This is a genomic window from Streptomyces sp. NPDC057445 (assembly GCF_042802855.1).
Classification (GTDB): domain Bacteria; phylum Actinomycetota; class Actinomycetes; order Streptomycetales; family Streptomycetaceae; genus Streptomyces.
In genome coordinates this window covers 316,872-372,806 of sequence record NZ_JBHVDH010000003.1, presented here as the reverse complement: position 1 = coordinate 372,806, position 55,935 = coordinate 316,872, and the positions used below count along the sequence as shown (strand labels likewise).

Annotated in this window: 55 protein-coding genes and 1 pseudogene (1 of these 56 cut by a window edge); 30 read left to right on the top strand and 26 right to left on the bottom strand. The window is 70.8% G+C overall.

Translation table 11 applies throughout. From position 1 onward, the window contains the following. A protein-coding gene (locus ACFU5O_RS09665) for a metallophosphoesterase (RefSeq protein ID WP_384238422.1) crosses the window boundary here: on the top strand, positions 1-694 show its final stretch. The gene continues 770 nt to the left of window position 1, outside the view; only the last 694 of its 1,464 coding nucleotides appear in the window; its start codon lies beyond the left edge, outside the window; the stop codon is at positions 692-694. Positions 695-724: 30 nt separating this feature from the next. Here ACFU5O_RS09665 and ACFU5O_RS09660 read toward each other — a convergent pair whose 3' ends face one another. Genes ACFU5O_RS09660 through ACFU5O_RS09650 form a run of 3 tightly spaced genes read right to left on the bottom strand, consistent with a single transcriptional unit; the run spans position 725 to position 2,364 of the window. Then, positions 725-1,498, bottom strand: coding sequence for a TetR/AcrR family transcriptional regulator (locus ACFU5O_RS09660; RefSeq protein ID WP_384238953.1), 774 nt, complete (start codon positions 1,496-1,498; stop codon positions 725-727). A gap of 20 nt (positions 1,499-1,518) precedes the next feature. After that, positions 1,519-1,923 carry a thiol-disulfide oxidoreductase DCC family protein gene (locus ACFU5O_RS09655; protein WP_384238420.1) on the bottom strand — a complete coding sequence of 135 codons (405 nt, stop codon included), beginning with the start codon at positions 1,921-1,923 and terminating at the stop codon, positions 1,519-1,521. 6 nt (positions 1,924-1,929) lie between these two features. Then, positions 1,930-2,364, bottom strand: coding sequence for a hypothetical protein (locus ACFU5O_RS09650; protein ID WP_384238419.1), 435 nt, complete (start codon positions 2,362-2,364; stop codon positions 1,930-1,932). Between the two features lie 126 nt (positions 2,365-2,490). Here ACFU5O_RS09650 and ACFU5O_RS09645 point away from each other — a divergent pair, with 126 nt between their 5' ends. Further along, complete coding sequence (locus ACFU5O_RS09645) at positions 2,491-3,294, top strand: alpha/beta fold hydrolase (RefSeq protein ID WP_384238417.1); 804 nt, start codon at positions 2,491-2,493, stop codon at positions 3,292-3,294. A gap of 199 nt (positions 3,295-3,493) precedes the next feature. Here the strand turns inward: ACFU5O_RS09645 and ACFU5O_RS09640 are convergent, their stop codons facing one another. Then, positions 3,494-4,423 (bottom strand): SMP-30/gluconolactonase/LRE family protein, encoded by a 930-nt coding sequence (locus ACFU5O_RS09640; RefSeq protein ID WP_384238415.1) that lies wholly within the window; start codon positions 4,421-4,423, stop codon positions 3,494-3,496. A gap of 91 nt (positions 4,424-4,514) precedes the next feature. Between ACFU5O_RS09640 and ACFU5O_RS09635 the strand changes: the two genes are divergently transcribed. Further along, positions 4,515-4,949, top strand: a complete 435-nt coding sequence (locus ACFU5O_RS09635; RefSeq protein ID WP_384238951.1) for an Lrp/AsnC family transcriptional regulator — start codon at positions 4,515-4,517, stop codon at positions 4,947-4,949. A gap of 24 nt (positions 4,950-4,973) precedes the next feature. On the opposite strand, the gene ACFU5O_RS09630 is transcribed toward ACFU5O_RS09635, so the two are convergent. From ACFU5O_RS09630 to ACFU5O_RS09605, 6 genes are all read right to left on the bottom strand, one after another. Then, positions 4,974-5,489, bottom strand: coding sequence for a hypothetical protein (locus ACFU5O_RS09630; protein WP_384238413.1), 516 nt, complete (start codon positions 5,487-5,489; stop codon positions 4,974-4,976). Positions 5,490-5,651: 162 nt separating this feature from the next. Further along, positions 5,652-6,410 carry a succinate dehydrogenase iron-sulfur subunit gene (locus ACFU5O_RS09625; RefSeq protein WP_384238411.1) on the bottom strand — a complete coding sequence of 253 codons (759 nt, stop codon included), beginning with the start codon at positions 6,408-6,410 and terminating at the stop codon, positions 5,652-5,654. Further along, complete coding sequence (sdhA, locus tag ACFU5O_RS09620; protein WP_384238409.1) at positions 6,410-8,164, bottom strand: succinate dehydrogenase flavoprotein subunit; 1,755 nt, start codon at positions 8,162-8,164, stop codon at positions 6,410-6,412. Before sdhA ends, ACFU5O_RS09625 begins: the two co-directional genes overlap by 1 nt. A gap of 25 nt (positions 8,165-8,189) precedes the next feature. Beyond that, entirely contained in the window at positions 8,190-8,666 is a 477-nt protein-coding gene (locus ACFU5O_RS09615) for a succinate dehydrogenase hydrophobic membrane anchor subunit (RefSeq protein WP_384238408.1), read from the bottom strand. 8 nt (positions 8,667-8,674) lie between these two features. After that, positions 8,675-9,055, bottom strand: a complete 381-nt coding sequence (gene sdhC / locus ACFU5O_RS09610) for a succinate dehydrogenase, cytochrome b556 subunit (RefSeq protein WP_147987791.1) — start codon at positions 9,053-9,055, stop codon at positions 8,675-8,677. 155 nt (positions 9,056-9,210) lie between these two features. Beyond that, positions 9,211-9,789: a 2-oxo-4-hydroxy-4-carboxy-5-ureidoimidazoline decarboxylase gene (locus ACFU5O_RS09605; RefSeq protein WP_384238949.1), complete on the bottom strand. Its 579-nt coding sequence runs from the start codon at positions 9,787-9,789 to the stop codon at positions 9,211-9,213. 261 nt (positions 9,790-10,050) lie between these two features. Here ACFU5O_RS09605 and ACFU5O_RS09600 point away from each other — a divergent pair, with 261 nt between their 5' ends. The 4 genes from ACFU5O_RS09600 (at position 10,051) to ACFU5O_RS09585 (ending at position 14,186) form a co-directional block, all read left to right on the top strand. Next, positions 10,051-11,661, top strand: coding sequence for a glycoside hydrolase family 20 protein (locus ACFU5O_RS09600; RefSeq protein WP_384238406.1), 1,611 nt, complete (start codon positions 10,051-10,053; stop codon positions 11,659-11,661). A gap of 244 nt (positions 11,662-11,905) precedes the next feature. Further along, entirely contained in the window at positions 11,906-12,682 is a 777-nt protein-coding gene (locus ACFU5O_RS09595) for a DUF4328 domain-containing protein (protein WP_384238405.1), read from the top strand. A 384-nt stretch (positions 12,683-13,066) separates the two neighbouring features. Continuing rightward, the gene (locus ACFU5O_RS09590) at positions 13,067-13,600 is read left to right on the top strand and encodes a hypothetical protein (RefSeq protein WP_384238404.1); all 534 of its coding nucleotides are present in this window, start codon (positions 13,067-13,069) and stop codon (positions 13,598-13,600) included. Between the two features lie 61 nt (positions 13,601-13,661). Continuing rightward, positions 13,662-14,186, top strand: coding sequence for a hypothetical protein (locus tag ACFU5O_RS09585; RefSeq protein WP_384238402.1), 525 nt, complete (start codon positions 13,662-13,664; stop codon positions 14,184-14,186). Positions 14,187-14,435: 249 nt separating this feature from the next. On the opposite strand, the gene ACFU5O_RS09580 is transcribed toward ACFU5O_RS09585, so the two are convergent. Next, complete coding sequence (locus ACFU5O_RS09580) at positions 14,436-16,127, bottom strand: FG-GAP-like repeat-containing protein (protein WP_384238400.1); 1,692 nt, start codon at positions 16,125-16,127, stop codon at positions 14,436-14,438. 146 nt (positions 16,128-16,273) lie between these two features. Between ACFU5O_RS09580 and ACFU5O_RS09575 the strand changes: the two genes are divergently transcribed. The 4 genes from ACFU5O_RS09575 (at position 16,274) to ACFU5O_RS09560 (ending at position 19,913) form a co-directional block, all read left to right on the top strand. Continuing rightward, positions 16,274-16,924, top strand: coding sequence for a hypothetical protein (locus ACFU5O_RS09575; RefSeq protein WP_384238398.1), 651 nt, complete (start codon positions 16,274-16,276; stop codon positions 16,922-16,924). A gap of 187 nt (positions 16,925-17,111) precedes the next feature. Further along, entirely contained in the window at positions 17,112-17,846 is a 735-nt protein-coding gene (locus tag ACFU5O_RS09570) for a L,D-transpeptidase (RefSeq protein WP_384238396.1), read from the top strand. A gap of 364 nt (positions 17,847-18,210) precedes the next feature. Continuing rightward, positions 18,211-18,936 carry an RNA polymerase sigma factor gene (locus ACFU5O_RS09565; RefSeq protein WP_384238948.1) on the top strand — a complete coding sequence of 242 codons (726 nt, stop codon included), beginning with the start codon at positions 18,211-18,213 and terminating at the stop codon, positions 18,934-18,936. Then, on the top strand, positions 18,936-19,913 hold the full coding sequence (locus ACFU5O_RS09560; protein ID WP_384238394.1) for a hypothetical protein: 978 nt from the start codon (positions 18,936-18,938) through the stop codon (positions 19,911-19,913). Before ACFU5O_RS09565 ends, ACFU5O_RS09560 begins: the two co-directional genes overlap by 1 nt. Positions 19,914-20,240: 327 nt before the next feature. On the opposite strand, the gene ACFU5O_RS09555 is transcribed toward ACFU5O_RS09560, so the two are convergent. The 3 genes from ACFU5O_RS09555 to ACFU5O_RS09545 form a co-directional block, all read right to left on the bottom strand. Further along, entirely contained in the window at positions 20,241-20,666 is a 426-nt protein-coding gene (locus ACFU5O_RS09555; RefSeq protein WP_384238392.1) for a carboxymuconolactone decarboxylase family protein, read from the bottom strand. Then, the gene (locus ACFU5O_RS09550) at positions 20,663-21,073 is read right to left on the bottom strand and encodes a MerR family DNA-binding transcriptional regulator (protein ID WP_384238391.1); all 411 of its coding nucleotides are present in this window, start codon (positions 21,071-21,073) and stop codon (positions 20,663-20,665) included. The genes ACFU5O_RS09555 and ACFU5O_RS09550 overlap by 4 nt, the downstream gene beginning before the upstream one ends. Before the next feature lie 490 nt (positions 21,074-21,563). After that, positions 21,564-22,424, bottom strand: a complete 861-nt coding sequence (locus tag ACFU5O_RS09545; RefSeq protein WP_384238389.1) for a peptidoglycan-binding protein — start codon at positions 22,422-22,424, stop codon at positions 21,564-21,566. 324 nt (positions 22,425-22,748) lie between these two features. On the opposite strand from ACFU5O_RS09545, the gene ACFU5O_RS09540 reads away from it, so the two are divergent. Together ACFU5O_RS09540 and leuE are read left to right on the top strand one after the other, a co-directional pair. After that, positions 22,749-24,329 carry a methylmalonyl-CoA mutase gene (locus ACFU5O_RS09540; RefSeq protein ID WP_384238387.1) on the top strand — a complete coding sequence of 527 codons (1,581 nt, stop codon included), beginning with the start codon at positions 22,749-22,751 and terminating at the stop codon, positions 24,327-24,329. A 180-nt stretch (positions 24,330-24,509) separates the two neighbouring features. Then, positions 24,510-25,166 carry a leucine efflux protein LeuE gene (gene leuE, locus ACFU5O_RS09535; RefSeq protein WP_384238385.1) on the top strand — a complete coding sequence of 219 codons (657 nt, stop codon included), beginning with the start codon at positions 24,510-24,512 and terminating at the stop codon, positions 25,164-25,166. Here leuE and ACFU5O_RS09530 read toward each other — a convergent pair. Then, positions 25,153-26,553, bottom strand: coding sequence for an FAD-dependent monooxygenase (locus tag ACFU5O_RS09530; RefSeq protein ID WP_384238946.1), 1,401 nt, complete (start codon positions 26,551-26,553; stop codon positions 25,153-25,155). The two genes, leuE and ACFU5O_RS09530, sit on opposite strands and share 14 nt — an antisense overlap. Positions 26,554-26,602: 49 nt before the next feature. On the opposite strand from ACFU5O_RS09530, the gene ACFU5O_RS09525 reads away from it, so the two are divergent. Further along, on the top strand, positions 26,603-27,256 hold the full coding sequence (locus ACFU5O_RS09525; protein ID WP_384238383.1) for a TetR/AcrR family transcriptional regulator C-terminal domain-containing protein: 654 nt from the start codon (positions 26,603-26,605) through the stop codon (positions 27,254-27,256). A 56-nt stretch (positions 27,257-27,312) separates the two neighbouring features. Here ACFU5O_RS09525 and ACFU5O_RS09520 read toward each other — a convergent pair. The 3 genes and pseudogenes from ACFU5O_RS09520 to ACFU5O_RS09510 all read right to left on the bottom strand — a co-directional run. Continuing rightward, a pseudogene (locus ACFU5O_RS09520) lies at positions 27,313-27,756 on the bottom strand (peptidoglycan-binding protein); the annotation flags it as partial. A gap of 101 nt (positions 27,757-27,857) precedes the next feature. Further along, positions 27,858-29,228, bottom strand: coding sequence for an alpha-2,8-polysialyltransferase family protein (locus ACFU5O_RS09515; protein ID WP_384238381.1), 1,371 nt, complete (start codon positions 29,226-29,228; stop codon positions 27,858-27,860). Then, on the bottom strand, positions 29,228-30,232 hold the full coding sequence (locus ACFU5O_RS09510; RefSeq protein ID WP_384238379.1) for a glycosyltransferase family 2 protein: 1,005 nt from the start codon (positions 30,230-30,232) through the stop codon (positions 29,228-29,230). The genes ACFU5O_RS09515 and ACFU5O_RS09510 overlap by 1 nt, the downstream gene beginning before the upstream one ends. Positions 30,233-30,419: 187 nt before the next feature. Between ACFU5O_RS09510 and ACFU5O_RS09505 the strand changes: the two genes are divergently transcribed. From ACFU5O_RS09505 to ACFU5O_RS09445, 13 genes are all read left to right on the top strand, one after another. Further along, positions 30,420-31,757: a DUF6716 putative glycosyltransferase gene (locus ACFU5O_RS09505; protein ID WP_384238377.1), complete on the top strand. Its 1,338-nt coding sequence runs from the start codon at positions 30,420-30,422 to the stop codon at positions 31,755-31,757. Between the two features lie 23 nt (positions 31,758-31,780). Further along, positions 31,781-33,025 (top strand): cytidylyltransferase domain-containing protein, encoded by a 1,245-nt coding sequence (locus ACFU5O_RS09500; protein WP_384238375.1) that lies wholly within the window; start codon positions 31,781-31,783, stop codon positions 33,023-33,025. 10 nt (positions 33,026-33,035) lie between these two features. Then, positions 33,036-33,959, top strand: a complete 924-nt coding sequence (locus ACFU5O_RS09495; protein ID WP_384238374.1) for an N-acetylneuraminate synthase family protein — start codon at positions 33,036-33,038, stop codon at positions 33,957-33,959. Between the two features lie 5 nt (positions 33,960-33,964). Continuing rightward, positions 33,965-35,050 carry a hypothetical protein gene (locus tag ACFU5O_RS09490; RefSeq protein ID WP_384238372.1) on the top strand — a complete coding sequence of 362 codons (1,086 nt, stop codon included), beginning with the start codon at positions 33,965-33,967 and terminating at the stop codon, positions 35,048-35,050. Positions 35,051-35,863: 813 nt separating this feature from the next. Then, complete coding sequence (locus ACFU5O_RS09485; protein WP_384238945.1) at positions 35,864-37,087, top strand: amidohydrolase; 1,224 nt, start codon at positions 35,864-35,866, stop codon at positions 37,085-37,087. Between the two features lie 146 nt (positions 37,088-37,233). After that, positions 37,234-38,283 carry a BMP family protein gene (locus ACFU5O_RS09480; protein ID WP_384238370.1) on the top strand — a complete coding sequence of 350 codons (1,050 nt, stop codon included), beginning with the start codon at positions 37,234-37,236 and terminating at the stop codon, positions 38,281-38,283. Between the two features lie 210 nt (positions 38,284-38,493). Continuing rightward, positions 38,494-40,062, top strand: a complete 1,569-nt coding sequence (locus tag ACFU5O_RS09475; RefSeq protein ID WP_384238943.1) for an ABC transporter ATP-binding protein — start codon at positions 38,494-38,496, stop codon at positions 40,060-40,062. Continuing rightward, complete coding sequence (locus tag ACFU5O_RS09470) at positions 40,059-41,168, top strand: ABC transporter permease (protein ID WP_384238368.1); 1,110 nt, start codon at positions 40,059-40,061, stop codon at positions 41,166-41,168. Before ACFU5O_RS09475 ends, ACFU5O_RS09470 begins: the two co-directional genes overlap by 4 nt. Positions 41,169-41,289: 121 nt before the next feature. Then, complete coding sequence (locus ACFU5O_RS09465) at positions 41,290-42,561, top strand: ABC transporter permease (RefSeq protein ID WP_384238367.1); 1,272 nt, start codon at positions 41,290-41,292, stop codon at positions 42,559-42,561. After that, on the top strand, positions 42,558-42,980 hold the full coding sequence (locus ACFU5O_RS09460; protein ID WP_384238365.1) for a cytidine deaminase: 423 nt from the start codon (positions 42,558-42,560) through the stop codon (positions 42,978-42,980). The genes ACFU5O_RS09465 and ACFU5O_RS09460 overlap by 4 nt, the downstream gene beginning before the upstream one ends. 85 nt (positions 42,981-43,065) lie before the next feature. Then, positions 43,066-44,343: a thymidine phosphorylase gene (locus tag ACFU5O_RS09455; RefSeq protein ID WP_384238363.1), complete on the top strand. Its 1,278-nt coding sequence runs from the start codon at positions 43,066-43,068 to the stop codon at positions 44,341-44,343. Between the two features lie 120 nt (positions 44,344-44,463). After that, complete coding sequence (locus ACFU5O_RS09450; RefSeq protein WP_384238361.1) at positions 44,464-45,051, top strand: Uma2 family endonuclease; 588 nt, start codon at positions 44,464-44,466, stop codon at positions 45,049-45,051. Positions 45,052-45,078: 27 nt separating this feature from the next. After that, a complete protein-coding gene (locus tag ACFU5O_RS09445; RefSeq protein WP_384238359.1) occupies positions 45,079-45,438 on the top strand; it encodes an STAS domain-containing protein in 360 nt (119 codons plus the stop codon). Here the strand turns inward: ACFU5O_RS09445 and ACFU5O_RS09440 are convergent. From ACFU5O_RS09440 to ACFU5O_RS09430, 3 genes are all read right to left on the bottom strand, one after another. Beyond that, a complete protein-coding gene (locus ACFU5O_RS09440) occupies positions 45,422-46,408 on the bottom strand; it encodes a sigma-70 family RNA polymerase sigma factor (RefSeq protein WP_384238357.1) in 987 nt (328 codons plus the stop codon). The two genes, ACFU5O_RS09445 and ACFU5O_RS09440, sit on opposite strands and share 17 nt — an antisense overlap. Before the next feature lie 69 nt (positions 46,409-46,477). After that, on the bottom strand, positions 46,478-47,125 hold the full coding sequence (locus tag ACFU5O_RS09435) for a L,D-transpeptidase family protein (protein ID WP_384238942.1): 648 nt from the start codon (positions 47,123-47,125) through the stop codon (positions 46,478-46,480). Between the two features lie 192 nt (positions 47,126-47,317). After that, positions 47,318-48,592: an MFS transporter gene (locus ACFU5O_RS09430; RefSeq protein WP_384238355.1), complete on the bottom strand. Its 1,275-nt coding sequence runs from the start codon at positions 48,590-48,592 to the stop codon at positions 47,318-47,320. A gap of 62 nt (positions 48,593-48,654) precedes the next feature. Here ACFU5O_RS09430 and ACFU5O_RS09425 point away from each other — a divergent pair, with 62 nt between their 5' ends. Next, positions 48,655-49,608 (top strand): LysR family transcriptional regulator, encoded by a 954-nt coding sequence (locus tag ACFU5O_RS09425; protein WP_384238353.1) that lies wholly within the window; start codon positions 48,655-48,657, stop codon positions 49,606-49,608. A gap of 308 nt (positions 49,609-49,916) precedes the next feature. Here the strand turns inward: ACFU5O_RS09425 and ACFU5O_RS09420 are convergent, their stop codons facing one another. Beyond that, on the bottom strand, positions 49,917-50,756 hold the full coding sequence (locus ACFU5O_RS09420; RefSeq protein ID WP_384238352.1) for an alpha/beta hydrolase: 840 nt from the start codon (positions 50,754-50,756) through the stop codon (positions 49,917-49,919). A gap of 115 nt (positions 50,757-50,871) precedes the next feature. On the opposite strand from ACFU5O_RS09420, the gene ACFU5O_RS09415 reads away from it, so the two are divergent. Together ACFU5O_RS09415 and ACFU5O_RS09410 are read left to right on the top strand one after the other, a co-directional pair. Beyond that, positions 50,872-52,059 (top strand): adenosine deaminase, encoded by a 1,188-nt coding sequence (locus ACFU5O_RS09415; protein ID WP_384238350.1) that lies wholly within the window; start codon positions 50,872-50,874, stop codon positions 52,057-52,059. A gap of 129 nt (positions 52,060-52,188) precedes the next feature. Further along, positions 52,189-52,491 (top strand): hypothetical protein, encoded by a 303-nt coding sequence (locus ACFU5O_RS09410; protein ID WP_384238940.1) that lies wholly within the window; start codon positions 52,189-52,191, stop codon positions 52,489-52,491. Between the two features lie 102 nt (positions 52,492-52,593). Here the strand turns inward: ACFU5O_RS09410 and ACFU5O_RS09405 are convergent, their stop codons facing one another. The 4 genes from ACFU5O_RS09405 to ACFU5O_RS09390 form a co-directional block, all read right to left on the bottom strand. Then, positions 52,594-52,809, bottom strand: coding sequence for a PspC domain-containing protein (locus tag ACFU5O_RS09405; RefSeq protein ID WP_384238348.1), 216 nt, complete (start codon positions 52,807-52,809; stop codon positions 52,594-52,596). A 136-nt stretch (positions 52,810-52,945) separates the two neighbouring features. Beyond that, a complete protein-coding gene (locus ACFU5O_RS09400; protein WP_384238938.1) occupies positions 52,946-53,506 on the bottom strand; it encodes a VanZ family protein in 561 nt (186 codons plus the stop codon). A gap of 53 nt (positions 53,507-53,559) precedes the next feature. Then, entirely contained in the window at positions 53,560-54,195 is a 636-nt protein-coding gene (locus tag ACFU5O_RS09395) for a hypothetical protein (protein WP_384238346.1), read from the bottom strand. Between the two features lie 32 nt (positions 54,196-54,227). Continuing rightward, entirely contained in the window at positions 54,228-55,811 is a 1,584-nt protein-coding gene (locus ACFU5O_RS09390) for an ATP-binding protein (RefSeq protein ID WP_384238345.1), read from the bottom strand. Positions 55,812-55,935: the final 124 nt, after the last annotated feature.

Below are 55,935 nucleotides of genomic sequence, written 5' to 3'. Positions count from 1 at the left end.
CAAGCTCGCGCGCGGAGCGCACGGGTACCGGATCGCCGTCGTCAGCGACATCCATCTCGGGCCGATCCTGGGCCGCGCCCACACCCAGCGGATCGTCGACACGATCAACGCCGCACAGCCCGACCTCGTCGCCGTCGTGGGCGATCTCGTCGACGGCAGCGTCGCCGACCTCGGCCGGGCGGCCGAGCCGCTCGCGCAGCTGAAGGCCCGGCACGGGTCGTACTTCGTCACCGGGAACCATGAGTACTTCTCGGGCGCGGACGCCTGGGTCGACCATGTACGTGAGCTCGGCCTCACGCCTCTGCGCAACGACCGCGTCGAGATCGCCGGGTTCGACCTCGCGGGCGTCGACGACGTCGCGGGCGAGAGCGAGGGCCAGGGTCCCGACTTCGCCCGGGCGCTGGGCGACCGTGACCGCACCCGCGCCGCCGTGCTGCTCGCCCATCAGCCGGTCGTGATCCATGACGCCGTGCGCCACGGTGTGGACCTCCAGTTGTCCGGGCACACGCACGGCGGTCAGATGTGGCCCGGCAATCTCATCGCCGACCTGGCCAATCCGACCCTCGCGGGTCTGGAACGGTACGGCGACACCCAGCTCTACGTCTCGCGCGGCGCGGGCGCATGGGGCCCGCCGGTGCGGGTCGGTGCGCCGTCCGACATCACCGTCGTCGAGCTGGCCTCCCGCCAGGCCTGACGACGCCCCCGCGCCGCCGGGGAACCGGGATCATGCTCCCTGGTCCGGGTGCTTCCGGTTCGCCGTGCGCTTGGGCTTGCCCGACGCCGCCATGCTCGCCGCCGTCGGCATGAAGTCGCCGAGCAACTCGTGGAGGTCCTTGACGAGGGGGCGCAGCAGACGGAAGCGGGAGAGCGAGATCGCACGGGCCGTGACCGGCGAGAGCCGCTCGACCAGGCGGCGGCTGTTGGCACAGCCCTCGGACCGGTCGTAGACCCAGAACAGCACGAGCCCCATCTGCTGAAGCCACAGCAACTGCGGCAGCGGCTCGGCCAGTTCCGGGTCGACCTTGACGTCGGCGCCCGACAGCACACGGCGGTGGACGTCGATCGCCGCGTCCCGGGGGCCCTCCGACTCCGGGGAGAACGGGCTGAGCGGGCTGTCCGGGTCCGCGGCGTTCTTGAAGAACTGGGCGGCGAACTCGTGGTACGGCTCGGCGATGTCGAGCCAGCCCAGAAGGACCCCGCGGATGCGTGCCGTGAGGTCCTTCTCGCCGCCGTCCAGGATGTCCGCGACCGCCGCCTGGTGCTGCTCGGCGATCCGGTCGTAGAAGCCCTGGACGAGGTGTTCCTTGGAGGAGAAGTAGTAGTACGCGTTGCCGACGGAGACGCCGGCCTCCTGGGCGATGGCCCGCATCGTCGTCTTGTCGTAACCGCGCTCCTGGAAGAGCCGGAGCGCGGTTTCGAGGATGAGAGTGCGGGTCTGCTCGCTCTTGGCGGGCTTGGCGGAAGGTTCGCCGCGCTGCTCGTCCTGGGGGTCGTTCACGTCGGTCACGATGCTCGAGCCTAACGGGGCGCGGCCGGGACCTCGCACCGCCCGTCGTCACAGGAAGCCGCGGTGGCCTCCCGGTACTTCGCGGCGGCGAGGACGGTCACCCGGGCGAAGGGCGCTCCGGCCGGCGTCGCCAGCCAGTGGGCCTTGGGCCGGTGCTCGGCCAGGGCCCAGAGGCACACGATCCAGGCGGCGGTGGACCGGTACACCTGGCCCTGGTCGCCGATCACCGTGATCTCGCGCAGGGTGCTCTCGTGGTCGAGCTCGGGGAAGCGCCGTCCGGCCTCCTGCGACGCCGCGGGGACCAGGTCCAGCGGCACGAGCTGCCGCTGCCGCAGCAGCCAGTGCCGCAGATGGACGCAGAGCGAGCAGTTCGCGTCGTAGAGCACGGTCAGACGCTTCACCGGTGTGCCGCCCACGGCTGCTCAGGCCCTCGTGGCGGGCGCGGCCCAGGGGCCACTGCCGGCCGGTCCGGTCCAGCCCTGCGGCGGGACGGGCGGGGTCTGCTCGCGCTCCATCACTCCGCGCCGGCGGATCTTGTTGAGGACGTAGACGTTGCCGAGGTGCATGACGCCGAGGACGAGGAGGACGACTCCGAGCTTGACGGAGAGCGCCTCGAAGAGTCCGCGGGTGCTGCTGACGGCGTCCTCCTGGCCGAGATAGAGCGCCACGAAGCCGAGGTTGACGAGGTAGAAGCCGACCACCAGGAGGTGGTTCACGGCATCGGCGAGCTTCTCGTTCCCCTTCAGTACGTCGGCGAGGAAGATCCGTCCGTTCCGGCTGAGCGTGCGCGCCACCCAGATGGTGAGAGCCACGCTGATCAGCAGGTAGACGGCGTACGCGACAACAGTGAGGTCCATTCCCCACCCTCCCTTGAACACGTTCAAAAGGTCTTGTCATGGACTGTAGACCTCTTTCTGAACACGTTCAAGTCGGGAGAGGAAAGGTGAAGCGGCAAGAGGTACCGAGCGGTTAGGGTCGTGCAGATGACGCTCTCTCACGATGTGGCGGGGGATGGCCCCGCAGTGGTGCTGCTGCATTCGTCCGTCTGCGACCGGCGGATGTGGGACGCCCAGTGGCAGGCCCTGGCCGAGGCCGGTCACCGGGTCGTGCGCTGTGACTTCCGCGGGTTCGGCGAGACCCCGGCCGAGGCGGTGCGCCCGTACCGGGACGCGGACGACGTCCTGGCCCTGCTGGATGCGCTCGGCCTCGAACGGGCCGCGTTCGTCGGCGCATCCTTCGGCGGCCGTGTCGCCGTCGAGATCGCGGCCCGCCGCCCGGAGCGGGTGACCTCACTGGTCCTGCTCTGCGCCGCGCTGCCCGGACATGAACCCGGGCCGGCGCTCAAGGACTTCGGCGCCCGGGAGGACGAACTGATCGAGGCGGGCGACCTCGACGGGGCCGTCGAGCTGAACGTGACCACCTGGCTGGGCCCCGAGGCGGACGAGCCGGTGCGTGAGCGCGTACGGGCCATGCAGCGGCACGCCTTCGAGATCCAGCTGGCGGCCGACGAGGAAGCGGCTTCCGCGTCCGGGCCGGAGGATTCCACGCCCTCCGCCGGACCGGACATCGATCCCGCCGCCGTCGACGGCCCCGCCCTCGTCGTCACCGGCGCGCACGACCTGGCCGACTTCCGCGCCATGGGCGCCCGCCTCGCCGAGCTGATCCCCGGCGCCCGCGCCGTCGAACTCCCCTGGGCGGGCCACCTGCCGTCACTGGAACGCCCGGCCGAGGTGACCGCACTCCTCACCGGCTTCCTCCAGGAGGATGCCCCGTCGACCGGCCCATGAGCGCCGAGGGCCTTCCGGGGCTCATGGGTGCTTCGGTGCCCCGCCTGCCCCCGTCCGCCGACCGGCCGAGGCATCGGCTGCACGCCCGCTTCGCAGAGCGTGACGCCCATGCCGGTCGTCCCACCATGAAGGCGAAGGCGAAGCACCCCAATGACGGGGCCCTCGGGCCCTCGGGCCTCAGGTACTCCGGGTGCCGCCGTCAGGCGCGGCGCCGGTGCACCCGGTCCGTGCCCGTCACCGACATCACCAGCGAGTACAGGGATGTCGTCGCCGTGATGAACAGCCGGTTGTTCTTGGGACCGCCGAAGGCGAGGTTGGAGACCGGCTCAGGGACGAGCAGCCGGCCCAGCAGTGTGCCGTCCGGGTCGTAGCAGTGCACGCTGTCGTGGAGGGCCGCCGCCCAGAGGCGGCCCTCGTCGTCGAAGCGGATGTTGTCGAAGCTGCTCCGTGCCGCCTCCGCGAAGACCTTGCCGTCGGACAGTGTGCCGTCGTCGCGGACGTCGAAGACGCGGATGTGCCGGGCGCGGCTGTCCGACACGTACAACTGCCGTTCGTCGAGGGAGAAGACGAGCCCGTTGGGCCCCGAGAAGCCGTCCGCCACCAGCCGGACCTCGCCCGTCCCCGGATCGATCCGGTAGACGTTGCAGGCGCCGATCTCGCTCTCGGCGCGGAACCCCTCGTAGTCGCTCGTGATGCCGAAGTCCGGGTCGGAGAACCAGACGGACCCGTCGGAGCGCACCACCGCGTCGTTCGGCGAGTTGAGCCGCCTGCCGTCGAAGCGGTCGGCCAGGACCGTGAGCGAGCCGTCGTGCTCGGTGCGGGTGACGCGGCGGTTGCCCTGCTCACAGCTGATCAGGCGGCCTTCCCTGTCCAGCGTGTTGCCGTTGCTGTGGCCGGCGGGGGAGCGGAAGACGCCTACGGTGCCGGTCGGCTCGTCCCAGCGCAGCATGCGGTCGTTGGGGATGTCGCTCCAGATCAGCTGGCGCCAGGCGGGCAGATAGACGGGCCCCTCCGCCCAGCGGCAGTCCTCGAAGAGCCGCTCCAGCCGGGTGTCGCCGTTGGCGCAACGTCCGGTGCGGAAACGCTCGTCCAGGATCTCGTACCGATCACCCTCGATTTCACCGGACACAGTTCGTGCCCTCCCCTCATTGGCTGAACATCATTCGGAACGACTTCAGTATGGCAGAACGGGATATGGTTGCGGCATGGCTGTGGAAAACGTGGACAACATCGACCGTGCGCTGCTCACGCTGCTGCAGCGGGATGCCGGACAGGCCTATGCGGCGCTGGGCAGAACGGTGGGTCTCTCGGCCGGCGCGGCCCACGAACGCGTACGCAAGCTGCGCGAGCGCGGAGTCATCCGCCGTACGACGGTCGACGTCGACCCGACGGCCCTAGGCCTCGGTGTGCTGTCCTTCGTCTTGGTCGAATCGTCGGCGTGGATGGGTGACTCGGCGGAGGCGTTCGCGTCGATACCGGAGATCGAGGAGGCGCACATCATCGCGGGCACCGCGTCGGTCCTGGTGAAGGTGCGCACGGCGACCACCGAGCAGCTCCAGGACGTCCTGCGGCGGTTGTACGCGATCGACGGGGTCAGCGGCACCCAGGCGACGGTCGCCCTGGAGACCTTCTTCGAACGACCGCCCGCACCGTGACCGCGTCGCCGCCGTGCCCGGCGGCTAAATGCTCAGCGAGCGCGCGTAGTTGAGCTGCCCCATGACCCAGTGGACGGTGCCCGGGCCGGTCGCCGGGATCATCGTCGTGTGGTGGCGGCCGGCGCTGGTGACGGTGACCTGGATGAACCCCGTCGTCCTCTTCTCCTTCATCAGAAGGAAGAGCAGGCCCACCAGGCACAGCAGGGAGAACACGATCGCCAGCACGACGGCGTGCGTGGGAATGCGTTCCTCCGTGCGCGACATGTCCAGCGCGTTCCACACCGCGCCCTTGAGCGGCAGCGTCCCGTTCGGTGTGACGATCGAGTCCTGCAGGACCGTGATGTCACCGAGCACCAGCAGCGGCACACCTGCGCCGTAGGGCCCGGCCGCCGGGACGAGCGACCCCTGTGGAAAGCCGGCGCCGTAACCGGCGCCGTGGCCATAGCCGTTGGCGAAACCCTGGTCGTGCCCAGGCGGCTGTGTCGGCCCCCACTGGTAGTTGCCGCCCTCCAGATAGGGGTTCTGGTTCGGCTCGGTCATCGGTCCCCGCTCTCATCCGGCTCAGCCGGCTCGTCCGGCTGTCCGGCCCATCCGGAAAGGTGTCACGACAAAGGCCCGTCTCGGTACGGGTGAGCGTACAGAAACGGGCCCCTGCCGGAGTGTTGACCCGGCGGACTGCCGGACCGGTGACTCGACGGTGACTCAGAAGCGGCGGGTGATCAGCGCGCGCTTGACCTCCTGGATCGCCTTCGTGACCTCGATGCCACGCGGGCAGGCGTCCGTGCAGTTGAAGGTCGTGCGGCAACGCCACACGCCGTCCTTGTCGTTGAGGATCTCCAGGCGCTGCTCCCCGCCCTCGTCACGCGAGTCGAAGATGAAGCGGTGCGCGTTGACGATCGCCGCCGGGCCGAAGTACTGCCCGTCGTTCCAGAACACCGGGCAGGACGACGTGCACGCGGCGCACAGGATGCACTTGGTGGTGTCGTCGAACCGCTCGCGGTCCTCGGCGGACTGCAGGCGCTCACGGGTCGGCTCGTTGCCGGTCGTGATCAGGAACGGCATGACGTCCCGGTACGCCTGGAAGAACGGCTCCATGTCCACGACCAGGTCCTTGAGGACCGTGAGGCCCTTTATGGCCTCGATCGTGATGGGCTTCTCCGGGTTGATGTCCTTGATCAGCGTCTTGCAGGCGAGCCTGTTCTTGCCGTTGATCCGCATCGCGTCGGAGCCGCAGATGCCGTGCGCGCAGGAGCGCCGGAAGGTCAGCGTGCCGTCGACGTCCCACTTGATCTTGTGGAGACCGTCGAGCACACGCTCCTTCGGGTCGATCTCGAGCTGGAAGTCCTGCCACTCCGCCTCGGCCGAGACCTCGGGGTTGAAGCGGCGGATCCGGAAGGTGACCGTGATGTACGGGGAGGCGGCAGCCTCCGCCTCCACCTTGTCCATGGTCGGGGTAGCCATCAGTACTTACGCTCCATCGGCTGGTAGCGGGTCTGGACGACGGGCTTGTAGTCGAGACGGACGGTCTCGGTGCCGTCGGCGCCGACCTCGCGGTACGCCATGGTGTGGCGCATGAAGTTGACGTCGTCGCGGTTCGGGAAGTCCTCGCGGTAGTGACCGCCGCGGGACTCCTTGCGGGCCAGTGCGGAGACGGCCATGACCTCGGCCAGGTCGAGCAGGTTGCCCAGCTCGATGGCCTCCAGCAGATCCGTGTTGAACCGCTTGCCCTTGTCCTGGACGGACACGTTCCTGTAGCGCGCGCGCAGCTCGGCGATCTTCTCGACGGCCGTCTTGATGGTCTGCTCCGTACGGAACACCATCACGTTCGCGTCCATCGTCTCCTGGAGCTCGCGGCGCAGCTCCGCGACCCGCTCCGAGCCGGTGGAGTTGCGAAGCCGCTCGACCTGCTCCTCGACGAGGGAGGCCGGGTTCTCCGGCAGGTCGACGTAGTCGGCCTTCGCCGAGTACTCGGCGGCGGCGATTCCGGCGCGCTTGCCGAACACGTTGATGTCGAGCAGCGAGTTGGTGCCGAGGCGGTTGGCGCCGTGCACCGAGACGCAGGCGACCTCGCCGGCGGCGTAGAGACCCGGGACGACGGTGGCGTTGTCCGCCAGGACCTCACCCGTGACGTTGGTCGGGATGCCGCCCATCGCGTAGTGCGCGGTCGGCTGGATCGGGATCGGGTCCGTGTAGGGCTCGATGCCGAGGTACGTACGCGCGAACTCGGTGATGTCCGGGAGCTTGGCGTCCAGCTGCTCCGGCGGCAGGTGGGTGAGGTCCAGGAAGACGTGGTCGCCCTCGGGACCGCAGCCCCGGCCCTCACGGATCTCGGTGTAGATGGAGCGCGAGACGACGTCGCGCGACGCGAGGTCCTTCATGACGGGCGCGTACTTCTCCATGAAGCGCTCGCCGTCCTTGTTGCGGAGGATGCCGCCCTCACCGCGGGCGCCCTCCGTCAGCAGGATGCCCATGCGCCAGATGCCCGTCGGGTGGAACTGGAAGAACTCCATGTCCTCCAGCGGCAGACCGCGGCGGTAGCAGGCGGCCTGGCCGTCACCCGTAAGGGTGTGCGCGTTGGAGGTCACCTTGAAGAACTTGCCGGTGCCGCCGGACGCGTAGATCACGGCCTTCGCCTGGAAGACGTGGATCTCGCCGGTGGCCAGCTCGTAGGCGACCACGCCGGCCGACTTCCGGACGCCATCGACCTCGGTGATCAGCTGGTCGAGGACGTAGAACTCGTTGAAGAACTCCACGCCCTCCTTGACGCAGTTCTGGTACAGCGTCTGGAGGATCATGTGGCCCGTGCGGTCCGCCGCGTAGCAGGACCGGCGTACCGGGGCCTCGCCGTGGTTACGGCTGTGACCGCCGAAGCGGCGCTGGTCGATGGTGCCCTGCGGCGTCCGGTTGAACGGCAGGCCCATCTTCTCCAGGTCGAGGACGGCGTCGATGGCCTCCTTCGCCAGGATCTCGGCGGCGTCCTGGTCGACCAGGTAGTCACCACCCTTGACGGTGTCGAAGGTGTGCCACTCCCAGTTGTCCTCCTCCACGTTCGCCAGCGCGGCGGCCATGCCGCCCTGCGCGGCGCCCGTGTGGGAGCGGGTGGGATAGAGCTTCGTCAGCACGGCGGTGCGGCTGCGCTTCGTCGACTCGATGGCGGCGCGCATACCGGCACCACCTGCGCCGACGATGACGGTGTCGTACTTGTGGATCTTCATCAGTTGTTTCGCCTCAGCCCCGTGCCTAGCGGATGTTCGGGTCGAAGGTGAAGATCACCAGCGTGCCCAGAAGGATGGTGAACACCGTGGCGGTGTACAGCAGGCCCTTGAGCCACAGGCGCGTGTTGGCCCGCTCCGCGTAGTCGTTGATGACGGTACGGAGGCCGTTGGCGCCGTGCAGCATGGCCAGCCACAGCATCAGCAGGTCCCAGACCTGCCAGAACGGGGACGCCCAGCGGCCGGCCACGAAGGCGAAGCCGATCTTGGAGACGCCGCCGTCGAGCACGAGCTGGATCAGCAGGTGGCCGATGACGAGGACGACGAGGACGACACCGGACAGACGCATGAAGAGCCACGCGGCCATCTCGAAGTTGCCGCGGGTCGACTTCGGGGTCTTCGCGGTGCGCTTGCGCGGCGCCTCGATGAAGGGGGCCGGGTGGTCGGCGTCGTACAGTCCGACGCCCTCGACGGCCCCGATCGCGGAAGAGGAATCAGCAGACATGTCTGGCGTCAGCTCCCGAACAGTTCACGTGCGGCGTGGCCGAGGACGGGGTAAAGGGCGCCCGCCATCAGCACGACCCAGATGCCCATGACGGTCCAGAGCATCTGCTTCTGGTACCGCGGGCCCTTGGACCAGAAATCGACGGCGATGACACGAAGGCCGTTGAGCGCGTGGAAGAGGATGGCGGCCACGAGGCCGTACTCCAGCAGCGCGACGAGCGGCGTCTTGTACGTGGCCACGACCTCGTCGTATGCCTCGGGGGAGACACGGACGAGAGCGGTGTCCAGCACGTGTACGAACAGGAAGAAGAAGATGAGGACGCCGGTGACTCGATGAGCCACCCAGGACCACATACCTTCCCGGCCGCGGTACAGCGTTCCAGCCGGCACGGAAAAACCCTCCGGGAGCGGGGATTGGAGCCGGCCGCCAGCGTTCTACCAAAAGTGACAGCTCTGTCGGTCTGGCCCGGCCGGGTACGGTCCACCGGCCCTGGCCATCGTAGCGACGAGATGTCGGTTCCCTCGCCCGGGGTCGTTATGTGTGATCAAACAGGCACGGACGGGCTATCGGGACGGCTTCCCCGGCGCCCTGAACTGCTTCTTTCCGGGTGATTGGCCACTACATGCGCCAGCCGGGCGCGGGCGAGTCGGCGTAGCTCGTCGGCGGCGACCACCCGCTCCTCGTCCGGATCGTTGCCGAGTCGTGAGCGGATCGCCGCCAGCACCTGATCGGGCTGCTCGTCGGGGGCGAAGCCGTCGAGGGAGATCACGAACGCGTGGCCGAAGCGGCTCTCGTACGCCGCCTGCGCGGCGCGCAGCGCGGTGTGGGCGGCCGCGGGCGCACCCGGGTGCAGTCCGGACGAGGACTCGTCGGCGAGCGCTTCGTCCAGATCGGCCGCCGCGAGGTCGTAGCCGGCTTCGTCGGCGGCGGCGAGCAGGGCGTGCAGATCGGGGTAGGGCCGGTGGGCGACGATGCGCCGGCCCCAGCGGCGGCTGCCGCAGCAGGCGAGCAGGGCCGCCTCGACGGCGCCGACGGGGGCGGTGTTGAACCGCTCGAGGCCGGGCAGGGGCGCAGGGCGGGCGGGCGTGGGGCGGGCGGGTCCGGCCGGTGCCGGGATCCGCAGGAAGCCGGTGTGCGATTCGCTGGACAGCGTGTGCTCCTCGGCTCCTCGGCGGCGCGGCTCTCCATCCGGGCACGGTGGGTGCCTGGGAAAGGTGAGGTGGGTGAGCCACAACGTTATCCATACTGCGGTGGAAGCTGTCCGGCTGTTGCTCGATTTTCACCCGGACGGGAAGGTTTCGGCGCGCATGATAGACGATCCTGCCCGACTTCGCCCGGTTCATCTCAGTTAGTCATACTTCACCGGGAAGAGGAGGTTCATGCGATGACCTGGCGGCGCAGGAGCACACGGCTCGCGGGATCCGCGGTGGCCGCCGCGGCGGCCCTGACCACTTTGGTGTCCTGCTCCTCCGCAGGCTCGGGAGGCGGTAGGGCGACGGGCGAGCAGGCGCAGGCGCAGCCACCGGCAGTCACCCCCACCCCCACGCCGACGCCGACGAAGAGCTACCCGCTCTCCACGGCGCCCCGCACCATCCCCTCCGTACGTACCCACGAGGCTGCCCGCGGCCCCGGCTGGCGGCCGGGTCCGGGCAGTGCGGTCGTCGTCGCCAAAGGCAGCGAGGGACTCGCCGACGAGGCCCGGCTGCTGTCCCAGGAGCTGAAGACCGGAGTACGCAACAGCGGCCCGGTGCGCCCCGGTGACATCCAGCTGGCGCTCGGCCCCGCGCAGCCCGACGCGGCGGAGTCGTACACCATCACCACCCGGGGCGACCGTGTCCGGATCACCGGCCCCGACGAGGCCGGGGTCTTCTACGGCACCCGCACCCTGAAGCAGGCCCTGCGCTCGGGCGGGGTCATGCCCGAGGGCGTCGTGAGGGACCGGCCCGACCGTCCCCAGCGCGGCCTCAACCTCGACATCGCGCGCAAGCCCTTCACCGCGGGCTGGATAGAGGCCCGGCTGCGTGAGATGGCCGACCTCAAGCTCAACATGCTCGGGCTGCACTTCTCCGACGACCAGGGCTTCCGAATAGCCTCCGACTCGCATCCCGAGGTCGTCTCCGCACAGCACCTCACCAAGGAACAGGTGCGCCGGATCATCGCCCTCGCGCGGAGCCTGCACATCACCGTCGTGCCCGAGATCGACTCGCCGGGGCACCTGGGTGCGGTCATGCGGGCCCATCCGCAGCTCCAGCTGCGAAACGTCCAGGGGGTGCCCCGCCAGGGCGCCATCGACATATCCAAGCCCGAGTCGGCCCGGATCGTCGACGATCTGCTGCGCGAGTACGCGGCACTCTTCCCCGGTGGGTGGTTCCATGTGGGCGCCGACGAGTACCAGGCGCTGACCGTGCGGAACCCGGCGGCCTCGTATCCGCAGCTCGCCCGTGCCGCCGTCCAGAAGTACGGACCGAACGCCGGCGTCCAGGACCTCGCCACCGGCTGGCTCAACGACCGTGCCGCGGTGGTGCGCGCCGCGGAGAAGAAGCCGAAGGCGTGGAACGACGGGTTCTTCCGCGGCGGCGTGATCTCCGCGGACAAGGACATCGAGGTCGAGTACTGGACGGGCAAGGAGATCGGGGCGCGCCCGCCGCAGGAGTATCTGGCGGAGGGCCGCAAGGTGGTCAACCTCAACGACGAGTACCTCTACTACGTGCTCGGCGAGCCCAACGAGTTCACCTATCCCACCGGCCGTCGCATCTACGAGCAGTGGAACCCGCTCGTCCTGCGCGGCACCACGGCGGTTCCCGCGCGCTACTCGAAGCAGATACTGGGCGGCCGGCTCGCGATCTGGAGCGACCGTGCCCAGGCCCAGACCCAGGAGCAGGTGGCGGCGGGCATCCGGATGCCGCTGCGGGCGGTGTCCCAGAAGCTGTGGACACCGGGTCAGCCGCCGCTGGCGTGGGCCGGGTTCACGGCGCTGGCGAACCGGCTCGCCTGACCTCCGGCCCGGGGCTTCGGTCGGACCTACGGACCTACGGACCTTGGGACCTAGAAACCTACGGACCTTGGGACCTAGAAACCTACGGATATGGGCTTACGGCCTGGAGCTGCGGTTTCGCACGGAATCCGCTGGACGGCGCTCGGCCGTGCAACGTATCGTCCGCGGGCGGTCGCGACCGGGCCGCACCGCTGCGCCTCTGGGGAGAGGCGCACTTCACGGCTCATCCGGGGGGACCTCGACCGTGCTCTGCTCCAACTGCTCGACACACAAGGCCACGACTGGCCCGGGGCTCTGCGACGGCTGCGCGGTCGCAGCCGGTAACACCGCGCCGCCGTTGGCCGCGCCGCCGGTAGCCGTCTCCGGGCCGACGCCACGGCTGCGTTCGCTGGCCGGCCTCTCGTACGCGGTCCTGGCCCTGCTGGGCGCCGTCGTCGTGGCCGATCTGGCGGGCATCGCCGCGGCGGCGTACATGCGCCGGGTGTGGGCGGCCGACGTGTCCGCACGCACCCGGGACGAACTCGACCGCGCCGATCTGCTGATGGCGGTGTCCGGCGGGCTCTACGGCCTGGCCCTGATCGGGGCGGGTGTCCTCTTCATCATCTGGTTCCACCGGGCCCGCATCAACGCGGGGGTCCTCGCGCCCGATCTGCAGCGGCGGGGGCCCGGCTGGGCGATCGGCGGCTGGTTCATCCCGATCGGGAACCTCTGGATCCCCCGTGGGATCGCGGGCGACGTCTGGAACGCGAGCCGGCCGGTCACGGGAGCCCGGTGGACCTCGCACGCGCTCCTCAACGCCTGGTGGGCGATGTGGCTGCTCTCGCTCGCGGTCGACAGGGTCGCGGGCAAGGGGTACGACGCGGCGCAGGCCCCCGAGGCGATCAGGGACGGGCTCAGGGTGTTGATCGTCAGCGACGCCATCGACCTCATGGCGGCCTTGCTGGCGATCGTGGTCGTCCGGCGTGTGACGGCGATGCAGCGCGCCAGGGCGACCGCCGACCTGGTACCGGTACCGGTGTGAGCGCGCCTGAGGGCCGTACGGGCTCGCACCCCGGCTTCCGGGGCGCCGGCCGCGGTCGGAGGCGGATCCGGATCGTCACCGTGGCGGACGCCGGCACGTGGGGAACCTCGTCCGCGTAGCGGGATTTGTACCTCGCCACGAAGAGGTCGAGCGTCTTCCCCGGCGATGCCTGGGGCGCGAACGGGCGCAGTGCGGTGAACACTGCGGTGAACACGATTCCCGACCGTTGCTTTTCGGACTTCTTTCTCAACCGAGCCCGCCACAAGCCGCGTTCGACGTGCGCAGAATGCCATAGGGCTGTGAGGTAAGCGTGTCGCGGGTCGTCGGCGTGGCACGGCACGGCGTCCCGCAGGTCACGCTGGAGTCGCAAGCAGGGGGGCAGACATGGGTTTCTGGGGGTACTACCTCGTCGGCAGGGGCGAGCGTCCACTGGCCGAGCAGGACGCACTCGCGCGTGTGCGGTCCGATCTTGTGCTGCATTCGCGAAGGCCCGGCGGCTGGCAGGTATGGCGGGCGCCGAGCGAGCCCGACCTCGGTGACATGGGGGCGCTCGCCCGGTCGGCGGGCGTACCCGTGCTCTTCGGCTTCGTCATGGACAGCGCCTGTGTCGCGGTGGAGGGGGCGGCGCCCGGCAGCGGCTCCTGGTACGCCTGTCTGGCCAGGGAGAACATGGCCGGATTTCTCGCCACCGGCGAGATGACGCTCGACGACCTCTATCCGTCCCCCGAGGACGCGGCGCGCCTGGCGGCCGAGTGGGCCGCGGAGGCCGGAGCGGGCGTGGAGACCGGCCCGTTACGGGAGATCCTGCGCGCGCCCCGGCCCGAGCCGATCGCGGCCGGCGCGGAGGAGCTCTTCTTCGGCTTCCTCCAACGCTTGGGCATTCCGGACGAGTCAGGTGCATCTGTCGCGGCCGGGTGACGATTTTGAGCCACCCGGCGCAGTAAGGGACATACTGTGTCGGCACAGTCGGGAGGCGTCGATGGGCCTGGTGGAACTGATCGCTGAGGCGGATGAGCGGAGCCTGGCCGCGAGCGGTCTGGCCTGTCTCGACCGCTGCCTGCCCCTGCTCGTCGACGAAACCGACGTGCTGCGCCCGCTCTGGGCGGGTATCGCCGACGGTGAGGACGGCTGGGTGGACCGGCTGGAGACCACCAGGGCCACGCTGGACGGCACGCCCGTCGCAGACGAGGCCGCCGCCCCCGTACGGAAGATGATCGGCGCCGCGCCGTCGGACTGGGCGACGGAGCCGCTGGCGGAATGGGCCACCGCCTGCTCCGCCCTGGCGCTCGAGCTCCATCAGGAGCTCGACCCCTCGGGCGGGGCGGAGGGGCCGCTCGTCGCCGGTGAGCAGCGCCGCCAGATCCAGATCCTCGAGGTGCTGTCCGCCAACCCGGGCGGCGCGGGCCTGCGACGGGCCCTGGACCTCTCGGTGGAAGGGCAGCGCGTGCTCCGCGCCGCACTGTCCCGCCGGGCGAGAGCCGCACAGGACTCGGACGACTCCTAGACGACACCAGGGGGCACTGTCCGGCCTGCTCGGGCCGGACAGCGCCCGGGCGCCTGGGCCTCTCATTCGGATCTTGCCGGGTTCGCGTGTTCTGGCGCCGCACCTCGCTGCGTTGTCGTCGGTCGCCGACGTCCCCCGGCTGCCGCTGGGAGGTGCCCCCACCGTGGGGGCTCCTTCTTCCGCCTTGCGATGCACGTGGCGTGCGGTCGGACCCCGCTCACCGATCCGGCCTGATCCGAAAGAAAGACGCTAAGTCTTGGCCGGGGCGGCTCCGTGCGGGCTGCCCTTCGCCACGACGACTTCGTCGACGAGGAGTTCGTCGTACCCGTCGGCGTCGGTGTCGCGTGCGGTGAACGACGAACCGGCGTGTCCGCTTCCGTCGAGCGTCGCCGCACCGGTGGTGGTGAGTCCGTCGGCCGAGCCGTGGAAGGTGTCGATCCCGTGGTCCGTCAGCACGGCGAGGTCGTCGTAGCCGTCGCCGTTGAGGTCGCCGGAGGCAACGGCCTGGCCGCCCGCGCCGTGCAGTACCGCGGGGGAGGCCGTGTCCGGCCCGCTCGCGGTGCCGTGCAGCAGGACGAGGGGCATGGCGCCCCCGGCCGTACGGTAGGTGAGGACCGTGTCCAGGAAGCCGTCCGAGTCGAAGTCGCCGGTCGTGATGTCGGTGAGGCCGGAGAGCAGGCCGGCGTCCCAGCCGGGGCCGGGGCGGGGGTCGGGACCGGGTCCGGCGCCCGGGGTCCCCTCCTCGTCCGTGGTGCCGTACAGGGCGACCCCGGCGGCGACCGCCGCGGCCAGAGTGCGGACCTCGGGCAGGTCGGCATAGAGCTTGTCGCCGGGGCAGTCGGTCGCCGAGCCGTCGCGATGTCCGGAGATCCGCTTGAGCCGGACCCGGTCCCCCCGCTCGAAGTTCCCGTTGTCGGCGCCCACGGTGAGCGTGACGGATCCCGCCGGATTGTGCCCGTAGAGCCCGAGCTTCCATGCGGCGACCGTGGCGATCGCCTTCTTCACGGCCGGAACGGCCTTGGCCGTCATGTGGTCGCCGAGGACAGAGATGCTGCTCGTGTCGACGTTGAGGCCGTAGGTGTGCGCGCCCTGGACGGGACGGTCGATCCCGCCGGCCCGCCCCTCGAAGACCTTGCCGCACTTGTCGACGAGGAAGTGGTAGCCGATGTCGTTCCAGCCCTGGCTCTGCACGTGGTAGCGGAAGATGCCCCGGATGATCGAGGCCGACTGCGCACACGTGTAGTTGTTCGTCCCCGCGGTGTGGTGGACGAAGATCGCCTTGGTCGTGGTGTTGTATCGGGGCGGGTCCTCGACGAGCGACTCGTCGGCGCCCCACCCCGCACGCGAGATGATCGACGGTGCCCCGGCCGGTGCCTGGGCGAGCGCGGGCGGGGTTTCCGGGGCCGGGGACGAGGACGCGGATCCCGGGTCCACCGGGGTGACGGAAACGTCGGTGCCGCGCCCCGGGTCGATCAGTTCGACGCGCAGCCCCTCCGGCAGCGCCTCGCCCTGCGCCCGCAGCTGGACACCGTCGGACGGTCCGGTCCACAGCGGCGAGGTCCCGCCGCGCCGTGCACCCCCGGGCTGTTCGGGACCAGTCTCGGGCGCACGGACATCGGCGTCGAGCGTCCGCCACTGGGACCAGACGCCGGTACGGCTGTCCCGGGTCCGGACCTCGGCGGTGCCTTCGAGTTGCACGGAAGCGTCGTTCCAGGTCAGGCCGATCATGCTGAACGGCTGTGTGGTCCGGGCGGGAAGCACCTGGAGTGACGGGTCGTCACCTGCAGGCATGAGGAGGCTGTGGACGTCCCCGCTCAGCGCGTCAGGAGCGGGGACGGGGGCAGGCACGGCAGGCGTCGCGGGCCCCGCGAGAGCCAGCCCCGTGGCGACGGAGGCGGCGAGCACGGTGATCCGGGAGCGCCTCATGGCGCGGCTGTTCATGGGGCGGGAGCATACGGAGCGGAACCGGGCAGAGAGGGACGACCCGGCCCTGGCTGTGCCGATGATCGCCCGAAATGAGGAAGTGATTGAGGGGCCGTCGGAGTACGGGGTGACAGCCGCTCGGGTGACGTTGGTACGGTCCCGGCATGGCCGACGATCACGACCCGACGCGCATGCCCGTCACCGCCGATGATGTCCGGCACGCCGTGCGGCTCGCGCTCACGACGCTCCGGGGCGGCCTCGGAGGTGACTGGGACGCGAAGGCCGGGGCGCTTGAATGGACCTGCTGGGAGACCGTCGAGCATCTCGCCGACGACCTGTTCGCCTATGCCGCGCAACTGGGGCCGGAGGCGCCCCCGCTGGACGGCGAGATCCCGTTCGACTGGGCGGCGCGGAGGGCCGGCGGCCCCCGCAACGTGACGTTCGCGGACCGCTCTGCCGGGCCCACCGGACTGCTGCTGGTGCTGGAGGCCTGCGGTGCGATGCTCACCGCGATGGTTCGCACGACACCGGCCGATGTGCGGTCGTACCACGGCTTCGGCACGTCCGATCCCGAGGGCTTCGCCGGCATGGGTGTCGTCGAGGTCCTCGTCCACACGCATGACATCGCCGAGGGCCTCGGTGTCTCCTGGACCCCGCCCGCCGGCCTCTGTGACCGCGTCCTCAAGCGACTGTTCCCCGACGCCCCGGCAGACACCGACCGCTGGGCCACCCTGCTGTGGGCGACGGGCCGCGGCGAACTGCCGGGGCGGGAGCGGCTGGAGTCATGGCGCTGGTACGGCGCGGTTGAGGAGTGACGGTTGTGGTCCCGCGGGGCGGGACTTCACGTGCGGCTCGTGTACGAGGTGAAAGCGGACCCGTGCACATCTGTTACGCCTCGCATGCGCGTCGTGTGGTGCTCGGACGGTATGTCCATGTATAACCGGCCGCGTTGTCGCGCGGCCGAGCGCCGACGCGCCGTTCCGACGACCGGAGGATCACCTCGTGCTGTCCTCGTCCCGTAGCTTTTCCGCCGCGCTCGCCGTGCCCGGCGTCGCCATGGTGCTGGTGTCGGTCTGCGGAGCTCAGGACCCCGAGGGGTCCGCCGTGTCCACCCTGTCCGTCGTCCCTGGTGCCGCGCCCGCCGCGCCGTTCTTCCCCGTACCGGTCGCCGTCGGCGACGCCACCCAGGTCATCACGGTGAAGGCGAGCGGCTCGTACGGCACGGTCATGGCCTGGTCCAAGGGCCCGTCCGGATGGCAGGCGGTCATCGCCGACAGCGGCCGTGTCGGGGCCAACGGGCTCGTCGACGGGGCCACGCGCAAGCAGGGTACGAACACCACGCCGTCGGGCACGTACACCATCACCGAGGGCTTCGGCGTGGAGGCCGGCGGCACCGCCATGCCGTACACGAAGGTCGACTCCACGCACTGGTGGGTCCAGGACCCTGAGTCGAAGTTCTACAACTCGATGCACACCGAGGCGGGGGCGGACTTCCCGCTCACCGAGTCCGGTGAGCGGGGCAGCGAGCATCTCGTCAACTACCCGACGCAGTACGCCAAGGTGCTGGTCGTCGACTTCAACCGCCGGCCCGCCGTACCGGGCCGCGGGGCCGGGATCTTCCTGCATGTGAACGGCAAGGGCGCGACGGCGGGATGCGTCTCGGTGCCGCGCGCGACGATGGACCGGGTCATGGCGTGGATCACGCCGTCGGCACACCCGCGCATCGCGATCGGCTGACCCTTCCATGCCGGCCTCGGCACGCTGCCCGCGGGATACGTCACGCGTCGCCCCACGCCAACTGATGAGCCGCCAGGCCCACGCGCGGAAGATGACTGCGACACGCGACAGGGGGAAGCAGGAAGGACGACCGGGGCCGCCACCCCCCACAGGAGAGGCCCCGGTCGTCGTCCGCCGGGGCCGCTTGCGCGGCCCCGTACTACCTTCAGCGCCGGGGGTGCGTTTTCTGTCACACGATGCCTGAAGCAGAATGTTGCAAGTTGTACAAGACATGGACGTACGCAGCGGTAGGCACGTAGCGTGCTCTTGCGCGATGGGGCGTGCGGTGGGTGTGACCAGCCGCGATGACGAACGGGTAGTGGGAGTGCTGGGGGACGACGCGGAGCTGACCGCCGCAGTGCTCGCGGCTCAGGCCGGGGACGAAGACGCGTTCCGGACTGTGTACCGCGCCGTACATCCGCGGCTGCTCGGTTACATACGCACGCTGGTCGGTGAACCGGACGCCGAGGACGTGGCATCCGAGTCCTGGCTGCAGATAGCGCGGGACCTGGAGAGGTTCAGCGGCGACGCCGACCGCTTCCGCGGCTGGGCGGCGCGGATCGCCCGCAACCGTGCTCTGGATCACATCCGGATGCGCGCCCGGCGGCCCGCCATCGGCGGTGATGAGACCGAACTCACAGGGAAACCCGCCGAGTCCGACACCGCGGGCGAGGCCATGGAGGCCCTCGCCACCGGGCGGACGATGGAGCTGATCGCCCAACTGCCGCAGGACCAGGCGGAGGCCGTGGTCCTCCGTGTGGTCGTCGGTCTCGACGCCAAGAGCGCGGCGAAGACGCTGGGGAAGCGGCCGGGTGCGGTACGCACCGCGGCCCACCGGGGGCTGAAGCGGCTGGCGGAGCTGATCGGCGCCGGTGACCCCGGCGCCCACGGTGGCCAAAGCCCTGGTGAGCACGGTGCGTACGAAGGTACGGAGAGCCCCGGACGCGGCGCGGAGCTGGGCGCCGTACCGCCGCAGCGCACCCCTCGGCCCGGTGCCGCGCGGTCCGCCGGTGTGACGCATTCGCCTCTGCGGACGCAGAAGGACATGTGATGGCCGACGAGCGGTACGAATGGCTCGACGAGGAGACGGCGGAGCGACTGCTCCGCGGGGAACCTGTCGAGCCCGTCGGCGTTGACGCGCGTAGCGATGCGCAAAGTCTCTCGGAAGTGCTGGACTCCGCCCGTGTACGGGAGGCGGGAACCGAGTCCCTGCGTGGTGAGGAGGCCGCGCTCGCGGCGTTCCGCAAGGCGCGGGACGGCGGCGCGGCGGAACTGCTCCCGCCCGTCCGGCTCACTGCGCCCGCCCCTCGCCCGGCCCGCTGGGCCCGGCCGTTGCGCTGGGGACTGGCCGCCTCGCTCGCCGGGTTCGCCGTGGGCGGCGTGGCCGTCGCGGCCGTCGCCGGTGCGCTGCCCACCCCCTTCGGCGACGATCGCGCCCCGATGCCCGCCTCCACCGTCTCGGCCGCCGTGCCGGGACCGGTGGTCTCCGACTCGCCGACGGGCGGGAACGACACGACGCCGCTGCCGTCGTCCCCGACCGGTGGCGGAAACCCGGTGCCGCCGCCGTCCTCCGGTACCCGCGGGTCCACGGGCGGGCAGGGCGGCGACAGGGCGACTCCGGGCGGCCCGGCCCAGGGCGGCGAGCCGGGCGAGTCCAAGGGCAAGGACTCTTACGGACACGGCGATCGGTACCGCAGGACCGTCGATGCCTGCCGTGACTACCGGAGCGGACAGCTCGACGAGGAACGCAAGCGCCGGCTGGAGGACGTGGCCCGGGGCGCCGACCGCATCAAGCGCTTCTGCGACCGGGTGCTGTCCGGCGCCGGACGGTCGAGCAGCGGCGGCGACCAGGACGGCGGAGACGGCGACGGCGGGGACGACGGCAGCGGCGGTGACGGCAACGACCAGGGCGGTGACGACGGCGAGGACGGAGCCCCCGCGGTCCCGGGCTTTCCGACGAACCCCGCCCCCGCGCCCGTGATCGGGCTGCCGGTGCTGTCCGTCGCCGGCATTCCGCTTTCCGGCTGACGCCTCCGCCGGTGCTGCCGGCGCCCGGTGCTGCGACCGGAAGGTTCACCGGCGCGCGACTCTCCCAGACCTTCGCCCGGCGGGGTACCCCCAGCACCTCGCGGCGTTGTCGGAGTCGCCCGTGTACGCCCACTACGAGGGCGATCCCGCCCAGCCTCCGGCCGGGCGGTACCCCCACCGCCTTGCGATTCAGCGCACCGGACGCCCCGAACCACTCGGCAGACCTTTCCGGTCACCGCACCAGGGTCGCTGCCCATGGCGCGCGGCGCGGTCCTCACCGGCCGCACGCTCGCCGACCTGGTGCAGACGGCACTCACGCGTGCGGTCTCATCCCGTCGTGACGGGCGTCAGGCCGCGCTCGTCAAAGACCTTCTTGGCCACGAACGTGGCGTTGAGGGCCCTTGGCATGCCGCAGTAGACCGCGGAGTGCAGCAGCGCCTCGACGATCTCCTCGGGAGTCAGCCCGACGTTGAGGGCGGCGTTGACGTGCACTTCGAGCTGGGGCTCGCAGCCGCCGAGCGCGGTCAGCATGCCCAGCGTGACGAGCTGCCGGTCGCGCGGTCGCAGGCCGGGACGGTCGTAGATCTCGCCGAAGGCCCAGGCGACGACCTGGTGGCCGAGTTCGGGGGAGATTCCGGCGAGGGAGTCGACGACCTTCCGCCCGGCCTCCCCGTCGACTCGGGAGAGCACCTCCATGCCGCGCTCGAAGCGGTCCTGGCGGGTCTCGGCAACGGGACGCTCTGAGGTGCTCATGGGTGGCCCCTTCCCTGCTCCGGCTGCTCGGCGAGCAGCCGCTCGTAGTGCCCGATCCGGCGCGCCGGCGGCGCGCCGCAGACCGCGGATACGGTCCGCGAGCACCGCGCGGTGCTCGCGCGGCACGGCCGGCCGGTCGGCGACGGTGGCCTGCCCGGCTGACCGCAACTTCGCGACCTCTGCATGTCGGAGACCGGCATGCCGGTCTCCCGCAGCAGCAGGAACTCCAGCCGTGCCAGGTCGGCCGCCGCGTAGCGGCGCTGGTTGCCGGTGCTGCGCCCGACGCGCTCGAACAGCCCTGCCCGCTCGTCATGGCGCAGGGTGTCGGGCGACAGCCCGGTGCGCTCCGCGACCTGGGTGACGGTGGGCGCGGGCTCGGTGTGGGCAACGGCGTTACCGCTGGTCATATGACGACCGTAGGACTTGGAGCGCGCTCCAGGTCAAGCGTTGCCCGTCCTCATGTGCCGACGGGGCCCACCAGCGATCCCCGCGCCGGAGCAACGGGGCCACGAGCGCGCCGACAGGGGGTCCCTCCCGGGTGCGGGTGCGGGTGTGGGTGGCGGGTGCGCGCCTGCCGGGTCCAGCACCCCCGGGTCCCTGCCGGGGGTGCTGCCTGCCGGCTCCTGCTCCCTCGGTCCCGGCTCCGCCCGCGACGCCCCTTCGGGCCACCGCACCACCTCTCTGACCTGCGGTTTCCGATCCGTCGGAAGAATTTTCGGCCAGGTGTGACGTTTTTCGGGACTACGGCGCAGTAGTAAGTGAGCCGACTGGTCATCGGCCGCGCCTGAGCCGGGGTTCCCCCCGTACCTACGGCTCGGCGCAAATGGCGCGGGCGGGACACGTTCCCCCGGTCCCGCCCGCGCCCCTCACTTCTCCACCGTCATCGGTGGACACCGGTCACCAGTGGACGACCACCTTGTCGCCGGCCTTCACCTGGTCGAAGACGGCCGCGATCTTCCCCTTGTCCCGGACATTGACGCAGCCGTGCGAAGCGCCGCCGTAGCCGCGGGCCGCGAAGTCGGCCGAGTAGTGGACGGCCTGGCCGCCGCTGAAGAACATCGCGTACGGCATCGACGTGTGGTAGATCGTCGACGTCCACTTCTTGGCCTTCCAGCCCACGCTGAAGATGCCTTCGCGGGTCGGCGTGTTCTCCGAGCCGAACCGCACGTCCATCGCCGAGACGACCTCGCCGTCGATCATCCAGGCGAGCGTCCTGCTCTCCTTGCTGATGCAGAGCACACGGCCCTTCATGCACCGCGGGTCGGGCTTGTCCAGCGTGTTGGTCGTCGGGGGGCGCAGCTCGTCCGCGGTCGGCTTGCGGGTCATCGCGACGAGGCTCGTCCAGGTGGCCTCGTCGACCGAGCCGGTCGTGGCAAGACCCTTCTTCTTCTGGAACTCGCTGACGGCCTCGGCGGTCATCGAGCCGTAGAAGGCGGTGGGCGAGCGGTGGAAGTAACCGAGCTGACGCAGCCGCGCCTGCAGCTCCCGTACCTGCTCGCTCTCCGACTCCTCCTTCATGAGCACCCTGGATGCCGCCGACGGGGTGCCGCTCGCCGTGCCGGATGGCGACACCGGGGCCCCGCTCGGCTTCGAGTCCGTGACCGGATCGGCCGAAGCGGCCGGTGTCTTCGAAGGCTTGCTGCTCGTGGACGATCCCGCCGCTCCGCCGCCCCCCGCGGACGGAGCGCTGCAGCTGGTGGCAAGAGCGATGGCGACAGCGGCCATCAGTGTTCTGTGCAGGACGGACGTGCGGTGCATGGATTGCCCCCCGGGACGGTCGTGTGTCAGTAGGGATGCTTCCAGGCCGTGCTTGGTTGCGGACCGCGGGGCATGCTGTGAGGAGGCCTCAGGCGTGCGGCGCTCCGCCCGCATGTCCGTCGGCCCGGTCCGTCGGCCCGGTCCGTCGGTCCAGTCCGGCGCTGCAGTCCGGCGCTCGGACTCACCGGCCGGTAACTCCGGTGCTGCCGGTGGGCGGCGGGCGGCGGTCGGTGGGTGGCGGTCGGCGGTCGCTCGGCAACCAGCCAACGAGTCAGAAGCTCAGGGGACACCTTTAGCAGCAGGCCCAGCGGAAGGCACAACAACATGGCGCGCGAGTCGGAGTCGGGACTGCCCATCGAGCCGGTCTACGGGCCGGACTCCCTGCACGGGTGGGAGCCGGCGGAGAAGCTGGGGGAGCCGGGTTCGTATCCCTTCACGCGCGGTGTCTATCCGTCGATGTACACCGGCCGCCCGTGGACGATGCGTCAGTACGCCGGGTTCGGCACCGCGGTCGAGTCCAACGCCCGCTACAAGCAGCTGACCGCGCACGGCACGACAGGTCTGTCCGTGGCCTTCGATCTGCCGACCCAGATGGGTCACGACAGCGATGCGCCGATCGCGCACGGCGAGGTCGGCAAGGTCGGGGTCGCCATCGACTCGGTCGACGACATGCGTGTCCTGTTCGACGGGATCCCGCTGGACAAGGTCTCCACGTCGATGACGATCAACGCCCCGGCCGCTCTCCTGCTGCTCCTCTACCAGCTGGTCGCCGAGGAGCAGGGGGTTCCGGCCGACCGGCTGACCGGCACCATCCAGAACGATGTGCTCAAGGAGTACATCGCCCGGGGCACCTACATCTTCCCGCCCAAGCCGTCGCTGCGGCTGACGGCGGACATCTTCAGATACTGCAAGGCCGAGATCCCGAAGTGGAACACGATCTCGATCTCCGGCTACCACATGGCCGAGGCCGGTGCCACGCCCGCGCAGGAGATCGCTTTCACCCTTGCGGACGGCATCGAGTACGTCCGAACGGCTGTAGCCGCGGGGATGGATGTGGACGACTTCGCCCCCCGCCTCTCGTTCTTCTTCGTGGCGCGTACGACGATCCTGGAGGAGGTCGCCAAGTTCCGTGCCGCGCGCCGGATCTGGGCGCGGGTGATGAGGGACGAGTTCGGCGCCGGGAACCCCAAGTCGCTGATGCTGCGCTTCCACACCCAGACCGCCGGAGTGCAGCTGACCGCCCAGCAGCCCGAGGTGAACCTCGTGCGCGTCGCCGTCCAGGGCCTCGCGGCCGTCCTCGGCGGCACCCAGTCGCTGCACACCAATTCCTTCGACGAGGCCATCGCCCTGCCGACGGACAAGTCGGCCCGCCTCGCGCTGCGCACCCAGCAGGTGCTCGCGTACGAGACCGATGTCACCGCCACCGTCGACCCTTTCGCCGGCTCCTACGCCGTGGAGAGGATGACCGACGACATGGAGGCCGCGGTGCTGGAACTGATGGACAAGGTCGAGGAGCTGGGCGGCGCGGTCAGCGCGATCGAGCGAGGCTTCCAGAAGGACGCGATCGAGCGCAGCGCCTACCGGATCGCGCAGGAGACCGACAGCGGCGAGCGGGTCGTCGTCGGCGTCAACCGCTTCACGCTCGAGGAGGAGGAGCCCTACACGCCGCTGCGTGTCGACCCGGCCATCGAGGCCCAGCAGGCGGAGCGGCTGGCGAAGCTGCGCGCCGGGCGTGACCGGGCCGCCGTCGAGTCGGCTCTCGCCGAGCTGAAGGAGGCCGCGGAGGGAACGGCCAATGTGCTCTACCCGATGAAGGACGCCCTGCGGGCGCGGGCCACCGTCGGCGAGGTGTGCAATGCGCTGCGCGAGGTGTGGGGGACGTACGTTCCGAGCGCCGCGCTCTGACCGGCTCCGCGGGGCTGTCGGCCGTGCCGGACCGCCGTGAATAGCCATGAACCGCCATGAACTGGCGTGAACTGTCGTGAACCATGGTGAACCACCGTGAACCCATGTGCGCGCGCCCCGGGTTTCCGTCATGCGAAACCCCGAGGCGGAGTGTCGTACCCCTGTGCGACACTCCGCCTCATGCTGGGTGTGACAGATCTTCCGACGTATCTCGTGGGCCTCGTCCTGATCGTTCTGCTGCCGGGGCCGAACTCGCTGTACGTGTTGTCGGTCGCCGCGCGCCGCGGTGTGCGCACGGGATACACAGCAGCGGCGGGCGTGTGGTGCGGGGACACGGTTCTGATGACCCTGTCCGCGGCCGGAGTCGCCTCGTTGCTCCAGGCCAACGCCGTGCTGTTCGGCATAGTGAAGTACGCCGGTGCGGGCTATCTGACCTGGCTGGCGATCGGGATGCTGCGGGCGGCCTGGGGTATGTGGCGCACCCGGCACGAGCGCGTGTCCGACGGGTCGGCCGACGCGGCGCCGTCGGCCGGCGCCGAGCGGCCGTTCCGTCGCGCCTTCGTGGTCAGCCTCTTCAACCCCAAGGCGATTCTCTTCTTCGTCGCCTTCTTCGTGCAGTTCGTGGATCCGGGCTATGCCTACCCGGCGCTCTCCTTCCTGGTCCTGGGTGCCTTCGCCCAGCTGGCGAGCTTCCTCTACCTCACCCTGCTGATCTTCACGGGTACGCATCTGGCGTCCGCGTTCCGTCGCCGCAAGCAGCTCTCGGCGGGCGCCACATCCGCTGCCGGGGTGCTGTTCCTCGGTTTCGCGGTGAAGCTGTCGCTCAGCAGCGCGTGACCCGCACCAGAGAGTCGCCCAGCCCTCTCGTGTCCTGACCCGCCCAGCCGATGTAGCCGTCGGGGCGGACGAGGAAGAGGCCCTTGCCGTACGCCTCGTACGGCTCGGTCCTCAGCACGCGGACGACATCGGGCAGCTCCTGCGGCAGTTCCGCGTCGGTACCGACCGCGAGCAGCGTGAAGTGCGGGCCGCGGAAGGCGTCGAAGAAACGGGTGCCGTCCGGGCACCGCCCGTCCGGGGCGCGGTCACCTGCCGCCAGTGCACCCGCCGCGCCGGAGGCCAGCGGCCCGCCGCGGTAGCCGAGGCCCAGCTGGCGGGTCGCGCTGCCGCGCCGGGATTCGCCCCGGTGGATCCGTGTGGACAGGCCGAGCATGTCGGCCGCGATCGGCCGGCGCTCCGCCTCGTACGAGTCGAGCAGCGCCTCCGGTGCGCCGTGACGCAGCACCTGGCCGAGCTTCCAGCCCAGGTTGAAGGCGTCCTGGACGCTGGTGTTGAGGCCCTGGCCGCCGGCGGGGGAGTGGATGTGTGCGGCGTCCCCGGCCAGGAAGATCCGGCCGTCGCGGAAGCGGGCGGCGAGGGCGGCGCGCGGCCGGAAGTCGGAGGCCCGGCGGACCTCGCTGACCTGATCGGCCGCCAGATGGGTTCGGGTGGCGACCAGTGCGCGTACTCCCTCGGCAGAGGTGTCGGGCGAGCCCGCGGTGAACTGTGCGACGAGCTGGAAGTCGTCGGTGCCGGGCAGCGGGCAGATCGCCAGGTAGCCGGCGTCCCCGCCGGCGAACATGTGCCAGTTGTCCCGGTCGAGGTCCGGTATGCGGACGTCCGCGACCAGCATCGGTGCGGGGTCGACGCCCTCGCCCTCCATCCCGATGCCGAGGGCCGTGCGGACCGTGCTGCGGCCGCCGTCGGCCGCGACCGCGTACCGCGCCCGGACGGCGCCACCCTCCGCGAAGTGCGCCGTGACCCCCTCGGCGTCCTGCGCGATCGCCGTCACCTCCTGGCCGAAGGCCACATCGCCGCCGAGCTCGCGGAGCCTGGCGAGCAGGACCTCCTGGGTGCGCCACTGCGGCAGCAGCCAGGGCTCGCCGTACGGCTCGGCGTCCGTGGGCTCGGCGCGGTCGAACATGTCGTACGCGCCCGTCCGCTCGCCGTCCTTCCAGATGAGGCCCATCGGGGCGCGTCCGCCCGCCGCCAGGACGGCGTCGATGACACCGAGATCGTGGAAGACCTCCATCGTGCGCGGCTGGAGGCCCTTGCCCCGTGAACCGGGGAAGAGGCCCTGGGCCTTCTCGGCGACGAGCGCCCGGACCCCGCGGCGGGCCAGGTCCACCGCGAGGGCGAGCCCGCTGGGTCCGGCGCCCACGATGAGGACGTCCGTTTCCTTAACGATTTAAGTTCCATGGGGAGGAGCGTGCCCTTAACGGCGTTAAACTGTCAAGGTGGGACCTACGAAGATCGACCGCACCCGGGTCGCCGACACCGCCCTGCGCCTGCTGAACGAGGTGGGCCTGGAGGGGCTGACGTTGCGCGCCATCGCCAAGGAGCTGGACGTCAAGGCGCCCGCTCTGTACTGGCATTTCAAGGACAAACAGGCGCTGCTCGACGAGATGGCGACGGAGATGCTCCGGCGGATGGCCGCCGACATGGCCGTGTTCCTGTCCGACGACTGGCGAGACAGCCTCGCCGCGGCGATGCGCGGACTGCGCGAGCATCTGCTGCGCTACCGCGACGGGGCGAGGGTCTACAGCGGTACGCGCTTCACCGACACGAGCTACGCGGCGCCCATGGAGGCCCATCTGCGCGCCCTGACCTCGGCGGGCTTCACGACGGCGGGGGCCGCGCGCGCCTGGTTCACCGCGTACAGCTACACGATCGGCTACGTGATCGAGGAGCAGGCGATGGGCCCGGACCCGGCAGCGGGCAGCGAGGGCTACGACCTTCAGGCACGGGCCGGACGCCTCGCGGAGCATCCGCTCGCGGCCGAGGCCGGTTTCGAGGTCTTCTCGCACCACGACGAGGGGTTCGAGGCGGGGCTGGCCGCGGTGGTGGCGGGAATCGACCACGTGCTTCGGGGGCCGGAGAAGCCGGCCTGAGGACCGGGCCCGTCTGACGGGCGCCGGGCCCCGGGCGGCCCGCCCGAGGTGCGCCGATGACGGGCCCGTGAGGCGATGCCGGGCCACGCCCGTGAGCGAAAGTCACCGGTCACGGTGAGGGACAGGTCGCCCGGAGCGTGCCGCTCGGCCTCGAGCTTCCCCATGGTGCGCAGGGCGTCGGACCTGGCTGTGGCCGCGCTCCCCACGCCGCCCGCCCAGGTGGAGTTGCCGGTCGTTGAGCTCGGCGTAGCCGAAGTGGACGGCGTGCAGTCGTCGTCCTGGAGTGCGGAGAGCTTGTCGAAGGCCGCGGGGCCCGCGGCGCCGTCGGCGGCCGGCCCGTACGCCGACTGGAAGCGCTTGACCGCGGCCGTGGTCGCCGGGCCGGGGTCGCCGTCGAGCGCGAGGACACCGCCCTACCCGGGGTGTCCGGCGACCCGGATCGGGAGCTGGGTGGCATCGACGGCGCCGGAGGTTCCCCGGGAGAGGGTCCGGGACCACGTGCACCGGGTTCCGCCCGGCCCTGGGTTCCCTGCTCGAGGCCGCCCGGCCGGGTGCCGCCTCGGTGAAGCAGGTCGGCCCAGCACCGGCTGGGAGAGGCCGGTCAGCCCAGCGCCGCCTTCTTCAGCCTTCGCGCCCGCCGCACCACACGCCTTACCGCCGCGTTACGCGGCACCGGGATTCCGCCCGGAAGGCCGAGGACCGTCAGTCGGCGACGCTTGAAGTAGCGCCAGGTGCGGGCCGACAGATGCGCGGCCAGATAGGTCTGCGCCGCCTCCCGCAGGTCGGACCTGAGCTTCGGCTGCATGGCAAAGCCCACCGCCGCCACCAGACCGGCCAGTTCCTCGTCCGCCGGACCGGCGGGACCCGAGGCCCCTTCGTCCAGATCCGGCAGCAGCGCGTCCACGATCGTGACCGGTATGCGGTTGCTGTTCTGGTACGGGGCGAGCCGGCCGAGCAGCTCCTCGGTGCCGGTCCTCGCGACCGGGATGCCGTAGAACGTGCTCGCCGTGAGCAGCGCGGTCGAGAAACAGCCCGCCACGAGTGCCGGCTTGAGCTCCTGGAACAGCACCTCCGCGAGCAACGGCTGCTCCAGCACGGTCAGTTCGGCGCCCAGCCGCTCCGCCTCCCGCTCCAGCGCCCGCGACCACGCGGCCGGGGCCACCGGGTGCGGCTTGAAGACGAGGCGCCGGTGGCCGAGTGCGACCGCGCCCCGCACCATCCGCAGATGCAGGGCCTCCTCCTCGTCGGTGGTGAGGATGTCCAGGGCCGCGAGGTACTGCCCGAGGAGCAGAGCCGGCGGATCGGCATCGGTGATGTCCGGGAGTGCGGGCGAATCTCCGCCACGGCCTTGGGCGCGGGAGGTGCCCCCAGCGCCCTTCGCCAGTTCCTCGACCACTTTGGTGAACGCCTCGGCCGGCACCAGCTGCGGCTCGGCGGCGAACTCCGCCAGCAGCAGCGGCTTCAGGCCCGGCACCAGGTCCAGGTGGAGCAGCCGCCGCACGCGCTCGCCGACCAGCGGGTCGATCTTGTTCCGTGTCGGCCCGTAGCTCATCAGGCCGTCCGCGTAGACATCGAGCCGTGCCTCTGGGAACAGCTGCGCGATCGCCAGGGCCGGGTTGACCTGGATGGACTCCAGGACCAGTTCGATCCGGTCGTCGCCGAGCCCCCACAGCCCGCGCAGGAAACGCTCCCATATCGGGACGTCCTCGGGCCGGGCCGACCAGCCTCCCGGATGGAGGGGCTCGATCGCCTCGTTCCAGGACAGCACCTCGTCGAAGCGGCCGCGCAGCCGCTCGAAGCCCGGCATCTCGTCGAGCGCGTGTGCGGTCTCCGGGATCGCCGCGTTGTTGCTGACGAGCAGCAGACGCCGGTCCGCGGGCTCGAAGCAGCCGCTGTCGAGGGCGGCCGCCAGCGTGGCCGCGCCGTACAGCGTGGAGGCGAAGAAGATCTGGGTCGTGCGCGTCGTGCTCATCAGGCGGCCGCCCCGGTGGAAGCGACGGGGGCCGGCGTGGCCGCGCCCCCGGGCCGGCGGCGCGCCCTGCGCAGCCGGGACGCCCGCTCGGCGTCCATGGAGCCGAGTGCGTCCTTCAGAATGTCCTGGGGCATCCGCCGCAGCGCGGCCGCACTCATCGAACGCAATTTCCGGGCCACGGCCGGTTCGTACCTCTCCACTGATCCCAGATGATGGGCAATAACGGCACAATATGTTCGTACGGCTTTCGGAAGCAGCCGTTCGGAATCCGGATCCGTTGCCGTTTCTTCGAGCACCTGGTCGAAAGCCCTGATGAAATCGAGCTGCCTGCTGTCGCCGATCTGCGTCAGCGACGACGCGATACCGCGCCGGTAGAAGATCCCGAGCAGTCCCACCGCCGCGAAGGACTCGGTCTCACGGTGCAGCCGCCAGATCCACGGCCGGTCCTCGGCCGTCCGCAGACCGTCCGTGAAGTGGAGCAGGCCGCGGTCGAGCAACTCGCGCCGGTAGATGCCGGCCCACGCCATCGGGTAGTCGACGGAGGTCGTGCGGTCGGCAGGCAGGATCATGTCCCGGGGCCGCAGCACCTCGTTCCTGCGGCCCACCGGCACCCGGAAGACCTTGCGATCGCGGCCCGTGCACTGGACATGGTCGGTGCGGACGAAGTCGACGCCCAGCCCCTCGATGGCGGCGACCAGCTGCCCGTAATAGCCCGGCGCCAGCCAGTCGTCGCCGTCCAGGAAGGTGATGAACTCGCCGCGCGCGGCGTCCAGGCCGGAGTTCCGGGCCGTGGCCAGGCCGCCGTTCCGTTCGTGTCCGACCAGGACCGCCCCGGGGATCTCACGCCGCGCGCGCTCCAGGATCTCCAGGGTCCCGTCGCTGGAGCAGTCGTCGACGAGCAGGAATTCGAAGTCCTCGCGCGCGTTCGCACGCAGGCTTCTGAGGGTGTCGGGCGCGTATGTCTGGACGTTGTAGAACGGCACGATGACGGAGAGCTTAACCACCCGCAGGACACTAGGCGGCGGTCCGGCATTCACCCTGACGCCAGGAAGGACAGCGGGTGAACGGGGCGCGGCGGAATTGTTAACCGGATCGGCTCATAGGCCTTTTCGCGATTCGTCGACCCGCTGTTAACCAATTGTTGCTGCCCAGTTGGGCCGCCGAACGAAATGCCTTTCTAGCGTCCTCGACGTGCCATCAAGTACCAGCGAAGCGCTGCGCGTCGCCGTGCTCGCCGACTCCGACACCCGGTGGAAGTGGGGTGCGCTGACCGCGCGCCGGATCACCGCGCCGGATCGCGCCGAGGATTCCGCGAAGGGCGTCGCGCTCACCGGATTCCTGCTGCGCGGCCGTGCCACGCCCACCGCCCGCCAGCTCGCCGAGGTCGGGGTCGAGGCGGACGCACTGCGCGAAGTGACCGCCGCCGAATTCCTCCGGGCGATACGTGACGAGCAGTACGACGTCGTCGTCCTCGCCCTCGTCGGCGGTGCCGTGCAGGCGATGCTGCACGGCCTGGCCGCGCTGCGGCTGCCGCTCCGGCCCGTGCTGGTCACCGGATACGTCGGCGTGGTCTACGAGAAGCTGGCCGACGGCCTGCTGCTGCGGCACGGCGCCGACATCGTCCTCGCCAACTCACGCCACGACGCGGACCGCTTCCGCGCGGTGTACGAGGGCGTCGGCGCCGACGCGTCCTCGGTGACGGAGGCGGCGCTGCCGTTCCTCGGCGGAGCCTCTTACGAGCGCGAGGAAGGCCGCGACACCGTCGTCTTCGCGGCCCAGCCGTCCGTGCCCGAGAGCCGCGCCGACCGCACGTACCTGCTGCGCAGGCTCGTCGAGCACGCCAGGCTCCACCCCGGCCGTGAAGTCCTGCTGAAACTCCGCTCCAAGCCCGGTGAGCACACCACTCACCTGGAGGAGCTGCCGTACCAGAAGCTGGCGGACAAGCTCCCCGGCGGACTGCCGCCCAACTTCAGCCTTGTGTACGGGCACATGGGCGAGGTGCTCGACCGCACCGACCTGCTGGTGACCGTCTCGTCGACGGCCGCGCTGGAGGCGCTGCACCGCCGTGTCCCGACGGCCGTGCTGTCCGACCTCGGGGTGCGCGAGGCGCTCGGGAATCACCACTTCCTCGGCTCCGGCCTGCTCACCTCCTGGGACGCGCTCGACAGCGGCCACCGGCCGCTGCCCGACGAGGAATGGCTGGCCGGCCAGGGCGTCGCCGCGGACGGAAGCTACGGGACGGCCTTCGACGAGGCACGCGGACGCGTCGCCGAGCTGCTCGGCCGCACCGAGCTCCCACCGATCGCCCCCTACTACACGACCGCCACCGCGCCCGGCTACCTGCCCGGCATCCTCGCCCGCCACCACCTCGCCGCGGACGGCACCCCGCTGCCCGGCGCGGCCCGGGCGACGGAACCCACCGGCGTGCGCCGACTGGTGCGCGACGCGGTGAGGGGGGCGGCGCGCGGCGCGTACCGCCACGGCGTGCAGCGCGTCGCCCCTGTCATCCGCCGCATGGGCGCACTGTGAACCCCCCGAAGGAGCGATCCGCCATGTCCACCGTCCTCGCCGTGATCCCAGCCCGCGGCGGCTCCAAGGGCGTTCCCGCGAAGAACCTCGCGCAGGTCGGCGGCATCCCGCTCGTCGCCCGCGCCGTGCGCGCCTGCCTCGGCGCGAGGCTCGTCACGCACGTCCTGGTCTCCACCGACGACGACGCGATCGCGGACGCCGCCCGCGCGGCGGGCAGCGCCCTCGACGCTGCCGGCCGAGTGCACTGCGTCCAGCGGCCGGCGGCCATCGCGGGCGACACCGCGACCAGCGAGTCCGCGGTGCTCCACGCGATGGACGCCCACGAGGCGGCCCACGGCAGCCCGGCCGATGTGGTCCTGCTCGTCCAGTGCACGAGCCCCTTCCTGACCAGCGAGGACGTCGACGGTGTCGCCTCTGCGGTCATCGACGACGGCGCGGACACAGCGGTCACGGTCGCCCCGTTCCACGCCTTCGTCTGGCGCCGGATCCCCGTCGGGGACACCATCGCGGACACCGCCGCCGACGGCGCGGTGGAGGACGGCCAGGGCGTCAACCACGACAAGTCCTTCCGCCCCCGCCGTCAGGACCGGCCGGAGGACTTCCTGGAGACCGGCGCCGCGTACGCGATGGAGGCCCGCGGCTTCCGCACCCACGGCCACCGCTTCTTCGGGCGGACCGCCCTCGTCGAGACCGACCCCGCACGGGTGCTGGAGATCGACGACCCCCACGACCTGGCCCGCGCCCGTGCCCTCGCGCCGCTGCTCGACCCGGCAACCCTGCCGACGCAGGCGGACGTCGACGCCGTGGTCCTCGACTTCGACGGCACCCAGACCGACGACCGCGTCCTCGTCGACTCCGACGGCCGCGAGGTCGTCGCCGTGCACCGCGGTGACGGACTCGGCATCGCCGCGCTCCGCCGCGCCGGGCTGAAGCTGCTGATCCTCTCCACCGAGAAGAACCCCGTGGTCGCCGCGCGCGCCCGGAAACTCGACATCCCCGTTCTGCACGGCATCGACCGCAAGGACCTCGCCCTCAAGGAGTGGTGCGAGGAGCACGCGGTCGCGCCCGAGCGGGTCCTCTACGCCGGCAACGACGTCAACGACCTGCCCTGCTTCGGGCTCGTCGGCTGGCCCGTGGCCGTCGCGAGCGCGCACGACTCCGTGCGTGCCGCCGCCCGCGCCGTCACCACCACCCCGGGTGGTGCCGGCGCGATCCGTGAGATCGCCACCTGGCTCCTCGGTCCCTCCCTCAACACCCCCAATGTGTAAGGAAGCCCTCATGAACTCCCGTCTGCGCACCCTCGGCAGCAAGACCGCGGGCCCCGGCAACCCCGTCTACGTCACCGGCGAGATCGGCATCAACCACAACGGCGACCTGGACAACGCGATCGCGCTGATCGACGCCGCCGCCGACGCCGGCTGTGACGCGGTCAAGTTCCAGAAGCGCACCCCGGAGATCTGCACCCCGCGCGACCAGTGGGACATCGAGCGCGACACGCCCTGGGGCCGGATGACCTACATCGACTACCGCCACCGCGTGGAGTTCGGCGAGGACGAGTACCGCGCCATCGACGAGCACTGCAAGAAGCGCGGCATCGACTGGTTCGCGTCCCCGTGGGACACCGAGGCCGTCACTTTCCTGGAGAAGTTCGACGTCCCGGCGCACAAGGTCGCCTCCGCGTCCCTGACGGACGACGAGCTGCTGCGCGCCCTGCGCGCCACCGGCAAGACGGTCATCCTCTCCACGGGTATGTCGACGCCGAAGCAGATCCGTCACGCCGTCGAGGTCCTCGGCAGCGACAACATCCTGCTCTGCCACGCCACGTCGACCTACCCGGCCAAGGCCGAGGAGCTCAACCTGCGCGTGATCAACACCCTTCAGCAGGAGTACCCGAACGTCCCGATCGGCTACTCCGGCCACGAGACCGGCCTGCAGACCACGCTCGCCGCCGTCGCCCTCGGCGCCGCGTTCGTCGAGCGCCACATCACCCTCGACCGCGCCATGTGGGGCTCCGACCAGGCCGCCTCCGTCGAGCCCGGCGGTCTGCAGCGCCTCGTCCGCGACATCCGCACCATCGAGGCCGCCCTCGGTGACGGCGTCAAGAAGGTGTACGAGTCCGAGCTCGCGCCGATGAAGAAGCTCCGCCGCGTCGCGGGCGTCGTCGCGGAGCAGGCCGAGCAGGCCGAAGCGGTCACGGTCTGACGACCATGGACCTCGCCTTCGTCGAGAGCCCGGTCCAGCTGCTGAACGTCCTGGAGTGGGCACACATCAGCCCGGCCGAACCGCTGCCGAGCATCCCGGCACAGCCGCTCGGCACGGTCATGGGCGGGAACGGCCGGACGGGACGGGAGCTCACCGTGGTCGTCCTGTCGCCCACCGACCCCATGTCGCGCGGTCAGCTGCGCCGCATGGCCGAGCTCGCCCGCGACGAAGGCTTCGCGGTCCGCTGGCAGGAGGCGCGCGGCGGTGCCGGCGCGCCCCTGCGGACCGTCCGGGAGCTGGCTCCGCTGCTGCGCAGGTCGCGGCGGGTCGTCATAGGCGACCCGTTCTCCCGCTATGTGCAGCTGTTGCTGACGCTGGTGGGGACGAAGGACCTGACGGTCGTCGACGACGGCACGGCCACCATGGAGTACGTCTCCCAGGTGGCCAGGGGCGAGCGCCTGGTGCGCTGGCACCGGCGCGGGCGGCGGGGAGCGCGCGAGCTGGTGCTCGCACCGGTCTCCGCCGCCGCGCGCCGCCGGCTCTCACCGTCGCGCTCCCGGGAGGTCGAGGTCTTCACCTCCATGCCGGTGGAGGCCCCTGCCGGGATCACGGTGACCGCCAACACCTTCGCGTGGACCCGCTCCCGGTTCGGCCCGCCGCGACTCACCCGGGGCGCCGACCTGGTCGGCACCTCCCTCGTCGAGACAGGTGTGGTCGACCCCGGCCAGTACGAGGAGGCGGTCGCCGCACTCGCCGCCGAGCACGGCGCGACCCGCTACTTCGCGCACCGCCGCGAGAGCCCGGACAAACTGCACAGGCTCGCCGCCCGCACCGGGCTGGAGATCGTCCGGCCCGATCTGCCGCTGGAGCTGATCGCGAGGCGGGGACCCATCGGACGTACGGTCCTGAGTTTCCCCTCGACCGTCGTACACACCCTGCCGCTGGCGCTCGCGGGTACGGGGATCAAGGTCGCGGTGTGCGACATCTCGCCCGAGTGGCTCAGGGATACCGCCTCTCCGCGGGCCCAGGGCTTCCTTGCGGGAGTCACCGGCACGGCCCGGGACGTCCACAGGCTCGCCGCTCCCGCGTAGGCCCTGTCCGGGCGATCTGCGAGTACCGGCCCGCGCGGCTTCCGGTGCGGGGCGGTGCGGTGCATCGCGGGGCGGTGAGGGCGCCGACCGGCCGGAGGCCGAGGAAGATCGCCCCGCTGCTGACGGGACATACGCGGCCGACTTCGCCGACCCCGCCCGCCTGGGGGCACCACCGGGGGCGCTGCGGGCAGGTGTGGAGCGGACCTCCGGTAGCGCCATGGGCGTGCGGTCCGCGGTGTCACGGGGGCTTCCTCTCGACGGTCGTCCGGGGATGCCCACCGGAGGTCCGGGGCAGTGCGCGCCGGAGTCGCCGACCGCCCGACGCCGCCCGGGTGGGGGCAGCCGTGCCCGAGCGGCTGAGGGACCACCGCCGCCGGGTACGTCCACGACGAAGCCCGGGGGCGCCGCGGGCCCGTCCGGAGGGGTGTCCGGCAGCAGGCAGGGCCTAAGCCTCCGGTGCAGGGGAGACACGGGCGGGACCAGGCCCGCGGCGCCCCCGGCCCGGAGCTTCGGGGGGCCACCGGAAGTTGCGTGCTGCGCGGGCGCCGGGCGGGACTCCGCGTCCCGGCCCGTCCTGCGGCCGGCCGCAGGACGCCCCGTGGGGCCGGTGCGTACCCCGCCCCAACGGCCGTCCCCGGCGAGACAGCGCGCCCGGTTGTCCATATCGTGGTCAAAGACAGGTGAGGTTACCCACACCGGCCAACAGCCATGCGTCGTCAGGCGCGTTTTCTTTCCCCTATCGGGCTGAACTTTTGTTGATCTCGAGTTAGTTGGGCCTTGAGGGGGCCTACTCTTCAACGGGTGAACCAGTTGATGTCCCGCGAGCCCGACGCCGATCTCCCCGGTGAAGCCGTGCTGCCCGGCACGCTGTCCGATGCCCTGTGCACGGAACTGATCAACTTCCGCCGGGACTTGCATATGCACCCGGAGCTCGGCAACCAGGAGTTCCGTACGACCGCCGCGCTCAAGGCCCGGCTGGAGGCCGCAGGTCTGCGCCCTCAGGTGCTCGCAGGCGGCACGGGACTCGTGTGCGACATCGGCACCTGGGACGGGATCCGTCCCAAGTTCGCGCTGCGCGCCGACATCGACGCCCTGCCCATCCCGGACACGAAGACGGGCGTGCCGTACCGCTCGACCGTGCCGGACCGCGCCCACGCCTGCGGCCACGACGTTCACACCGCCACCGTGCTCGGCGCCGGACTGGTCCTCGCCGACCTGGACCGGCAGGGACTGCTGCCGGGCGCCGTGCGACTGATCTTCCAGCCCGCCGAGGAGGTGCTCCCCGGCGGCGCGGCCGACGCCATCGAGCACGGCGTCCTGGAGGGAGTGGGCCGGATCGTCGCGGTGCACTGCGACCCCCGGGTGGACGCGGGCCGGATCGGACTGCGTGTCGGGCCCATCACCTCCGCCTGCGACCGGCTGGAGGTCACCCTCGACGGCCCCGGCGGCCACACCGCCCGCCCCCACCTCACCACCGACCTGGTCACCGCCGCCGCCAAGGTCGTCACCGAGGTCCCCGCACTGCTGGCCCGTCGCATCGACGCCCGCGCCGGGCTCGCGCTCACCTGGGGCCGGATCGAGTCCGGCCACGCCTGCAACGTCATTCCGCAGCGCGCCGAGCTCTCCGGCACCGTCCGCTGCCTGGATCTGCATGCGTGGCGCGAGGCCCCCGACCTGGTGCATGCCGCGATCGACGAGGTCGCGACGCTGCACCGCGCCAAGTCGCAGATCAACTACGTCCGAGGGGTCCCGCCCGTCGTCAACGACCCGGTCGTGACCGAGCTCCTCTACAACGCGCACGCCGCACGCCGTGGAGAGCTCGCCGTCGAGGACACCGAGCAGAGCCTGGGAGGCGAGGACTTCTCCTGGTACCTGGAGCATGTTCCGGGCGCGATGGCCAGGCTGGGAGTGCGCCCGCCGGGGTCGAGTGCAAGGCTTGACCTGCACAGGGGGGATTTCGATGTGGACGAGGAGGCCATCCGCGTTGGCGTGGAATTGTTCACCGCCGCTGCCCTGCTGGACGGCCACCGTTCGTAATCGGACAGTTCATCTGACGTTCGTCCTTCGCGACGATCCGATAACGGCTGTCGAACACGTCTTTACCTGACATCTACGCGCGTTACGATCGCCGGAAAACCAGCGCCGGAAGTGGCGCTTTCGGTCAGGTTTAAAGGAGCGTCCCAGTGCGCCGGATCACCAGGATCGCCACCGTGGGCATCGCAACCACGGCTCTCGCACTGTCCGCCACCGCGTGTGGCGGCAAGAAGTCTTCCGAGGCTGGCTCGGACAAGGGCGGCGTCAAGACCGCCATCGCCTATGACATCGGTGGCCGTGGCGACCAGTCGTTCAACGACGCCGCCTACGCCGGTCTGGAGAAGGCCGAGAAGGACCTCGGTGTCAAGGGCACCGAGGCCGAGCCCAGCGAGGGTGAGGCCGATCCTGACAAGATCCAGCGCCTCACGTCGCTGGCCCGCGCCGGCAACAACCCGGTGATCGGCGTCGGCTTCTCCTACGCCCCGGCCATCGCCGCGGTCGCGCCGAAGTTCCCGAAGACCACCTTCGGCCTCATCGACGACACCTCGAAGACCGGCAAGAACATCGCCAACCTCGTCTTCAACGAGGAGCAGGGTTCCTACCTGGCCGGCGTCGCCGCCGCCAAGGTGACCAAGTCCAACACCGTCGGCTTCATCGGCGGTGTCGAGACCCCGCTGATCAAGAAGTTCGAGGCGGGCTTCGTCCAGGGCGTCAAGGACACCAACAAGAATGTCAACGTCAAGGTCCAGTACCTGACCCAGCCGCCGGACTTCGGTGGCTTCTCGAAGCCGGACCTGGGCAAGGCCGCCGCCGAGGGTCAGCTCGACGCGGGTGCCGACGTGATCTACGCCGCCGCCGGTCTCGCCGGCTCGGGCTCGATCGAGGCCGCCGCCAAGAAGAAGAAGTGGGCCATCGGCGTCGACTCGGACCAGTACAACCAGAAGGGCCTCGCGGCCTACAAGGAGTACATCCTCACCTCGGTGACCAAGGATGTCTCGGGCGCTGTCTACAACCTGATCAAGTCGGTCAAGGACGGCAAGCCGCAGAGCGGTGAGATCCGCTACGGCCTCGACAAGGACGGCGTGGGCCTGGCGACCTCCAACCCGGCCTTCACCAAGATGACCGACGTGGTCGCCGCGGTCGAGAAGGCCAAGGCCGGGATCATCGCCGGTACGATCAAGGTCAAGACCGCTCCGTAACCGCATCGCCGGGACCAGGGCCCGCGGGTCCGGAGAGTGGCTGGAAAACAGCCCCTCCGGACCCGGGGTCAGGTTCTGGCCACAGGTTTTCCTTATTTGATATCGCTACGCGCGTAGAACCCTCTTTGGCGCGATAACTTCGCCCCACCCCCCTGCTCGCGACAGCCCCCCGCCCTGCCCTCCCTCGCTCCTCGCCAAGGAGAGTGCGTCATCAACGCGTCCAGTCCGTCAACGCCGCCGGCTGTAGCACTGCGCGGCATCACCAAGCGCTTCCCCGGCGTCGTTGCCAACCACGACATCGACATCACCATCCGCAAGGGCACCGTCCATGCCCTCGTCGGTGAGAACGGTGCCGGCAAGTCGACCCTGATGAAGATCCTCTACGGCATGCAGAAGCCGGACGAGGGCACCATCACCATCGACGGTCGCCAGGTCAGCTTCCACAGCCCGGCCGATGCCATCGCCACCGGCATCGGCATGGTCCACCAGCACTTCATGCTGGCCGACAACCTCACCGTGCTGGAGAACGTCGTTCTCGGCGGCGAGAAGCTGTACGGCATCGGGGCCAAGGCCCGTAAGAAGATCAAGGAGATCTCGGACGCGTACGGGCTGAACATCCGCCCCGACGTCCTGGTCGAGCAGCTCGGCGTCGCCGACCGCCAGCGCGTGGAGATCCTCAAGGTCCTGTACCGCGGCGCCCGCACCCTGATCCTCGACGAGCCGACCGCCGTGCTGGTCCCGCAGGAGGTCGACGCCCTCTTCGCCAACCTGCGCGAGCTCAAGGCCGAGGGCCTCACCGTCATCTTCATCTCCCACAAGCTGGGTGAGGTGCTGTCGGTCGCCGACGACATCACGGTCATCCGCCGCGGCACGACGGTGGGCACCGCCGACCCCCGCACCACCACGCCCAAGCAGCTCGCCGAGCTGATGGTCGGCAGTGAGCTGCCCTCGCCGGAGACCCGCGAGTCGACGGTCACCACCGTGCCGATGCTCGACGTGAACAACCTGCGGCTGGCCGAGACCGACCCCGACGGCGTCGTCCGTGAGGTCCTCGCCGGCATCAACTTCACCATTCACAAGGGTGAGGTCATGGGCATCGCGGGCGTCGAGGGCAACGGCCAGACCGAGCTCATCGAGGCCCTGATGGGCATGCGCGACCCCGACGGCGGTGTGATCACCCTCGACGGCGGCGACATCTCGCACACGCCGACCCGCAAGCGCCGCGAAGGCGGAATCGGTTACATCCCCGAGGACCGCCACCGGCACGGCCTGCTGCTGGAGTCCCCCCTCTGGGAGAACCGCATCCTCGGTCATGTCACCGAGCGCCCCAACAGTCGCAAGGGCCTGCTCGACATCAAGGCCGCCCGCAAGGACACCGAGCGGATCGTCCGCGAGTACGACGTCCGTACTCCCGGCATCGAGGTCACCGCGGCCTCCCTCTCCGGCGGCAACCAGCAGAAGCTGATCGTCGGCCGCGAGATGAGCCACGCGCCCAAGCTGCTCATCGCCGCCCACCCCACCCGCGGAGTCGACGTCGGCGCGCAGGCGCAGATCTGGGACCAGATCCGCGAGGCGCGCCGCGAGGGCCTGGCGGTCCTGCTGATCTCCGCCGACCTGGACGAGCTCATCGGGCTCTCCGACACCCTGCGGGTGATGTACCGCGGCCGGCTGGTCGCCGACGCCGACCCCGCCACCATCACCCCGGAGGAGCTGGGCTCGGCCATGACCGGCGCCGCCGCCGGCCACCTTGAGCACAACGAGAACGGTGAGGGCCGATGAAGAAGTTCGACAAGGACCGGCTGCTCCTCGGCATCGCCGGCCCGCTGCTCGCCCTGATCGTGGCCTTCCTGCTCACCTCGGGGGTACTCCTCCTCTCGGGCCTCGACCCCTTCGAGCCGTACGCGCTGATGGTCGAGCAGATCGAGTACACCGACGTGCAGGTGCTCGTCATCAACCAGGCCGGCATCTACTACCTCGCCGCCCTCGCCGTTGCCATCGGCTTCCGGATGAACCTGTTCAACATCGGCGTCGACGGCCAGTACCGCCTCGCGGTCATGCTGTCGGCCGTCGTGGGTGCCGCGGTCGAGCTTCCGGGTCCGCTGCACATCCTGCTGATCGTGTTCGTGGCCATGGCCGTGGGCGCGCTCTGGGCGGGTATCGCGGGCGTCCTGAAGACCACCCGCGGGGTGAGCGAGGTCGTCTCCACGATCATGCTGAACGCCATCGCGACCAGCCTCATCGCGTGGATGATCCTGCCCGCCAACTTCGGTGAGCAGCTGAAGGGCTCCAACGACCTGACCACCGGCGAGATCGCCGAATCGGGCTGGTTCCCCGGCCTGGAGCTCGAAGGCGGCCAGATCTACGGCTTCACCTTCATCGCCTTCGCGCTCGGCGTCGTCTACTGGTTCGTGCTCAACCGCACCCGCTTCGGCTTCGACCTGCGGGCCACCGGCGCCAGCCAGTCCGCCGCCCAGGCGAGCGGTGTCAACGCCAAGAAGATGGTCATGACCGCCATGCTGATCTCCGGCGCGGTCGCGGGTCTGTCGGGTATGCCGATGCTGCTGGGCCAGACCCACACCTACAGCCTGAGTTTCCCTGTAGGTGTCGGCTTCACCGCCATCACCATCGCGCTGCTGGGCCGCAACAGCCCGCTCGGCATCTTCTTCGCCGCCCTGCTCATCTCCTTCCTGGAGAAGACCGCGGAAGGCCTCGGCCTCGAGGGCTATCCGAAGGAGATCTCCATGATCATGCAGGGCCTGATCGTGATCGCCGTTGTCGTGTCGTACGAACTCGTCCGCCAGTACGGGCTCCGCCGCCAGCAGCAGAAGGTCGGCGAGGAGCTTGCCGCCCAGGCCCGCAAGAACAAGGAAGGGGTCGTCCTGTGAGCGACGTACGCAAGGCCGCCGGGCCGCAGCCGACCACGAATGCCGCGCCTCTGCGCCGCGCGGGCGGAGATGGGGGCACCACTCAGGCGCCTGCTCTGGGGGAGAACGAGATGAGGACGGCATGAGCGAGTCCACGAGCACTGTTTCGGCCGCGGCTACCGCGCCGAAGAAGGGCGGCGGACGCCGCAAGATGTCCCTGCCCGTCATCATGCTGATGATCGCGGGCGGCCTGGCGCTGTTCTCGCTGGTGCGCGTGATCAGCGGCGCCAACGACCTCACCTCCGTCGGTCAGGTCTCCGGCGCCCTCCAGCTCGCGGTGCCGATCGGTCTCGCCGGTCTCGGCGGTCTGTGGGCAGAGCGGGCCGGTGTGGTCAACATCGGTCTTGAGGGAATGATGATCCTCGGCACCTGGTTCGGCGCCTGGGCCGGCTACCAGTGGGGCCCGTGGACCGGTGTCCTGCTGGGTATCGTCGGTGGCGCGATCGGCGGTCTGCTGCACGCGATCATGACGGTGACGTTCAACGTCAACCACATCGTCTCCGGTGTGGCCATCAACATCCTCGCCGTCGGCGTCACCCGCTATCTGTCGGACTTCACCTTCGCCGAGGCGGAGGGCGGCTCCTCGAAGCAGTCCCCGCGCATCGAGTCGATCGCCGACATCACCGTCCCAGGTCTGTCGGAAGCACTGGCCGACCTCCAGGCCAAGCACTGGTTCTTCGTCTCCGACCTCGCGGGCGTGGTCGGCGGTCTCGTCACCAACCTGTCCGTGCTGACCGTCGTCGCGATCCTGCTCGTTCCCGCGACCTGGTGGGTCCTGTGGCGCACCGCCTTCGGTCTGCGGCTGCGGTCCTGCGGTGAGAACCCCGTGGCGGCGGAGTCGCTCGGCGTAAACGTCTACAAGTACAAGTACATCGCGGTGATCGTCTCCGGCGGGCTGGCCGGTCTCGGTGGTGCCTTCCTCGCCATCGTCTCCACGGGCATCTACCAGGAGGGCCAGACCGGCGGCCGCGGCTACATCGGTCTCGCCGCGATGATCTTCGGCAACTGGAGGCCGGGCGGCCTCGCGCTCGGCGCCGGGCTCTTCGGCTTCACCGACAGCCTCAAGCTGCGCGGCGGCGCCGAGAACGTCCACGCCATGCTGCTGCTCCTGGCGATCCTGCTCGTGCTCGTCTTCGCGTGGCAGCTGTACAAGAAGAAGCACTGGCAGGCCGCGATCTGCCTGGGCGTCTCCGCCCTGCTGTTCGCCTGGTACTCGCTGACCACCACCCTGCCGAGCCAGTTCGTCGACGCCGCGCCGTACGTCACCACGCTGCTGGTGCTCGCGCTGTCGGCGCAACGGCTGCGGATGCCCAAGGCGGACGGCCTGCCGTACAAGAAGGGCCAGGGCAAGTGACGTCCGCCCCGGCCGACGACGCCGCCGCCTGGGAGGCCCTGCGCGAGGCCGCGCGGGACGCGATGTCCCATGCGTACGCCCCGTACTCGGGCTTCCCGGTCGGCGCGGCGGCTCTGGTCGACGACGGCCGCACGGTCACCGGCTGCAACGTCGAGAACGCCTCGTACGGGCTGTCGCTGTGCGCCGAGTGCGGTCTCGTCTCGCAGCTGCAGGCGACCGGCGGCGGCCGGCTCACGCACTTCACCTGCGTGGACGGCAACGGCGACGTACTGATGCCGTGTGGCCGCTGCCGTCAGCTGCTGTACGAGTTCGGCGGGCCCGGCCTGCTGCTGGAGACCGCGGCGGGCATCCTCACGCTCGACGAGATGCTTCCCCAGGCCTTCGGCCCCGAGCAGCTCGGCCCGGAGAAACTCGGCTAGACCCGCGGCCCCTCCGCTCCCATGGCGGAGGGGCCGCACCACTCTCGTACCACCTGGTTCGTACCCGGAAGGACCCCCGAAGCACATGGACGTCATCTCCGTCATCCGCACCAAGCGCGACCGAGGCGAGCTCACCCCCGATCAGATCGACTGGGTGATCGACGCCTACACCCGCGGCGAGGTCGCCGACGAGCAGATGTCGGCGCTGGCCATGGCGATCCTGCTCAACGGTATGAACCGTGCGGAGATCGCGCGCTGGACCGCGGCGATGATCGCGTCCGGCGAGCGCATGGACTTCTCCTCGCTGTCGCGCCCGACCGCCGACAAGCACTCCACCGGCGGCGTCGGCGACAAGATCACGCTGCCGCTGGCACCTCTCGTCGCCGCCTGCGGCGCGGCCGTGCCGCAGCTGTCCGGCCGCGGTCTCGGCCACACCGGCGGCACCCTCGACAAGCTGGAGTCCATCCCCGGCTGGCGGGCGCTGCTCTCCAACGAGGAGATGCTGAACGTCCTCGACACGACCGGTGCCGTCATCTGCGCGGCCGGTGACGGTCTGGCCCCCGCCGACAAGAAGCTCTACGCGCTCCGGGACGTCACCGGCACCGTCGAGGCCATCCCGCTCATCGCCTCCTCGATCATGTCGAAGAAGATCGCCGAGGGCACGGGCTCGCTGGTCCTGGACGTCAAGGTCGGCTCCGGCGCCTTCATGAAGACCATCGAGGACGCCCGCGAACTGGCCTCCACGATGGTCGGCCTGGGCACCGATTCCGGTGTGAAGACGGTCGCCCTGCTCACCGACATGTCCACCCCGCTCGGCCTCACCGCGGGCAACGCCCTCGAGGTCCGTGAGTCCGTCGAGGTCCTGGCCGGCGGTGGCCCCCAGGACGTCATCGACCTCACCGTGGCACTCGCCCAGGAGATGCTCGTCGCGGCCGGCATCAAGGACGCCGACCCGGCGAAGGCCCTCGCCGACGGCTCCGCCATGGACGTCTGGCGGCGCATGATCGCGGCGCAGGGCGGAGACCCGGACGCCGAGCTCCCCGTCGCCCGCGAGCAGCACGTGATCACCGCCCCGTCGTCGGGCGTCCTCACCCGCCTCGACGCGTACGACGTCGGCGTCGCCGCCTGGCGCCTCGGTGCGGGCCGCGCCCGCAAGGAGGACCCGGTCCAGGCGGGCGCGGGCGTCGAGATCCACGCCAAGCCCGGCGAGCCGGTGACCGCGGGCCAGCGCCTGCTGACCCTGCACACGGACACCCCGGAGAAGTTCGAGTACGCCCTGAAGTCCCTGGAGGGCGCGTTCGACATCGCCTCGTCGGACACGGAGTTCAAGGCGACCCCGATCGTCCTGGACCGCATCGCCTGACCTGCCCGCGCGTCGCTTGGCATATGCCAGTGGCTTCTTTCGGGTGAACGGGACCGGTGGACCCCCACCGGTCCCGTTCGGCATGCTGGGATCGGTGACGCACCGACAGAGGAGACCGCCGTGAGCGCACTCAGCGTCGAGCCCGAGCCTGGTCAGGGCTGGGACGACCTTGTCCGTCTCTGGGAGGAGAAGGACTGGCCCGAGGGCTGCAAGGTGGAGATCATCGAGGGACTCATCACCGTGGCACCACCGCCGTCCAATGCCCATGACGACATCGCCGACACCGTCCATCGGCTGCTGTACACCGTGGTTCCCCGGGACTGGGGCGTGTACCCGACCCTGGGTACTGCTCTGCCCTCGCGCGACAGCCTGTACATCCCGGACCTGGCAGTGGTTCCGAAGGCGGTTCTGGAGAGCGAGGGAGGCAACTTCGTCCCTGCTGCGGGCGCCGAGCTCGTCGTCGAGATCACTTCGAAGTCCAATGCCGGCACCGACCGGATCAAGAAGGCGGCAGGCTGTGCCCAGGCCGGGATCCCCCTCTATCTGTTGATCGACCGATGGGCTCCTGGCGGCCCGACCGTCACTCTCTACGGGGAGCCGAACGGTGACGTGTACCGCCTCCTGCGGGCCGTGAAGTTCGGCGAGGAAATCACACTTCCCGACCCGTTCGACCTGACAGTCGACACCAGCGTCTTCCCTGTCGGCTGACTTGTCCGCCGATCCCCGTCGTCGGCGATGAGTTGTCGCCGCCCCGCCGGTCAGATCCATGTGGACAGCACGCGGCAACCCCTCGTTCTCGAGCTCATCGGCCGGATCACCCCGGCCGATGTGCCCCTGCTGTGCGCACAGTTGCGGGCACGCGGCGACACCGACGCAGGCCCCGGTGAGGTCATCTGCGACGCCGCCGGACTCACCGTTGCCGACCTCACCGCCGTCGATGCCATCGCCCGCCTGCGGCTCACGGCCCGGCGCCTCGGACGGGACCTGCGGCTGCGGAACGCCGGACCGGAGCTGACCGGGCTGCTCGACCTCGTCGGCCTCGGTGACGAGGTCGGCCAGGGCCGCCGCCCAGGAGCCGTCAGTCCTCCGTGCTGAGCCGCTCGGGCAGCCCGAACAGCGGGAACCAGCGCTTGGTGTCCAGGAAGAAGTCCATTCCGCCGACCTTGCCGCCCTTGATCTCCAGGACGATGAGCGCCCATGGCTCATAGCCGTCACCGGACTCGCTCGGGTGGTACTGCGCGAAGGCCGGAGAGCCGTTGGCCACGGTCGGGACCAGCCTGGACCCGCGGCAGACCTCACCGACGCCGAGCATCCAGCCCACGATGTCGTCATGGCCCCGCAGCCACAGGTCGTACGGCGGCATGGACATCGTCGCGTCCTCGTGGAGCAGCGCGGTCAGCGCCTTCATGTCGTACCCCTCGAAGGCCGCGACATAGCGCTCCAGCAGCCGCTGCTGCTGTTCGTCGAGCGGATCGGCGGGGTCCGACTCGGTGGGCGCGGAATCCGCGAGGGTGGCGCGGGCCCGCTGCAGCGCGCTGTTGACCGAGGCGACGGAAGTGCCCAGCAGCTCGGCGACCTCGGCGGCCTTCCAGGCCAGCACCTCGCGCAGGATGAGCACGGCACGCTGCCTGGGCGGCAGGTGCTGCAGCGCCGCGACGAACGCCAGCCGGACGGTCTCCCGCTCGACGGCCCGGTCGGCCGGATCGGCCACCGACGGCAGCACGCGCCCGTCCGGCACCGGCTCCAGCCAGGTGACTTCCGGACGGGCGTTGAGCTGGGCCCGGGCCACCGGTGTGGCGGCGGACAGGTCCATCGGGCGGGCCCGGCGATTGCCCGCGTTCAGCATGTCGAGACAGACGTTCGTCGCGATGCGGTACAGCCACGAGCGCAGGGACGATCTCCCCTCGAACTTCTCGAAGCTCTTCCAGGCGCGCACCATCGTGTCCTGGACGGCGTCCTCCGCCTCGAAGGCGGAGCCCAGCATGCGATAGCAGTAGCCGGTCAGCTCCTTCCGGTACTGCTCCAGCCGGGAATCGAGGTCCTGCGTCGTCATCGGATCGCTCATCGGATCCACCCCTGTCGCCCAATCGCCGCCAGCCCTTCGGACGCTACAGGAGCGGACTGACAATGGGCCTCAGGTCCCGGGCTTGCGCCCGTAGACGTAGACGTCCTCCCCGTTCCTCAGCAGGTTCCAGTACGCCTTGGCGTCCGCCGGGCGCATGTTGACGCAGCCGCCGGAGCCCGGCGGGTTGTACATCGACTTGGTTACCGAGTGGAACGCGATCCCCCCGTCGAAGAACTGCGAGTACGGCATCCGCACGTGGTAGATCGTCGACCAGTGGTTGATACTGCGGTAGTAGATCTTCTTCGAGCCGGTCCGGGTCTCCGCCCCGTCCCGCCCGGTCCGCACCGGCACCGGCCCGTACTTCAGCCGCGAGCCGTCCTGGATCCAGCTCAGCTGCCGGGTCAGGTCCACGCAGGCGATCCTGCCCCGGTTGGTGGGGCACTTGCCTGCCTTGTTGGGCGTGCTTCCCGCCGCCCGCTGCGCCAGCATCGTGTTCATCGTGCGCCAGGTGATCGGCCCGGCGTAGCCGATCGTCGGCGTGATGCCGTGCGCCCTCTGGAACTTCTGGATCGCCGTGCAGTCGCTCGCCGACTGCCTTCCGTCGACCCGCAGTCCGAGGAACTTCTCGACCTTCGCCTGGTAGGGCCCGGTCGATGTGGTGCAGGACGCCGCCTGCGCCGGGGCGGCGCCGAGTGCCAGTGTCAGTGGCACCACCATCCCCGTGATGCCGAGGGCGACGCCGCCCCGTCTCCATGTGTTCCGTGCACGTTCCAAGGTCACCAACTCCCCTGTACGCCCAGAGCGGTTGCTCTGACCGTTGGACGCTTCCGGGGGAGCCGTAGTTGCAGTGAATTGGCCGTTTGTTCGGGGAAGTTGCTCAGCGGGGAGGTTGCTCAGCGGGGAAGTTGCTCAGCGGTGGGCAGCCGCCAGGACGGGCCGCCGCTGGTGGGCGCGCGCCGCGTACGACCCGTACAGCGTGATCGCCACGACCCCCAGGACCGCCAGCAGGCCCAGCAGGACCGTGCCCGCCCAGCCGCCGGAGTGGAAGGCGACGGCGCCGAGCGTGCCGCCCGCGCTGCTGCCCAGGTAGTACGCCGACTGGTAGAGCGCCGAGGCCTGGGCGCGGCCCGTCTTCGCCGTACGGCTCACCTCGGAGGAGGCGACCGCGTGGCCCGCAAAGAAGCCCGCGGTGATCAGCACCAGGCCGAGCAGCACCGCCGCCAGCGAGTCGGCGAGGGACAGCAGCAGGCCCGCCGCCGTCGTCCCGACCGCGAGGTAGAGCGCGCCGCGCCGGCCCATGCGGCCGACGAGCCTTCCTGCCGCGGCGGAGGAGACCGTACCGACCAGATAGACGAGGAACACCGAGCCGACGATGCCCTGGGGGAGGCTGAAGGGCGCGTCGACCAGGCGGTAGCCGATCACCGTGTAGACCGCGCCGAAGACGGTCATGAAGAGCGCGCCGATCCCGTACAGCCGCATCAGCAGCGGGTCGGACAGGTGGCCGCGGACGGTACCGGCGAGGGCGCGGGGGTCGAGCGAGCCGGGCACGAAGTTGCGGGCCCGGGGGAGCAGCAGCCGGAACACGACCGTGCAGACCACGGCCATCAGACCGACCGCCGCGAGCGCCGCGCGCCAGCCCCACAGCTGGGCGGCCCAGCCGGTGACGATGCGGCCGCTCATGCCGCCGATGCTGTTGCCCGCGACGAACAGGCCGATCGCGGCGATGAGCGCCTTCGGCCGGACTTCCTCCGCGAGATACGCCATCGCCGACGCCGGCACCCCGGCGAGCGCCGCGCCCTGGACGACGCGCAGCGCGACCAGCCACTCCAGGTTCGGTGCGAGCGGCACCAGCAGGGCGACCACGGAGGCGACCACCAGGGACACCGTCATCAGCCGCGCCCGCCCGAAGCGCTCGGAGAACGCGCTGAGCGGCAGCACACACAGGGCCAGGGCGCCGGTGGCCGCGGACACCGTCCAGCTGGCCGCGCCCGCGGTGACGCCGAGGCCGGCGGAGACGGCGGGCAGCAGGGCCTGGGTCGAGTAGAGGAGGGCGAAGGTCGCGACGCCCGCGGCGAAGAGCGCGAAGCTCATGCGCCGGTAGCCGGGGAGGCCCGGTGCGAGCTGAGGGGACGACGGGGTGAGGGCACCCACGGTGGTGGGCGCCTCGGTACTTGCGGAAGGCATACCTCGAAGGTAGGCACGTCTTTCTGATGCGTCCAATGCATGGAACGGCTTTAATCGTTCCCATGGCGCATGACTACAGCTCAGGGGCTCGGCTGTCACCGAGTAGTTACGAAGAAGACATGGCCCTGCTGCTCGCGCCACGGCTCGCGTACTTCGCGGGGGTGGCCCGCCACGAGCATGTGACCAGGGCCGCGCAGGAGCTGGCCGTGCCCCAGTCGACACTGTCGCGGGCGATGGTCCGGCTCGAACAGGATCTCGGCGTCGCGCTGTTCACCCGCAAGGGGCGGACGGTGTCGCTGACGGCGGCCGGCCGCACCTTCCTCGCGTCCGTGGAGCGTGCCCTCGCCGAGGTGGAGCGGGCGGCGGAGTCGGTACGGGCCGACGCGGACCCGTCCGGCGGCAAAGTGGCCTTCGGCTTCCTCCACACGATGGGCTCGGAGACGGTGCCCGAGCTCATCCGCGCGTTCCGGGTCGATCATCCCCGGGTGCGCTTCACACTCGTCCAGAACTACGGCGAGGCGATGATCGAGCGCCTTCGCGCCGGCGATCTGGACCTGTGCCTGACCTCGCCGGTGCCGGACGCGCCCGACCTCGTCGCCCGCCGCCTCGACGAACAGCGACTGCGGCTCGTCGTCCCCGACGACCACCGCCTCGCGACGCGCAAACGGATCCGGCTGACGGAGGCGGCCGACGAGACGTTCGTGACCCTCGAACCGGGCTACGGACTGCGCCGCATCACCGACGCGCTGTGCGCCGAGGCCGGCTTCACCCCGCGTATCGCCTTCGAGGGCGAGGAGGCAGAGACCCTCCGAGGTCTCGTCGCCGCGGGTCTCGGCGTGGCCCTGCTGCCACCCCCCGCCGTACCCCGGCCCGGAATCGTGGAACTGACGGTCACGGCCCCGCGCGCGGTCCGCGAGATCGGCGTCGCCTGGCTCGACGGCCACCCGGACACGCCCCCGGTCACGGCCTTCAAGAAGTTCCTCCTGTCCCGGCGGGGCAACCTGTTGCCGGACTGACCCTTTCCCCCGGTGGGGCGGCCCACGGGTCCCTGCAGGGGGCCGCAGCCCACGGGGTTTGCGTGACCCTGCCGGCTGGGCGCGGGGCCCGGCACCGTGGGCGTGGCCCGTGTGTCCGCCTCGGACGCCGGACAGGCCGGCTCTCCGGCCCAGCCGCATTCCCTGCACACCGATGCGGCCCGCGGCGGCACCCGAACGAGCCAGAGCCCGCCCCGCGTTCGAGGACGGACGTACCGATGCGGCCCGCGGCACCGGGCCGCTTCGGCCCGTAGGGCACAGGGCCCGGAGGCAGCGCCCCAGGAGCGGGCTCAGTGCCGCAGCGACTTCCCGAAGCCCGCCGCGAGAGGCATCCTCAGCCCCAGCGGCGGCGGAGCCGCCAGCGCGTCCGCGACCGGGCGCGCGTACGCACGTGAGAAGAGCGCGCCGAGCACGAAATCCGAGGCCAGGGCCAGGACTTCGTCGTGGTACTGACGCAGGGCGTGGCCGTCGGAGTGGACCTCGAAGCGGCACGTGTCGCGGTTGCTCTTCTTGGCCCGTTCCGCGAGGCGGTAGGAGAGTTCGGGATCGGTGCGGGCGTCGTTCGTGCCGTGGACGATCAGCACCTGGCGGCCGGCGAGCTGTTTCACCGGTTCGGGTCGGGCCGCGACATCGTCCTCCGGCAGCCAAGGGGCAAGGGCGAGCACGGAGTTGACGGCGCCGTGACCGGCGGACTGCAGCGCGGCGCGAGCGCCCATGCCACGGCCCACGAGGCAGACCGGGACGTCCCCGTACCGCCGTACCGCCTCGTCCGCCGCCCAGGACGCGTCCGCCGCGAGCCGAGCGTCCGTGCCGTTCCAGCCGCGCCCGCGGTAGCGCACCACGTGTGCGACAAGACCGTCCGCGCGCCCCGCGCGGGCCAGTGACCGCGCCAGCGGCAGGGCCGCCGCGTGCGACACCGCCGAAGGGCCGCGGCCCGACTCCGGTTCGCCGTCGGGCAGCAGCAGGACCACCCCGCTCACGACGCCGTCCGCGGCCCTGACCGGACGCCCGAGCCTCGCCTGTGCCACCGACCTGCCTCCTTGCGCCGCGCCCGCTTCGAGACGAGCCTGCGCCGCTTCGGCCTCCCCGGCCGAACGCCCCGACCACTGGGGCAGTGCGTGGTGTGCCATGGCAGAACAGTCTCAGAAGGGCGGGTGTACTCCACCCGTCCGCACGGTCACTGTTACGTATCGACGCGTGGTTTGTGTAGGGGCCCTCTACGCGCGTAGGGATTACAGTGCGGAGATGAAGAGCCAGACCACTCATGCGTCCTCCCGGGGAACCGCCCCCGGACCTGAGGGGCCCACCCCGGACCAGATCCGGCGCGCCCCGAAGGTGCTCCTCCACGACCACCTCGACGGCGGGCTGCGCCCGGGCACGATCATCGATCTCGCCCGCGACGCAGGCTACGACTCGCTCCCCGAGGCCGAGCCCGACAAGCTCGGCATCTGGTTCCACGAGGCCGCCGACTCAGGCTCGTTGGAGCGGTACCTGGAGACGTTCGCGCACACCTGCGCCGTCATGCAGACCCGCGAAGCCCTCAAGCGGGTCGCCATCGAGTGTGCCGAGGACCTCGCCGAGGACGGCGTCGTCTACGCCGAGGTGCGGTACGCCCCCGAGCAGCACCTCGAGGCCGGTCTCACCCTCGAAGAGGTCGTCGAGGCCGTCAACGAGGGCTTCCGCGAAGGCGAGCGCCGCGCCCGGGAGAACGGCCACCGCATCCGCGTGGGCGCGCTCCTCACCGCCATGCGGCACGCCGCCCGCGCCCTGGAGATCGCCGAACTCGCCAACCGCTACCGGGACTCGGGCGTGGTCGGCTTCGACATCGCGGGAGCCGAGGCGGGCTTCCCGCCCACCCGTCATCTCGACGCGTTCGAGTACCTCAAGCGCGAGAACAACCACTTCACCATCCACGCGGGCGAGGCCTTCGGACTGCCGTCGATCTGGCAGGCGCTCCAGTGGTGCGGCGCCGACCGGCTCGGCCACGGCGTACGGATCATCGACGACATCGAGGTCGCCGCCGACGGCACGGTGAAGCTCGGTCGGCTCGCCGCGTACGTCCGCGACAAGCGCATTCCCCTGGAGCTGTGCCCGACCTCCAATCTGCAGACCGGGGCGGCGGCTTCGTACGAGGACCACCCCATCGGGCTGCTGCGGCGGCTGCACTTCCGTGCCACGGTCAACACGGACAACCGGCTGATGAGCAACACCAGCATGAGCCGTGAATTCGAGCTGCTGACCGAGACGTTCGGCTACACGCTCGACGACATGCAGTGGTTCACCGTCAATGCGATGAAGTCGGCGTTCATTCCTTTCGATGAACGCCTTGCGATGATCAACGACGTGATCAAGCCCGGCTACGCGGAGCTGAAGTCCGAATGGCTGTTCCGGCAGACCGCAACGACCAGCGAATCCTCGTCCGACGAGGGCTGAGCGCACGCGTCGGGAAGGGCCGGGAGCGTCAACTCCCGGCCCTTCCGCGTGCTCCCGGCCGTTTGCGGGGCCGAGCGCGCGCTGGCTAGCTTGCGGAGCCGCCCACTTCCCCTTCCCAAGGAAAAGCCGCTGATGAAGCACGCTGCCAAGACCCTCGGTGTCGCCGTTCTCGGTGCCGCCTTCGCCACCGCCGCCGCGGGCACCGCCTCCGCCGCGCCGCAGGTTCCCGAGATCGGCACCCCGCTGAGCGCCGTGGACGCCGTCCAGGAGCCGGCCCTCGCCTCCGCCCTCGGGCAGCAGATCGCTCAGCAGGCCATGCCGCAGGTGCTGCCCCCGGCCCCCACCGGCCAGGTCACCGGCCAGGCCACCGGCCTCATCGGCGGTCTGCCCGCGGGCGGCCTCACGGGCGGCAACGCGTTGCCCCTCCCGTAGAACCCGCAGTACCCGCAGTACCCGCAGTACCCGCAGAACGACAGCAGCAGGGGCGCACACCCGATGCGGGTGTGCGCCCCTGCCGCACTCTCCTCAGGCCCGTCACCAGGCGGTCGACGCGCTCTTCCGGGACGCGCTCTCCTCGGACGGCAGCAGCAGCCACAGCGCCAGGTAGAGCAGGAACTGCGGCCCGGGCAGCAGACACGACACCAGGAAGATCACCCGCATCGTGTTCGCGGAGGTGCCGAAGCGCCGTGCCAGCGCTGCGCACACACCGCCGATCATGCGTCCGTCGCTGGGGCGGACAAGTGCGGCCATGGTTGGCTCCTTCGCCGGTGGTCCCGGGGGTGCGGCCGACGCCGACCTCCCCGGACCACCTGTCCTTGGGTGGGAGCCACTCCACTGTGCTCCCGATGACTCCATGCTCGCCCGGCGAAGGGGGCAAAGCGTCGCTCTACGGTGCGACCCCGACCCTGGGAATCGTCGGGGTCGGCCCCTGAGCCGCGTCATCCCGCAGCACGGCGCCCCGGTCCTTCCCCGGGGCCGGGGAGCGCCTGCGGCGCCGCCGCAGCCGGGCACGGCCCGCGGGGACGACCGCCAGATGGGCCAGGGCCACACCCGCGGTGTTCAGCAGCAGCGAATCCACGTCGACGACCTGTCCGGGCACCCCGGTCTGCGCCAGCTCGATGCCCAGCGACAGCAGCGCGCCCGCCGCGACCGTACGGGTCAGCGAGGCCCAGGGGGAGACGGTGAGCCGGCCGCCCGCCATCGGCAGCAGCACACCCAGCGGGGCGAGCAGCAACAGCCCCTCGCCGATCCTGCGGGCCGCCTGGACCGGGCCCAGGGCGAGATCGGCCTTGATGCCCGCGAGCGGCTCCAGATTCGCCGCCGTCACCCACATCACATCAACGGGGCGAAGCGTCAGCCATCCCACGAGTGCCAGATGCGCGAGGAGGAGGACGCCCCCCGCCACGCGGAAGATGGCGGCACTGCCGCCCGAACCTTGACGCTGCACGTCCACCAAGACGACACGACCGGCAGGATCGGTTCCGCCGAGTGACGTGTCCGTCAGGAACCGTTTCCGGCGGGCAGCGGGCCGACCGTCGGGAGCACCGTCTCCGGGCGCACCTTGGCCGCGTCCGTACAGCGGTATCCGCGCGGTGCGTACTCCCCGGGCCCGCCCAGGACGACGGTTCCGCCGTCGGCCGCGGCCTCGCTCTCCGCGAGCGTGCACACGATCTGCGCGAGCGCCGCGGGCGGCAGGTCCTCCGGTTGCCGGCTCAGCCGGAGCGTGCCCTCGGGATCGTCCGCCCGGGCTCGCGTCACGGTCAGCGGACCTCGTACGTTCGTGGCGAAGCCCGCCTCGCGCTCGGCCTCCGACGGTTCGGCCTGCAGCTGGTCGAGCAGCGCCCCGGCGACGAGTACCCGGTTGCCGACGGTCTTCTCCGACACCGTGACCGTCCGGTCCACGGCAGCCAGCGCCGACGCGCACAGGAGATACACCCGCACCGGCAGCACCCCGGGACTTGCCTGGGCGGACGATTCCTTGCCCGCCACCGAGCACGGCATCCGCGACGGCGCGGGCCCGGCGTCGACGGGCACCGACGTGGTCCTGATCCCGCACCCCGCGACGCTGCCGGCCAGCACGAAGGCCCCGGCGGCGGCCACGGCGGCACGCCACGCCCCTCCGGTGCGTACGGTCACGGCGCCACGCCGCGTCCGCCCTGTTCCTACGGTCACCGCGCGTCGCCCGCCTCTCCATGGTCGCCGTCATGCTCCTGAACGGAGCCGCTCCGGCCGTCCCCGGCAATGCCCGACGCGTCGCGCGGCAGCCGGAGCACGAAGATCGCGCCGCCGTCGCCGTCCGTCGAGTTCGCCGCGCTGATACGGCCGCCGTGGATCAGCGCGTTCTCCATCGCGATCGACAGCCCCAGACCGCTGCCCTCCGAACGCGGCCGGGAGGCACTGGCCTTGAAGAACCGGTCGAAGACATGGGGCAGCACATCCTCGGGGATACCGGGCCCGTGGTCCCGTACCTCGATGACCAGCTCGTCGCCTCCCGCGCCGCCGGTCTCCATCCGCACCGCGACGCGCACCGGAGAGCCACCGTGCTTGAGCGCGTTGCCGATCAGATTGGCCAGGATGACGTCGAGGCGGCGCGGATCCAGCCGGGCCATCATGCCGCGCTCCGCGTCCAGCTCGACCGCGTCGAGCCAGGCGCGCGCGTCGATGCAGGCGGTGACCTGGTCGGCGACGTCGACGTTGTCGAGGACGAGCCGGGCCGTGCCCGCGTCGAAGCGGGTGACCTCCATCAGGTTCTCCACCAGGTCGTTGAGACGCCGGGTCTCGCTCACGACCAGCGCGACCGCGGGCGCGATCATCGGGTCGAGGGTCTCCTGCTCGTCCTCCAGAACCTCCGTCACCGCGGTCAGCGCGGTCAGCGGTGTACGCAGCTCGTGCGACATGTCGGCGACGAAGCGGCGGCTGGACTCCTCCCGCGCGCTCATGTCGGCGACCTGCTTCTCCAGTGACTCCGCCGCGCGGTTGAACGTCCGCGACAGCTCGGCCAGTTCGTCCGTGCCCGAGACATGCAGCCGGGTGTCCAGCTTGCCCTCGCCGAGCTGCTTGGCCGCCTCGCCGAGGCGCCGCACGGGCCGCAGCACGGTCGTCGCCGCGGCCTGCGCGATCAGCGCGGAGCCGACCAGCGCGAGGGCGGTGGCGATGCCCAGCGACCAGGCGAGCGAGTTCAGGTCGGCCCGTTCCTGCTCGAGCGACTTGAACAGATAGCCGGTCGGGCCGCCGCCGGTGATCCTCGTACCACCCACCAGATAGGGCGTGTTGCCGCGCTGCGTCCGCAGCCAGAACAGGTGGTACGGGTACTCGTTGCCGGCGGTGACCGCCTGCTTCTCGTTGACGGCGTCCCGCAGTGACCTCGGGACGTCGTCCAGGGTGAACACGTCCGGGTCGGACGCACCGACGATCGGCTTGCCCTCGTCGCGCTCGCCCAGCAGCACCACGCTGTACCCGGAGTCGCCGCCCGCCATCTGCTCGGCGGTCGTCTGGAGCTCGTTCTGCGTCGGTCGCGGGGGCAGCGACGCGGCCCGGTTCTGCATCTGCTGCCGGAAGTCGCCCAGTGCCGCGTCCTGCGTACGCGTCAGTACGGCCTCACGGTTGAGCCAGTACGCGATTCCCGACGCGGACACGGCGGCCGTCAGCGCGACCAGACCGAAGACGACGACGAGCCGCAGCCGCAGACTGGTCCACCCGAGTCCCGCGAGTATCGCTCTCTTCGCGGCACCCTTCTTCTCCGCTTCCGTCACCGCGCCGTCCCGCGTACGTCGCCACGGAGGCGGCGCAGAGGTGCCGGCATCGTGGTCGGCTGCGGCCCGGTGGCCGCGCGTGCGTCGCTCACTGTGCCGTTTCCTTCGCTTCTCCGCCCGCGCG

Bases quoted from the DNA above. Each gene is read 5' to 3' on its own strand.
- ACFU5O_RS09580 (WP_384238400.1), bottom strand. From the start codon at position 16,127: ATGAACAGCCGCGCCATGAGGCGCTCCCGGATCACCGTGCTCGCCGCC.
- ACFU5O_RS09600 (WP_384238406.1), top strand. From the start codon at position 10,051: ATGACCTGGCGGCGCAGGAGCACACGGCTCGCGGGATCCGCGGTGGCC.
- ACFU5O_RS09415 (WP_384238350.1), top strand. From the start codon at position 50,872: ATGAAGAGCCAGACCACTCATGCGTCCTCCCGGGGAACCGCCCCCGGA.
- ACFU5O_RS09435 (WP_384238942.1), bottom strand. From the start codon at position 47,125: ATGGTGGTGCCACTGACACTGGCACTCGGCGCCGCCCCGGCGCAGGCG.
- ACFU5O_RS09625 (WP_384238411.1), bottom strand. From the start codon at position 6,410: ATGGCTACCCCGACCATGGACAAGGTGGAGGCGGAGGCTGCCGCCTCC.
- ACFU5O_RS09490 (WP_384238372.1), top strand. From the start codon at position 33,965: ATGGACCTCGCCTTCGTCGAGAGCCCGGTCCAGCTGCTGAACGTCCTG.
- ACFU5O_RS09445 (WP_384238359.1), top strand. From the start codon at position 45,079: ATGAGTTGTCGCCGCCCCGCCGGTCAGATCCATGTGGACAGCACGCGG.
- ACFU5O_RS09545 (WP_384238389.1), bottom strand. From the start codon at position 22,424: ATGCACCGCACGTCCGTCCTGCACAGAACACTGATGGCCGCTGTCGCC.
- ACFU5O_RS09500 (WP_384238375.1), top strand. From the start codon at position 31,781: ATGTCCACCGTCCTCGCCGTGATCCCAGCCCGCGGCGGCTCCAAGGGC.
- leuE (WP_384238385.1), top strand. From the start codon at position 24,510: ATGCTGGGTGTGACAGATCTTCCGACGTATCTCGTGGGCCTCGTCCTG.
- ACFU5O_RS09555 (WP_384238392.1), bottom strand. From the start codon at position 20,666: ATGAGCACCTCAGAGCGTCCCGTTGCCGAGACCCGCCAGGACCGCTTC.
- ACFU5O_RS09515 (WP_384238381.1), bottom strand. From the start codon at position 29,228: ATGAGCACGACGCGCACGACCCAGATCTTCTTCGCCTCCACGCTGTAC.
- ACFU5O_RS09540 (WP_384238387.1), top strand. From the start codon at position 22,749: ATGGCGCGCGAGTCGGAGTCGGGACTGCCCATCGAGCCGGTCTACGGG.
- ACFU5O_RS09495 (WP_384238374.1), top strand. From the start codon at position 33,036: ATGAACTCCCGTCTGCGCACCCTCGGCAGCAAGACCGCGGGCCCCGGC.
- ACFU5O_RS09425 (WP_384238353.1), top strand. From the start codon at position 48,655: ATGGCGCATGACTACAGCTCAGGGGCTCGGCTGTCACCGAGTAGTTAC.
- ACFU5O_RS09585 (WP_384238402.1), top strand. From the start codon at position 13,662: ATGGGCCTGGTGGAACTGATCGCTGAGGCGGATGAGCGGAGCCTGGCC.
- ACFU5O_RS09455 (WP_384238363.1), top strand. From the start codon at position 43,066: ATGGACGTCATCTCCGTCATCCGCACCAAGCGCGACCGAGGCGAGCTC.
- ACFU5O_RS09470 (WP_384238368.1), top strand. From the start codon at position 40,059: ATGAAGAAGTTCGACAAGGACCGGCTGCTCCTCGGCATCGCCGGCCCG.
- ACFU5O_RS09560 (WP_384238394.1), top strand. From the start codon at position 18,936: ATGGCCGACGAGCGGTACGAATGGCTCGACGAGGAGACGGCGGAGCGA.
- ACFU5O_RS09630 (WP_384238413.1), bottom strand. From the start codon at position 5,489: ATGACCGAGCCGAACCAGAACCCCTATCTGGAGGGCGGCAACTACCAG.
- ACFU5O_RS09485 (WP_384238945.1), top strand. From the start codon at position 35,864: ATGTCCCGCGAGCCCGACGCCGATCTCCCCGGTGAAGCCGTGCTGCCC.
- ACFU5O_RS09590 (WP_384238404.1), top strand. From the start codon at position 13,067: ATGGGTTTCTGGGGGTACTACCTCGTCGGCAGGGGCGAGCGTCCACTG.
- ACFU5O_RS09645 (WP_384238417.1), top strand. From the start codon at position 2,491: ATGACGCTCTCTCACGATGTGGCGGGGGATGGCCCCGCAGTGGTGCTG.
- ACFU5O_RS09465 (WP_384238367.1), top strand. From the start codon at position 41,290: ATGAGCGAGTCCACGAGCACTGTTTCGGCCGCGGCTACCGCGCCGAAG.
- ACFU5O_RS09615 (WP_384238408.1), bottom strand. From the start codon at position 8,666: ATGTCTGCTGATTCCTCTTCCGCGATCGGGGCCGTCGAGGGCGTCGGA.
- ACFU5O_RS09420 (WP_384238352.1), bottom strand. From the start codon at position 50,756: ATGGCACACCACGCACTGCCCCAGTGGTCGGGGCGTTCGGCCGGGGAG.
- ACFU5O_RS09575 (WP_384238398.1), top strand. From the start codon at position 16,274: ATGGCCGACGATCACGACCCGACGCGCATGCCCGTCACCGCCGATGAT.
- ACFU5O_RS09405 (WP_384238348.1), bottom strand. From the start codon at position 52,809: ATGGCCGCACTTGTCCGCCCCAGCGACGGACGCATGATCGGCGGTGTG.
- ACFU5O_RS09650 (WP_384238419.1), bottom strand. From the start codon at position 2,364: ATGGACCTCACTGTTGTCGCGTACGCCGTCTACCTGCTGATCAGCGTG.
- sdhA (WP_384238409.1), bottom strand. From the start codon at position 8,164: ATGAAGATCCACAAGTACGACACCGTCATCGTCGGCGCAGGTGGTGCC.
- ACFU5O_RS09430 (WP_384238355.1), bottom strand. From the start codon at position 48,592: ATGCCTTCCGCAAGTACCGAGGCGCCCACCACCGTGGGTGCCCTCACC.
- ACFU5O_RS09550 (WP_384238391.1), bottom strand. From the start codon at position 21,073: ATGACCAGCGGTAACGCCGTTGCCCACACCGAGCCCGCGCCCACCGTC.
- ACFU5O_RS09440 (WP_384238357.1), bottom strand. From the start codon at position 46,408: ATGAGCGATCCGATGACGACGCAGGACCTCGATTCCCGGCTGGAGCAG.